This window comes from Shinella curvata (assembly GCF_022899935.1).
Classification (GTDB): Bacteria; Pseudomonadota; Alphaproteobacteria; order Rhizobiales; family Rhizobiaceae; genus Shinella; species Shinella curvata.
In genome coordinates this window covers 632,058-680,558 of record NZ_JALJCJ010000004.1, presented here as the reverse complement: position 1 = coordinate 680,558, position 48,501 = coordinate 632,058, and the positions used below count along the sequence as shown (strand labels likewise).

General features: G+C 62.4%; 43 protein-coding genes. 17 read left to right on the top strand and 26 right to left on the bottom strand.

The annotated features are described in order from the left end of the window. A partial coding sequence (locus MUU55_RS18120; protein ID WP_244762145.1) for an electron transfer flavoprotein subunit alpha/FixB family protein occupies nucleotides 1-225 on the top strand: 225 nt, incomplete at its 5' end. 116 nt (nucleotides 226-341) lie between these two features. Continuing rightward, entirely contained in the window at nucleotides 342-1,235 is an 894-nt protein-coding gene (locus tag MUU55_RS18115) for a DMT family transporter (protein WP_244762144.1), read from the top strand. Nucleotides 1,236-1,281: 46 nt separating this feature from the next. On the opposite strand, the gene MUU55_RS18110 is transcribed toward MUU55_RS18115, so the two are convergent. The 17 genes from MUU55_RS18110 to MUU55_RS18030 all read right to left on the bottom strand — a co-directional run bounded on the left by MUU55_RS18110 (nucleotide 1,282) and on the right by MUU55_RS18030 (nucleotide 23,750). Further along, nucleotides 1,282-2,184, bottom strand: coding sequence for a LysR substrate-binding domain-containing protein (locus tag MUU55_RS18110; protein ID WP_244762143.1), 903 nt, complete (start codon nucleotides 2,182-2,184; stop codon nucleotides 1,282-1,284). 51 nt (nucleotides 2,185-2,235) lie between these two features. Next, nucleotides 2,236-3,441: an NAD(P)/FAD-dependent oxidoreductase gene (locus MUU55_RS18105; protein ID WP_244762142.1), complete on the bottom strand. Its 1,206-nt coding sequence runs from the start codon at nucleotides 3,439-3,441 to the stop codon at nucleotides 2,236-2,238. After that, on the bottom strand, nucleotides 3,438-4,256 hold the full coding sequence (locus tag MUU55_RS18100; RefSeq protein ID WP_244762141.1) for an NAD-dependent epimerase/dehydratase family protein: 819 nt from the start codon (nucleotides 4,254-4,256) through the stop codon (nucleotides 3,438-3,440). Before MUU55_RS18100 ends, MUU55_RS18105 begins: the two co-directional genes overlap by 4 nt. 12 nt (nucleotides 4,257-4,268) lie before the next feature. Next, nucleotides 4,269-5,474, bottom strand: a complete 1,206-nt coding sequence (locus tag MUU55_RS18095) for a pyridoxal phosphate-dependent aminotransferase (protein ID WP_244762177.1) — start codon at nucleotides 5,472-5,474, stop codon at nucleotides 4,269-4,271. Continuing rightward, a complete protein-coding gene (locus MUU55_RS18090; RefSeq protein WP_244762140.1) occupies nucleotides 5,474-7,090 on the bottom strand; it encodes a hydantoinase B/oxoprolinase family protein in 1,617 nt (538 codons plus the stop codon). Before MUU55_RS18090 ends, MUU55_RS18095 begins: the two co-directional genes overlap by 1 nt. A gap of 2 nt (nucleotides 7,091-7,092) precedes the next feature. After that, nucleotides 7,093-9,171 (bottom strand): hydantoinase/oxoprolinase family protein, encoded by a 2,079-nt coding sequence (locus tag MUU55_RS18085; RefSeq protein WP_244762139.1) that lies wholly within the window; start codon nucleotides 9,169-9,171, stop codon nucleotides 7,093-7,095. Next, complete coding sequence (locus tag MUU55_RS18080) at nucleotides 9,168-10,844, bottom strand: thiamine pyrophosphate-dependent enzyme (protein ID WP_244762138.1); 1,677 nt, start codon at nucleotides 10,842-10,844, stop codon at nucleotides 9,168-9,170. Before MUU55_RS18080 ends, MUU55_RS18085 begins: the two co-directional genes overlap by 4 nt. Next, the gene (locus MUU55_RS18075; protein WP_244762137.1) at nucleotides 10,834-11,445 is read right to left on the bottom strand and encodes an SDR family NAD(P)-dependent oxidoreductase; all 612 of its coding nucleotides are present in this window, start codon (nucleotides 11,443-11,445) and stop codon (nucleotides 10,834-10,836) included. Before MUU55_RS18075 ends, MUU55_RS18080 begins: the two co-directional genes overlap by 11 nt. A gap of 248 nt (nucleotides 11,446-11,693) precedes the next feature. Next, complete coding sequence (locus MUU55_RS18070; protein WP_244762136.1) at nucleotides 11,694-12,503, bottom strand: ABC transporter ATP-binding protein; 810 nt, start codon at nucleotides 12,501-12,503, stop codon at nucleotides 11,694-11,696. Then, on the bottom strand, nucleotides 12,500-13,543 hold the full coding sequence (locus tag MUU55_RS18065; RefSeq protein WP_244762135.1) for a FecCD family ABC transporter permease: 1,044 nt from the start codon (nucleotides 13,541-13,543) through the stop codon (nucleotides 12,500-12,502). Before MUU55_RS18065 ends, MUU55_RS18070 begins: the two co-directional genes overlap by 4 nt. Continuing rightward, on the bottom strand, nucleotides 13,540-14,523 hold the full coding sequence (locus MUU55_RS18060; protein WP_244762134.1) for a FecCD family ABC transporter permease: 984 nt from the start codon (nucleotides 14,521-14,523) through the stop codon (nucleotides 13,540-13,542). Before MUU55_RS18060 ends, MUU55_RS18065 begins: the two co-directional genes overlap by 4 nt. A gap of 50 nt (nucleotides 14,524-14,573) precedes the next feature. Beyond that, complete coding sequence (locus tag MUU55_RS18055) at nucleotides 14,574-15,287, bottom strand: siderophore-interacting protein (RefSeq protein ID WP_244762133.1); 714 nt, start codon at nucleotides 15,285-15,287, stop codon at nucleotides 14,574-14,576. Between the two features lies 1 nt (nucleotide 15,288). Further along, entirely contained in the window at nucleotides 15,289-16,251 is a 963-nt protein-coding gene (locus MUU55_RS18050) for an ABC transporter substrate-binding protein (RefSeq protein ID WP_244762132.1), read from the bottom strand. An 81-nt stretch (nucleotides 16,252-16,332) separates the two neighbouring features. Next, nucleotides 16,333-18,771 carry a TonB-dependent siderophore receptor gene (locus tag MUU55_RS18045; protein ID WP_244762131.1) on the bottom strand — a complete coding sequence of 813 codons (2,439 nt, stop codon included), beginning with the start codon at nucleotides 18,769-18,771 and terminating at the stop codon, nucleotides 16,333-16,335. 146 nt (nucleotides 18,772-18,917) lie between these two features. Then, nucleotides 18,918-19,880 (bottom strand): FecR family protein, encoded by a 963-nt coding sequence (locus MUU55_RS18040; protein WP_244762130.1) that lies wholly within the window; start codon nucleotides 19,878-19,880, stop codon nucleotides 18,918-18,920. Nucleotides 19,881-19,956: 76 nt separating this feature from the next. After that, entirely contained in the window at nucleotides 19,957-20,472 is a 516-nt protein-coding gene (locus MUU55_RS18035) for a sigma-70 family RNA polymerase sigma factor (RefSeq protein ID WP_244762129.1), read from the bottom strand. A gap of 302 nt (nucleotides 20,473-20,774) precedes the next feature. Further along, nucleotides 20,775-23,750 carry an NAD(P)-dependent oxidoreductase gene (locus MUU55_RS18030; RefSeq protein ID WP_244762128.1) on the bottom strand — a complete coding sequence of 992 codons (2,976 nt, stop codon included), beginning with the start codon at nucleotides 23,748-23,750 and terminating at the stop codon, nucleotides 20,775-20,777. A 286-nt stretch (nucleotides 23,751-24,036) separates the two neighbouring features. Here MUU55_RS18030 and MUU55_RS18025 point away from each other — a divergent pair, with 286 nt between their 5' ends. The 9 genes from MUU55_RS18025 (at nucleotide 24,037) to MUU55_RS17985 (ending at nucleotide 33,184) form a co-directional block, all read left to right on the top strand. Further along, nucleotides 24,037-24,801, top strand: coding sequence for an SDR family NAD(P)-dependent oxidoreductase (locus MUU55_RS18025; RefSeq protein ID WP_244762127.1), 765 nt, complete (start codon nucleotides 24,037-24,039; stop codon nucleotides 24,799-24,801). A gap of 15 nt (nucleotides 24,802-24,816) precedes the next feature. Further along, nucleotides 24,817-25,509 (top strand): FadR/GntR family transcriptional regulator, encoded by a 693-nt coding sequence (locus MUU55_RS18020; RefSeq protein WP_244762126.1) that lies wholly within the window; start codon nucleotides 24,817-24,819, stop codon nucleotides 25,507-25,509. A gap of 146 nt (nucleotides 25,510-25,655) precedes the next feature. Then, complete coding sequence (locus MUU55_RS18015) at nucleotides 25,656-26,462, top strand: SDR family NAD(P)-dependent oxidoreductase (protein WP_244762125.1); 807 nt, start codon at nucleotides 25,656-25,658, stop codon at nucleotides 26,460-26,462. A 31-nt stretch (nucleotides 26,463-26,493) separates the two neighbouring features. Further along, nucleotides 26,494-27,450, top strand: a complete 957-nt coding sequence (locus MUU55_RS18010) for an ABC transporter substrate-binding protein (protein WP_244762124.1) — start codon at nucleotides 26,494-26,496, stop codon at nucleotides 27,448-27,450. A 57-nt stretch (nucleotides 27,451-27,507) separates the two neighbouring features. Beyond that, on the top strand, nucleotides 27,508-29,490 hold the full coding sequence (locus MUU55_RS18005; protein WP_244762123.1) for an ABC transporter permease: 1,983 nt from the start codon (nucleotides 27,508-27,510) through the stop codon (nucleotides 29,488-29,490). Then, nucleotides 29,483-30,517 carry a quaternary amine ABC transporter ATP-binding protein gene (locus MUU55_RS18000; RefSeq protein ID WP_244762122.1) on the top strand — a complete coding sequence of 345 codons (1,035 nt, stop codon included), beginning with the start codon at nucleotides 29,483-29,485 and terminating at the stop codon, nucleotides 30,515-30,517. The genes MUU55_RS18005 and MUU55_RS18000 overlap by 8 nt, the downstream gene beginning before the upstream one ends. A 368-nt stretch (nucleotides 30,518-30,885) precedes the next feature. Beyond that, a complete protein-coding gene (locus tag MUU55_RS17995) occupies nucleotides 30,886-32,454 on the top strand; it encodes a TerC family protein (protein ID WP_244762121.1) in 1,569 nt (522 codons plus the stop codon). Beyond that, nucleotides 32,451-32,747: a hypothetical protein gene (locus tag MUU55_RS17990; protein WP_244762120.1), complete on the top strand. Its 297-nt coding sequence runs from the start codon at nucleotides 32,451-32,453 to the stop codon at nucleotides 32,745-32,747. The genes MUU55_RS17995 and MUU55_RS17990 overlap by 4 nt, the downstream gene beginning before the upstream one ends. Nucleotides 32,748-32,809: 62 nt before the next feature. Further along, nucleotides 32,810-33,184 (top strand): hypothetical protein, encoded by a 375-nt coding sequence (locus tag MUU55_RS17985; RefSeq protein ID WP_244762119.1) that lies wholly within the window; start codon nucleotides 32,810-32,812, stop codon nucleotides 33,182-33,184. A 515-nt stretch (nucleotides 33,185-33,699) separates the two neighbouring features. On the opposite strand, the gene MUU55_RS17980 is transcribed toward MUU55_RS17985, so the two are convergent. The 6 genes from MUU55_RS17980 to MUU55_RS17955 form a co-directional block, all read right to left on the bottom strand. Then, complete coding sequence (locus MUU55_RS17980) at nucleotides 33,700-35,718, bottom strand: calcium-binding protein (protein ID WP_244762118.1); 2,019 nt, start codon at nucleotides 35,716-35,718, stop codon at nucleotides 33,700-33,702. 108 nt (nucleotides 35,719-35,826) lie between these two features. Then, nucleotides 35,827-37,128, bottom strand: coding sequence for an HlyD family type I secretion periplasmic adaptor subunit (locus MUU55_RS17975; RefSeq protein ID WP_244762117.1), 1,302 nt, complete (start codon nucleotides 37,126-37,128; stop codon nucleotides 35,827-35,829). Next, the gene (locus tag MUU55_RS17970; RefSeq protein ID WP_244762116.1) at nucleotides 37,125-38,879 is read right to left on the bottom strand and encodes a type I secretion system permease/ATPase; all 1,755 of its coding nucleotides are present in this window, start codon (nucleotides 38,877-38,879) and stop codon (nucleotides 37,125-37,127) included. The genes MUU55_RS17975 and MUU55_RS17970 overlap by 4 nt, the downstream gene beginning before the upstream one ends. Nucleotides 38,880-38,994: 115 nt before the next feature. Continuing rightward, nucleotides 38,995-39,207 (bottom strand): hypothetical protein, encoded by a 213-nt coding sequence (locus MUU55_RS17965; RefSeq protein ID WP_244762115.1) that lies wholly within the window; start codon nucleotides 39,205-39,207, stop codon nucleotides 38,995-38,997. Nucleotides 39,208-39,504: 297 nt separating this feature from the next. Next, complete coding sequence (locus tag MUU55_RS17960; protein WP_244762114.1) at nucleotides 39,505-39,873, bottom strand: hypothetical protein; 369 nt, start codon at nucleotides 39,871-39,873, stop codon at nucleotides 39,505-39,507. 49 nt (nucleotides 39,874-39,922) lie between these two features. Continuing rightward, a complete protein-coding gene (locus MUU55_RS17955; protein ID WP_244762113.1) occupies nucleotides 39,923-40,888 on the bottom strand; it encodes a VanW family protein in 966 nt (321 codons plus the stop codon). 94 nt (nucleotides 40,889-40,982) lie between these two features. Here MUU55_RS17955 and MUU55_RS17950 point away from each other — a divergent pair, with 94 nt between their 5' ends. The 5 genes from MUU55_RS17950 to MUU55_RS17930 all read left to right on the top strand — a co-directional run bounded on the left by MUU55_RS17950 (nucleotide 40,983) and on the right by MUU55_RS17930 (nucleotide 44,472). Beyond that, nucleotides 40,983-41,729 (top strand): hypothetical protein, encoded by a 747-nt coding sequence (locus MUU55_RS17950; RefSeq protein WP_244762112.1) that lies wholly within the window; start codon nucleotides 40,983-40,985, stop codon nucleotides 41,727-41,729. 49 nt (nucleotides 41,730-41,778) lie between these two features. Continuing rightward, nucleotides 41,779-42,318, top strand: coding sequence for a L,D-transpeptidase family protein (locus MUU55_RS17945; protein WP_244762111.1), 540 nt, complete (start codon nucleotides 41,779-41,781; stop codon nucleotides 42,316-42,318). A gap of 179 nt (nucleotides 42,319-42,497) precedes the next feature. Further along, a complete protein-coding gene (locus tag MUU55_RS17940) occupies nucleotides 42,498-42,797 on the top strand; it encodes a hypothetical protein (protein WP_244762110.1) in 300 nt (99 codons plus the stop codon). Nucleotides 42,798-42,916: 119 nt separating this feature from the next. After that, nucleotides 42,917-43,822 carry a hypothetical protein gene (locus tag MUU55_RS17935; protein WP_244762109.1) on the top strand — a complete coding sequence of 302 codons (906 nt, stop codon included), beginning with the start codon at nucleotides 42,917-42,919 and terminating at the stop codon, nucleotides 43,820-43,822. Further along, the gene (locus MUU55_RS17930) at nucleotides 43,822-44,472 is read left to right on the top strand and encodes a hypothetical protein (RefSeq protein WP_244762108.1); all 651 of its coding nucleotides are present in this window, start codon (nucleotides 43,822-43,824) and stop codon (nucleotides 44,470-44,472) included. The genes MUU55_RS17935 and MUU55_RS17930 overlap by 1 nt, the downstream gene beginning before the upstream one ends. Nucleotide 44,473: 1 nt before the next feature. Here the strand turns inward: MUU55_RS17930 and MUU55_RS17925 are convergent, their stop codons facing one another. The 3 genes from MUU55_RS17925 to MUU55_RS17915 all read right to left on the bottom strand — a co-directional run bounded on the left by MUU55_RS17925 (nucleotide 44,474) and on the right by MUU55_RS17915 (nucleotide 46,807). Further along, nucleotides 44,474-45,421, bottom strand: coding sequence for a DUF3592 domain-containing protein (locus tag MUU55_RS17925; protein WP_244762107.1), 948 nt, complete (start codon nucleotides 45,419-45,421; stop codon nucleotides 44,474-44,476). A gap of 120 nt (nucleotides 45,422-45,541) precedes the next feature. Then, nucleotides 45,542-46,297: a hypothetical protein gene (locus tag MUU55_RS17920; RefSeq protein WP_244762106.1), complete on the bottom strand. Its 756-nt coding sequence runs from the start codon at nucleotides 46,295-46,297 to the stop codon at nucleotides 45,542-45,544. Nucleotides 46,298-46,345: 48 nt separating this feature from the next. After that, on the bottom strand, nucleotides 46,346-46,807 hold the full coding sequence (locus tag MUU55_RS17915; RefSeq protein ID WP_244762105.1) for a hypothetical protein: 462 nt from the start codon (nucleotides 46,805-46,807) through the stop codon (nucleotides 46,346-46,348). A gap of 154 nt (nucleotides 46,808-46,961) precedes the next feature. Between MUU55_RS17915 and MUU55_RS17910 the strand changes: the two genes are divergently transcribed. Then, nucleotides 46,962-48,206 carry a hypothetical protein gene (locus tag MUU55_RS17910; RefSeq protein WP_244762104.1) on the top strand — a complete coding sequence of 415 codons (1,245 nt, stop codon included), beginning with the start codon at nucleotides 46,962-46,964 and terminating at the stop codon, nucleotides 48,204-48,206. Nucleotides 48,207-48,501 lie beyond the last annotated feature (295 nt).

Below are 48,501 nucleotides of genomic sequence, written 5' to 3'. Positions count from 1 at the left end.
GCGCCGAACGACTGGCAGGTTGGTCAGACGGGCAAGGTGGTCGCGCCGCAGCTCTACATCGCCTGCGGCATCTCGGGTGCGATCCAGCATCTCGCCGGCATGAAGGACTCGAAGGTGATCGTGGCGATCAACAAGGACGAGGAGGCGCCGATCTTCCAGGTCGCCGACTACGGCCTCGTCGCGGACCTGTTCGAAGCGCTGCCGGAATTGCAGAAGGCGCTTTAAGTGGCATGGCGGGAGGCGGCTGCGCGCGCCTTCACGATGCCGACACGGACATCGTCCATTCACGCGCTCACCCTTGTGCTATTGGCTTGCATAATGATTCTAAGTGTGTGGATGCCATGAGCCCCAAGACCCGCGGTTATCTCTTCGCCTTCCTGGCCATCTGCATTTTTGCCGGCCAGGATGCGATCACCAAATATCTCGGCGATCATTATCCGGCGCTGTTCATAACGATGATCCGCTTCTGGGCCTTCGCGCTTTTCGTCTGCGCTTTCGCCGCCTCGTCGCCGGGCGGCATCCGCAAGGCCGTCCGTACGGGTCGCCCATGGCTGCAGATCGCCAGAGGCCTGCTGCTCGTCGCGGAAATCGTGCTCATCGTCTTTTCTTACGTGCATGCCGGCCTTGCCATGAGCCAGTCGATCTTTCAGGCAACGCCGCTGATTATCACCATCCTCTCGATTCCGCTGCTCGGCGAGGCCGTCGGATGGCGACGCGGAACCGCCGTGCTGGTGGGCCTGCTTGGCGTTCTGGTGATCATCAATCCTGTGGATGTCCACTTCGACCTGTCGCTGCTTCTCCCCCTCGGGGCATCCGTGCTCTTTGCGCTCTACAGCATCGCCACGCGCGCGGTGAGCCGCGAGGATTCGGCCGTGACCAGTCTCTTCTATGCCGGCATTGCCGGGGCCGTGGCGATCTCGCTGATCGGTCCGTTCTACTGGACTGAGGTGGAGCCTTCCGACTGGTTCGCCCTTGCCGCGCTCTGCATCTGCGGCACCCTCAGCCACTATTTCCTGATCCGCGCCTATGGCCTGCTGCCGGCGGCCGAAGTCCAGCCCGTCACCTATTTCCAGCTCGTTCTCAACGTCATTTTTGCCGTCTGGCTGTTCGGGGAGATCGTCACGCTCAACATGATCGCCGGCGCGATCATCGTCGTCGGCGCCGGCCTTTTCACCATCTGGCGCGAGCATCAGCTGGCGCGACGAGCGCGACCGCTGGATCCGACGGCCGTGTGAAAACGGACCACTGATTTCGGAGAGAATATCTGGAGCGGCAAGCGCCTCACCACTGTTCGGCGGCAATCCAGTCACAAAAGGCGGAGATGATCTTCACCCGCTTATGGGCGCGGGGAACAACAAGGTAGAAGCCGGGGACATCCTTCTTGTCCATCGTTTCGAGAATCTCGATGCCGAGAGGCGCGACGAGCGCGCCGGCTTTGATGTCGGCCAGCGCATCGAGCTTCGATACGAGCCCGACGCCGATGCCGGAGATGCTGCCCCGGCGCATCGTCGCGGCATCCTGGAATTCAATCTCGCCGGCCATTTCCAGCGAAGGCAGGCCGAGATGCGCCAGCACCTTGCGCCAGAGATCGCGCGCCATGACGGGATGGAGAAGCGTCATGCGGCCGAGGTCGGTAGGTGAAGAGATCTGCTTGGCCAGTTCCGGCGAGCAACAGATGATCTTCGGATCATGCATCAAGAGTTTTACGTCATATTCCTTCCAGTTGCCGAAGCCCCACTGGATGGACACATCCACTTCGTCGGCCGCGAAATCGCGCACGTTGACCATCGTCGTCAGGCGGATATCGGCACCGGGCATGCGCTGGCGAAAACGCTCCAGCCGCTCCATCAGGTAGCGCGTGGCGAAATACGGACTGACATTGATGTTGATGCGGTTGCGGTAGGTCGAATTGGTAACGCGGCGGATGCCTTCGGTGAACTCGTCAAAACCTGCCTGAACGAAATGCGAGAGGATGATCGCATGCTCCGTCGGCTCGATGACCCGCGCCTTCCGCTCGAACAGCGGCACATGCAGGGTATCTTCCAGCAGCTTGATCTGCTGGCTGATGGCCTGCGGCGTGACGAGCAGTTCGTCAGCCGCGCTGCGGAACGTGCCCTGTCGCATGACCGCCCAGAATGCGCGCAACGCATTGAGAGGGGGAAGCCGTGTGTGTTGTCCAGCCAATTCACCCCTCCCGCAGGGACCATCAGATACAGCCGACGCAGCCGGTCGCGGTTATATCACGGCTTTTTCGAGGAAGGGCCGGTTTTCCACGATCCGCTCGTAGCCGACCTCCGTCAGATCCAGTGTGCGATATTCGCCGTAGGTGATCAACTCGGACACGCCCCGTCCTGTCGCCGGCCCCTGTTGCAGGCCGTGGCCGGAAAAACCGTTGGCGAAGACGAAGTTGCGCACCACCGGATGGCGACCGACGACCAGATTATGGTCGAGCGTGTTGAAGTCGTAGTGCCCTGCCCATTGGTTCACCACCTTGATCGCCTCGAACCGGGGCGAGCGCTCGGCCAGCGCCGGCCAGATGATTTCCTCGAACTCCTCATAGCGCGGCTCGAAATCGTCCCAGTCGGCTGCCGGGTCTTCCACCGGCGGGCAGCCCGTGAGGAAGAAGCGGCCTTCGGGCCGGCAGAACACGCCGGATGGATCGATCATCAGCGGCAACCGTCCCTGATTGACGGTCGCGCTTCCTTCCGGCGTCTGAGCGCAATCGAAGACGAACAGGGTGCGTTTGCGCGGCTCGACCGGGATGTCGAGGCCGGCCATGCGGGCCGTGAGCGCCGCACGGGGGCCGGACGCGTTGACGATCGTGCCAGCCTTGACGACAGCGCCGGACTTCAACGTCACCGACGTCACGGCATCGCCCTCGCGGCCGATAGCCACGGCTTCATCCGTGACATAGTCGACGCCGAGCGAGCGGGCCTTGTTCTTGAAGCCGTACATCAGGCCGGTATTGTTGAACCAGCCTTCACCGGAGCGGCCGTAGGAGGCCAATTCGATATCCGCCACATTGAGATGCGGAAAGGCGTTGGCCAGTTCGTCACGGTTCCAGAGCACGACATCGGCGCGGCAGGAGACCTGCGCCTCGTGGTTCTCCTTGAGGACCCGCACCTGCTCCGGCGTGTTGGCGAGGAACAGGTAGCCGCCGGAATGGAAGCCGAGATCGGGCCTGTCGTCGCCGACCTGCATCATCTCGCCGAAATTGCGGATGACCTCGGAGCCGTACTGGCTGATCCTGACATTGATCGGATTGGAAAACTGCGTGCGGATCGAGGAGGACGAGAGCGATGTGGCCGCCGTGAGATAGGTCGGATCACGCTCGATCACGAGCACGGAACCGTCGAAATCGGGATTGGCCGCTAGGTAATAGGCGACGGCGGAGCCGATCACCGCGCCGCCGACGATGACGACGTCATACCGGTCTTTCATTTCGATGCCTCATCGTTGGGATGGCCGATATCGACGAACCATCCGCCGAGATAGAGAGTGGACGGCGCCTTCGGATCGACCGGCGGCTTTTCCGCCTCAACCTTGGCGCGGAAACGCTCGGTATTGTCCTGCGGGACATAGCCGAGATGGCCGGCTTTGCCATTGTCGACGGGTTTGACGGCATTGTCGGAGAGGCCGAAGCTGATCGTGTGGCCGACGCGCGGCGCCGTCAGGCTGGCCGTCACCAGGCGGGTGCAATCCTCGAAGGACAGCCAGGACCAGAGCATGCGCCGATCCGCCGGCTCCGGGAACGAAGAGAAGATGCGCAGGCACACGCTCTCCAGCCCGAACTTGTCCCAGTAGAAGCGGCTCAGCGCCTCGACGAAGCACTTGGAGACGCCGTAGAGGCTGTCCGGTCGCACCGGGGCGTCCGTATCGATATGGGCCTCCAGCGTTTGGTAGCCGATTGCGTGGACAGACGAGGCATAGACCACGCGCTTGACGCCATGTTTCCGCGCGGCCTCGTAAATGTGGTAGCTGCCACGGATATTGGCATCGAGGATATCTTCCCAGGGGCGTTCCAGCGGCACGCCGCCGAAATGCACGATGGCATCGACGCCCTCGACCGCCTTCGTCACCGCTGCCTCGTCGGCGAGGTCAAAGACCATCGCCTCCTCATTCGGCTGGAGGTCTTTGATTTCCGCGACATCCGCCAGACGCAGCCGGTCGGCCAGCGGCGCAAGGCCCCGGCGCAGTTCCGTGCCGAGACGGCCTGCCGCACCCGTGATCAGAATGGTCTTGTAGGGTTTGGACATTCTTCGTTCCAATCAGAATTCGAGTTTGGCGATGGCAGCGCCGATGCGCTTCACCGCCTCCGACAGCACCTCCTCGGAGGTTGCCGTGGAAATGCGAAAGAAGGGCGACAGGCCGTAAGCCGTGCCGGGAACCGCCGCCACATGACCCTCGTCGAGAAGATATTTCGCGACGGCGACATCGTCTTCCAGCGTCTGGCCAGCAGCGGTTTTCGCGCCGATCAGCGCGGCGCAGCCGATATAGGCGTAAAAGGCCCCTTCCGGCGGATCGAGGCTCAGCGCATTGATCTTCGTAATGCCCTCGACCACGAGATCGCGGCGGCGCTCGAACGCCGTGCGGAATTCGGCGACGCAATCCTGCGGTCCCTCCAGCGCTGCCTTGGCGGCAATCTGCGCCGGGGCGGAAACGGAGGTGCAGGACTGGCTCTGGATCGTCGCCATCGCCTTGATCAGGTCCTTCGGGCCGGCAGCATAACCGACGCGCCAGCCGGTCATGGCATAGGCCTTGGACATGCCGTTGACGATCAACGAGCGATCCCGAAGTTCCGGGCAGGCCGCACCGAAGGAGACGAATTTGCGCCCGTCGAAAAGGATGTGCTCGTAGATCTCATCCGACAGGATCATCACCTTCGGATACTTCGCGAGCACCGCGCCCAGCGCCTTGAGCTGCATTTCGGTATAGACCGCGCCGGAGGGATTGCCCGGCATATTGAGGAACAGCCAGCGGGTTTTTTCCGTAAGCGCCGCTTCCAGCACCTCGGGTGTCAGGTGAAAGCCATTCTCCGCCGGGCAGGCAGGCATGACCGGCACGCCACCGAAGAGCTTCACCATTTCCGGATAGGAGACGAAGTACGGCGCGGGCAGGATCGCCTCGTCGCCCGCCTCCACCGTCGCCATCAGCGCGTTGAAGATGATCTGCTTGGCGCCATTGGCGACCGCGATCTCGTCGATCGCGTAGTCGAGGCCGTTTTCGGTGCGGAACTTGGCGACGATGGCCTTGCGCAGGTCCACCGTGCCGAGCGAGGCGGTGTAGAGCATGCGCTCCTTACGTGCCGCCGCGAAGGCGGCTTCGGTGATGTGGGCGGGTGCGGGGAAATCTGGCTCGCCGAGACCGAGGTCGATCACGTCGACGCCCGTTGCCGCCAAGTCCTTGGCGGCCTGCGAGACGGCCATTGAAGCCGAGGGTTTGACGGCGGAAAGGCGGCTGGCAATGTGGCTCATCATTTTTTCTCCGTCACATAACCCTTGGACAGGTCTTCGGCCCTGGCTTCGGCCGGGCGCTCGGCCGGGTTGCCAAACCCGCCACCGCCTGGCAACTCCAGCACGAGCCGTCGTCCCGCCGGTACATGCTGCCAGCCCTTCGGCCGCAGTTTGGTGCCGTCATCGAGCGTTGCCGAGCCGGGTGCGCCGTCTTCGCCGCCATCGCGGCCGCGAGCCGGCGTCGCGATGCGGTCGAACATTGCCGAGAAGTCGAACTCATGGCCTTCGGCGGGCGCGATCTCGATGATCTGGCCGAGACCGCCGCGATACTTGCCAGCACCGCCGGAATCGGGGCGCAGCTCCTTGCGCCAGACGACGATGGGACCGGTATGCTCGGTCGCCTCGATCGGCATGGTGTGGACGCCCGACGGGAAGGCCGTCGAAGACAGACCGTCGATGCCGGGCCGCGCACCCATGCCACCCGAATTGAACATCAGCACCTCGGCGCGGCGGCCGGACAAGCCAGCAACCGGACGGGCCGAAATATGGATGTTCCAAAGGGCGGCAGCCCCTTCCGCAAGAATCTGGCCCGGCAGCGCCTTGGCCAGCGCGCCGAGAACGAGGTCCGGCACCATGTGGCCGATGACATGGCGCACCGAAACCGGGGCCGGCCGCGGGGCATTGAGAATGTTCGTGGGCGAGGAAACGTTGAAGACGGCGAGAGAGGCCGAATTGTTCGGAATATCGGGCGCGACCACGCATTTCAGCGCATAGCAGGCATAGGCCTTGGTGTAGATCAGCGGCACGTTGATGCCCCAGCGGCTTACACCATCCGTGCCGGAGAAATCGACATTGACGCCACTCTCGGTGATCGAGACCTCGGCCGCGAGACGGATCGGCACATCATAGCCGTCCGTCAGCATATCGTTCGTCCAGGACCCCTTGGGCAGGCCGGCGATGCGCTCCATGGTCGCCGCGTGCGTGCGCGACAGAATGAAATCGCCGAGCGTGTCGAGATTGTCATAGCCGACCTCATCCAGCATCTCGATCAGCCGCTTGTGGCCGACGTCGTTGCAGGCGGCGAGCGAGTAGAAGTCGCCGATCACCTGGTTCGGCTCGCGCACATTGATGCGCAGGATTTTCAGCAGGTCCTTGTTCACCGTGCCGCGCTCGGCGAACTTCATGATCGGGATCTGGATGCCTTCTTCATAGACCGACTTGCCGTCCGCCCCGAAACCGCGTCCACCGACATCCACCACATGCGCCGTGCAGGCGAAGAAGCCGATCAGCTCCTCGCCCTTGAAGGAAGGCGAGACCATGGTGATGTCGTGCAGGTGGCCGGTGCCCTTCCACGGATCGTTGGTGACGTAGGTATCGCCCGGATACATGTCTTCGCGCGGGATTTCTGCAATGAAGTGCAAGACGGCCTCGGCCATTGTGTTGACGTGACCGGGCGTGCCGGTGACGGCCTGTGCCAGCATCTCGCCCTTGGCGTTGTAGACGCCAGCCGAAAGATCGCCCGCTTCGCGGACGGAGGTGGAGAAGGCCGTGCGCAGCAGCGTCAGAGCCTGTTCCTCCACCACCGAAATCAGGCGGTTCCACATGACCTGCATGCGGATTTCATTGATATCGCTCATGATCAGCGTCCCTTGCGCACGAGGAGAATGGTACCGTCGATCTGGATGACGGCATCGAACGGCGACGTGACGATGGTGGAGGTTTCCCGCTCGACGATGACAGCGGGACCAGTCACCCGCGCACCCGGAGAAAGCGTCTCGCGCGGCACGATGGCCGTTTCCAGCGTCTTGCCGGAAGCGGGATCGAAGACCGCCCGGCTGACGGGCGCAGGCACAACACCACCATCCAGCTGAAGCGTGAGGCGCTCACCCTCTGGGCGCACATCCTGTGCTTTAACCGACCAGGTGACGAATTCGATTTCCGGCCCCTCCACGGCGCGGCCAAAGAACTGGGCGTAACGCTCCTTGAAGGCCGCCTCGATCATTGCCGTGTCCGCCTGCGTGAAGGCGCGGTCGGGCAATGCCACCGGAATTTCCCAACCCTGCCCTGCATAGCGCATGAAGGCGGTGATCTCGCGGATGATCTCGCCATCCGTTCCGGCGCGCACGAAGCCTTCGGCCGTCGCCTTGAGGTCGTCGAGCATGGTGTTGATCGCGCCGGCATCGAATTTCGACAGGCCCATGATCTTCGAGGCCAAAGCCTCATAGCCGAACGGCGCCTTGAGAAAGCCGATGGCTGAGCCCACACCCGCCCCCTGCGGAATGAGGCACTGGTCCACACCGAGCTTTTCGCAGAGCCGGGCGGCATGTAGAGGTGCAGCACCGCCGAAGGCGATCATGATGTTGTCGGAAATGTTCTTGCCGTTCTCGACCGCATGGACGCGGGCCGCATTGGCCATGTTCTCATCCACCACCTCGACGATGCCGAAGGCGGCGGCCTCGGTGGCAAGCTTCAGCCGGTCACCGACATCGCGCGCGATCGCCGCGCTGGCGTTTTCGACCGAAAGCCTGATCTTGCCGCCGGCGAAATTATCCGGATCGAGCTTCCCGAGCACGAGGTCCGCGTCGGTAATCGCCGGCCGCTCGCCGCCGCGCTGGTAGCAGGCCGGCCCCGGTTCGGAGGCCGCCGATTCCGGGCCGGCCTGGATGCGGCCCATGGCATCGACCCAGGCGATAGAGCCGCCGCCCGCGCCGATCTCGATCATCTCGATGACGGGAATGGAGATCGGCATGCCCGAGCCCTTGCAGAAACGATAGGTGCGGGCGACCTCGAAGGTGCGCGCGGTATGGGGCTGGTAATCCTCGATGAGGCAGATCTTCGCCGTCGTACCGCCCATGTCATAGGAGACGACGCGATCAAGGCTGAAGCGGCGGGCGATATCGGCTGCGAAGATCGCTCCGCCCGCAGGTCCCGACTCCACGAGACGGACCGGGAATTCGGAGGCCGTCTCGACCGAGATGAGGCCGCCGCCGGAATGGATCATGAAGACAGGGCATTGCGCGCCCATTTCCTTCAGCCGCACCTGCAGGCGCGACAGGTAGTCGGCCATCTGCGGGCGCACATAGGCATTGGCACAAACCGTGTTGAAGCGCTCGAATTCGCGCATCTGCGGCGAGACCTCCGACGAGATGGAGATCGGGATTGCGAGTTTCCTCGAGAGGATTTCGCGGGCGCGCTGCTCGTGCGCCGGGTTCATGTAGGAATGGATGAAGCCGATGGCGACGGCCCCGAAGCCGCGCTCGGCGATGACATCCGCCAGGGTTTCCAGCGCCGCCTCGTCGAGCGCTTGCAGTTCCCTGCCCTGCGCATCGATACGGCCCTTGACCGGAAACCGATCCTCGCGCGGGATCAGCGGCTTCGGCAGCACGAGGCTGAGGTCGTATTGTTCGAAGCGGTTTTCCGTGCGCATCTCGATGACATCGCGGAACCCTTCGGTGGTGATAAGGGCAGTGCGGGCACCACGGCGCTCGATGAGCGCGTTGGTGGCGAGCGTCGTGCCGTGGATGACGATGTCGATATCCCTGGGCGCGATGCCGGCATCCCGCACGACGATGTCGATACCGTCGAGGATCGCCTGTTCCGGTGCCGAATAGTTGGTCAGCACCTTCGTCGAAAAGAGCTTGCCGCGCACATCGAGCGCGATGTCGGTAAAGGTGCCGCCGATATCGGCGCCAAGGCGGATGTCGTGACGCTGTGTCATGCGGTTTCCTTTGCAGAAAGAGCGGCCTCGCGCATTTGGCTCAGCGTCTGGCGCGGGGTCAACGCCTCGGGTGAAATGTCGAGATCGAGAAGGGCGCCGGTCTTCGATGCCCGCGCCCGCTCGAAGGCGGCGGCGAAGTCATCCGTGGTTTCCACCCGCTCGGCATGGAAGCCGTAAGACTTCGCCAGGGCCACGAAATCCGGATTGATCATCGTGGTGCCGGAGACGCGCTCCGGATAATGCCGTTCCTGGTGGGCGCGGATCGTGCCGTAGATGCCGTTGTTGAGCAGCAGGATGATCGGCTGCGCCCCATGCTGGAGGGCGGTGGCCAGTTCCTGGCAGTTCATCTGGAAGTCGCCGTCGCCGGCGAAGCAGACGACAGTGCGCTCGGGATGGGCGACCTTGGCGGCCACGGCCGCCGGAACGCCATAGCCCATCGCGCCGGATTGCGGGGCAAGCAGCCGCGCTTTCGGTCCGAATTTGAAGAACTTGTTCGGCCAGACGGTGAAATTGCCCGCGCCATTGGTCAGGATCACATCGTCAGGCAGCACGTCGTTTAGAAGCGCCATGACCTTTCCCATATCGACCGGCGAAGGCAGGTCCGGGAGATCGAAGCCCTTTTCGTACGCGGCCCGTCCCTTGGCTCGCCATTCAGCCCAACCGCCCTTGACGGGCTCGAGCGCGCCGAGAGCCTCCGCAAACGCATTCGGGCCGGCATGAATGCCGAGCGTGGGACGATAGACCTTGCCGATCTCCAGATCCGACCCATGGACATGGATGATCTGCTGGCGCGGCTGCGGCACGTCGAACAGCGTGTAGCCGTCCGTGGAATTTTCCCCGAAGCGGTTGTTGATCGCGAGGATGACGTCAGCGTCGCGTAACAATTCCTTGACCGAAGCGACCATGCCCACACCGGCTTCGCCGCAGAAAGTCGGCGAGGCGTTGTCGTATTGATCCTGATAGCGGAAGACGGATACGACCGGGATATCGGACGCCTCGGCAAAATGCCGGACGGCGCCCATCGACCCATTGGCCCAGTTGCAGCCGCCATAGAGAATGACGGGACGCTTTGCGCATTCCAGTATCCCGTGCAGACGCTGCATCACCTCAGCCGTTGGCGCGGGCTCGGCGATCTCGACCGGGCCGGAAAGTGGCGCGGCAACCGTGAGCGAGGTCAGCATATCCTCCGGCAGCGCGATCACAACCGGGCCGGGACGGCCGGAAACCGCCAACGTCCAGGCACGGGAAAGGATTTCCGGAATGCGCTCGACCTGATCGATCTCGACGGCCCATTTGGCCATGGTCCCGAAGACGGCCTTGTAGTCCAGTTCCTGGAAGGCCTCCCGCCCTTTCATGTCGGTCCCGACCTGACCGACAAACAGGATCACCGGCGCGGAATCCTGCAAGGCGGTATGCACGCCGATCGAGGCATTGGTGGCGCCGGGGCCGCGGGTGACGAAACAGATGCCTGGCGAGCCGGTGAGCTTGCCATAGGCTGCGGCCATGAAGGCGGCGCCGCCTTCGTTGCGGCAGAGAACATAGTCCAGGCGTCCTGCGGTGTCATGCAGCGCATCGAGCACCGCGAGATAACTTTCCCCGGGCACACCGAAGCTCTTCTTCGCCCCCAGCGACAAGAGGCACTCGACGAGCAGCTGCCCTCCATTACGTTCCATAGCCATGTTCCTGATTTTTGATGAATTGAGAACGGAAACCGGACGCCGACAACAGCGTCAGAACGTCGGATCCCAACCGTCGATACGGCGGTTGCCCCACGGCGAGGCGGTGAACAAAAACCCCAGTGTGCTGAACTTCTTCGGCAAGGGCGCGCGCAAAGCCGTCGAGCGCACCTGCGGCGGCCCGTTCGATAGCACTGTTCGCTTCAGCATAATCGACGGATAACATCACGCAGGCACCGCGGCCGCGCTCGATCATCGCGGGGAGGATGGCCCGCGTGATGTGTAGCATGGCAGACAGGTTGACTTCGAGAGCCATGTCGATGTCAGCTTCGGCAAGCCGCAGAAACTGCGTCTCCTCCGGCCAGCGAAAGGCTGCGTGGACGAGAACATCGGGCTCAAGCCCTTCGGCAACGGTGCGGACATATTCACGATCCGTGAGGTCCATTGCCAGCGGAACGATACCGTACTCGCCGCGCATCTCGTCCAGCGCGAGACGATCCCGGCCAAGCGCGTGTACTTCCCAGCCTTCCCTTGCAAGCGAAGTGGCGATCGCGCGTCCAGGAGCACGCGTCGCCCCCGTGACTAGTGCTTTCGTCATCACACGATCCTCATGAGGCAAGTCAGAGGATGCCTGCGGACGCCATCGGCTTAAACGAAGAAATTGGCAGGCTTAGACAAGTTCTTCTTGTTTTCGCTTTGTCGGCGATTGGTGGTTCCTCGTGGACCCCGCTCGGCGTCAAGGCAGTCGCACCGAGAAGGGCGGCATTCTATTTTGGAACATTGTGGAGGCAAAATCAGTATCTTGTGAGGGCGGCCAGTCACCTACATTCGTGCGGTCATTTTTCTCTATGGCTCAGCGTGGGCATTTTTCGCCGGCACAACCATCGGAAGGCCGGTGACCGGATCGTCGATGACGACGCAGGTGATATCGAAGATGGCTTTGACCATCTCCTGCGTAACGACATCTCCGGGATGACCTTCCGCGATGACTTTCCCATCTTTCATAGCCACGAGATGCGAGGCGTAGCGGGCGGCCTGGTTGAGGTCGTGCAGCACGGCGACGATCGTCCGCCCCTGCCGGTTCAGCCTTTCGAGCAGATCCATGAGGTCGATCTGATGGGCGATATCGAGGAAAGTCGTTGGCTCATCGAGGAGCAGGATCGGTGTTTCCTGCGCCAGCGCCATCGCGACCCAGGCACGTTGGCGCTGGCCGCCTGAAAGCGTATCCACCGGTCGGTCGGAAAAGTCGGCGATGTTCGTCGCTGCGATGGCGGAACGCACGGCTTCCTCGTCCGCCGCCGACCACTGCCGCAGAAACGATTGATGCGGGTAGCGGCCACGGACCACGAGCTCCGCCACGGAAATCCCCTCGGGTGCGGTGGAGGTCTGCGGCAAAAGCCCGAGGCGGCGGGCGACATCACGCGTTTTCAGGCGGTTGATATCCTGCCCGTTAAGCACGACTTGCCCTTCGTTCGGAACGAGCAGCCTTGCCATGGCGCGCAGCAGGGTCGACTTGCCGCAGGCATTGGGCCCGACGACGACCGTGAAGGAGCCCGGGGGTATGGCAAGCGTGAGGTCCCGGCAGGTCACGATGTGACCGCCGTAGCCCAGCGTCACCGATTGTGCTTCGAGCTGCGATTGCTGATTGTCCGTCATCGCCGACCTTCGCGGATAAGAAGCCACAGGAGATAAAGGCCGCCGACGCTGATCGTCATGATACCGACGGGGAGCTGGCGCCCGAAGGCATGTTGGGCCGCCGCGTCGGCCAGGACCAGCAGGACCGCGCCGGTAAGGGCGGGGGTGAAAAGCCCGACGCTCGAAGCACCGACGAGACGCCGCGCGATCTGCGGGGCACAGAGCGCAATGAAGGAGATCGGCCCGGCCGTTGCGGTGGCGAGCGCCGTCAGCGCAACGCCGAGCAGCATCAGCAGGCCGCGCGTGCGGCGCACGGTGACGCCGGAGGCAAGGGCTGCGTCATCCCCCAGCTCCATCTGGCGCAGCGGGCGAGCGAGGGCAGCGACGGGAAGGCAAAGCAGGCAAAACAGGGCGGTGGCGGGGCGGAGCTGCTCGAAGCCCAGTCCGTTCAGCGATCCGGCGGCCCAGAATGCCGCGCCCATCGCCATTTCCAGATCCGCCTTCTGGATCAGCCAGGCATTGAAGGCCGAAAGCATGGCGGATGTGCCGATCCCCACGACGATCAGACGGAAGCCTTGCTGGCCGGTCGTGCCGGCAAGCAGATAGACCAACAGCGCCGTGACGATACCGCCGCCGAGCGCGCCGAACGCCGTCGCATAATATCCGCCTGAAAACAGCAGCAGCACCACCAGCGCGCCCGTATGCGAACCCGCGGCGAAGCCGATGATGTCGGGCGAGCCCAGAGGATTGCGTGTCAACGATTGAAAGATTGCGCCGCCAAGGCCGAGGGCGGCGCCGAGGAGCATCGCGAGCAGCATGCGGGGCAAACGCCATTCGAGAATGATCATCCTGGTCTTGCCGGTCGCCTGCCCGGACAGCGCGTTGAAGACATCCGTCATGCCGGTGTCGAAGCGTCCCGCCGTCAACGAAAGAAATGCGAGTACGAGAAGCAGCGCTGCGAGTGCAAGGCACACGGCCAGCGTCCGCGTCCGTATACGGAAGGAGACCTGCCGGCCGGCATCGCGGCCGTGCCGCGGGACGCGATGGATCAGCGCTTTCAAAGGGTCTTCGTCCTTGCGCTGCGTGCCAGCATGATGAGAACCGGTGCGCCGAGAAACGCCACAACGATGCCGGCATCGAGTTCGTCCGGATAGATGATGAGCCTGCCGGCAATATCGGCAGCCAGGAGAAGATTGACCGAACAGAGCATCGTCAGCGGAATGATCCGCCGTTGATCCGATCCGGCGATCCAGCGAGCGGCATAGGGCATCATCAGGCCGATGAAGCTGATCGGGCCGGTTGCGGCGGTTGCAGCACCGGCCAGCAGCGTCACCGAGAGGATAACGGTGATGCGCAGGCTGGACAGGTTCAATCCGAGCGCCCGCGCCGTGTCGTCGCCCAGTGCCGCGGCGTTCAGCGCGGGCGCGGCGATCAAGGCAAGCAGCAGGCCGGCCATGATGAACGGCGCTACAGTCGCGGCGACGGCGAGGTTGCGTCCGGCGACCGTGCCCACCTGCCAGTGACGCAGGCTGTCGAAGGCCTGGGGATCGAGCAGCGTCACGGATGAGCCGATACCACCGAGAACGGCCGAAATCGCCACGCCGGACAGAAGCAGCCTCACGGGCGTCGCGCCGCCGGCGCTGGCGCCGATCGTGTAGACGAGCAGGCCGGCCATGGCGGCACCGGCAAGCGCGAACCAGACATAGGCGGTGATCGAGGCGAAGGAAAACACGCCGACGGCCAGAATGACGGCAAAGGCCGCGCCGGCATTGACGCCGAGAATGCCGGGATCGGCCAGAGGGTTTCGCGTGGAGGCCTGGATCAGCGCGCCGGCCGTACCGAAGGCCGCCCCGCAGAGAAGACACAGAATGGTTCTGGGCAAGCGGTACTGACGCACGACGATGTGGTCCGTCATGCCGGGATCGTAGTGCAGGAAGGCATCGCGCACCGCAGAGAGCGCAATGGGCCGCGCGCCCAGCATCAAGCTGGTGATGGAAAGAGCAACAAGCATAAGGCCGAGCATGGCAAGGGCCAGCGGCATGGAACGCGTCCGCGCCCGCGCGATCGGTCTGCCTGGCATCAGCTGATCGCTCACGAGCGCGCCTGCCCGTGAATCCAGTAGCCGACGGTGGTCAGCTGCTCGCGCGGCAGCCCGAGCGTGTCGCGAAAATGCTTCCGGCAGGCGGCGATCTCACTGGCTTCACCGGCAATCCAGACATAGCCGGGGCCATCCGGAAGGGTGATCGCGCGTGCGATGTCCGAGAGCCGGCTTGGGCGCTCGCCGTGATGCATGCTCTCATGCCAGTGGACGGTGCAGTCGGCGGTGGCGAAATCCTGGCGGTCGTCAGCGGTCATGATCTCGACATGGGCGATGACCGGGAGATTCGCCGGCCGCTCCTCGATGATCCGGCCGACGGCCGGGAGCCCCGTTGCGTCGGCAATCAGCAGGATCCATGTGCTGTCTGCCGGTGGAACGTAGCGGAAGCGTGGCTTTAAGATGCCCAGCCTGTCACCCGGCCGGGCAGCGCGCGCCCAGGTGGCGGCGATGCCGCCTTCATGCGACACGAAATCGATCGTCATCTCGCCAAGCGCACCGTCCCAGCGCCGGATGGTATAGTACCGCCCGGGTGCGTCGGCGAATGGCACGTCTCCATCGGGAAAGCTCAGCCAGATGAACTCGTCCAGCCCGCCGCAGCTCGCAAATTCGCGCAGTCCATCGCCCCCGATGACAACCCGAATCATCGATGGCGTCATCACCGCACTTGAGAGCACGGTCGCGGCGTGAAAATCCCTTTCCTCAACCATGTTAGCGCCCCTTCGCGGCCGCGGCGGCAATGCGGCCGACGAAATTTGGGAACGCATAGGGAATGGACAGGACGCTGACGGCGGAGGTTGCCCAGACGGAAACCGGATCGTCGAGCGGAACGTAGGCGCCACGGCGCATCGGGCCGAAAGCCTGAAGCAGCGGCTGGCTTTCCGCATCGGCGCGGGCGCCCGGCCCGTACCAGACGATCAGGACGTCGGCATCGAGACGGTCGAGGTCTTCCAGGCTGACGCCGGTTCCATTGACATCGGGTTCGGCCGCCATCAGGGCTTCGATACCGGGGGCGAGGCGAAGGCCCATGCCCAGAAGCTCGCGCACCCGTGGGTCGCTTGCGAAATAGACCCCGAGCGATCCTTCGCCCGGAAAGTAGCTGCCGAAAATGAAGGTCTCGCCCTTGAGATCCGGATGCGCGTCGGCAAGGCTTTGCAGTTGCCGCTCCGCCGCGGCGACGAGGTCGCGCGCCTTGTGCTCTTCGCCGAGTGCCAGCCCCGTCAGCGCCATCTGCTCTCGCCAGTCGGCTCGCCAGGGCGCCGAGCGATAGGCGACGGTCGGCGCGATGCTCGACAGGCGTTGCCATTCGACCTCGTTGATCCCGGTCTTGATCGCCAGGATCAGGTCCGGCTCGAGGGCTGCGATCGCCTCATAGTCGAGTTCGCCGGATTGGAGCAGCGTTGGCATCGGCGTTCGCAGATAGGGCTCGTTCCACGGGAGAATGCCGCTATCGAACAGGCCGTAGCGATCCATGCCGACCGGAATGCGCCCGAGCGCGATCACTGCATCTTCGCCGTTCCAGCCGAGTGTCACGATGCGCTGTGGCTCCGCCGCGATGCGGGTTGTGCCTAGTGCGTGGCGGATTTCGACGGGAAAACGGTCAGGCGCGGCGGCGAAAGCGACCGTTGCACGGCTTGTGGCAAGCAGTCCCGTGACGCCGATGAGCGCGCCCATGAATTGCCGTCTGTTTGCGAAATCTGATGTCGTCATGAATGCAAAAGCCGGCTGGCATCGTCGCGCCAGCCGGCTCCTTTCTCAGAACTTGTAGCTCAGCGAGAACGAGGCATTGAGTGGCTCGCCGTAGAAATTGCTGTAGACGTTGGTGCTCGAATAGTACTTCTTGTCGAAGAGGTTGCGGATGTTCAGTACCGCGGACGTCTTCTCGTTGAAGTCGTATTTCGCCATCAGATCGACGATGAAGAACTTCTCCTGCACCGAATAGACCGGCTTGGCGAAGGTGCCGCGCGCCACGAAGCTGCTTTCGCTTTCGAAGCGCACGCCGCCACCGATCGTCAGCTTTTCCCAATCTCCCGGCAGGCGGTAAGTGGTGAAGAGCTTCGCGGTGTGCCGCGGCAGGCCGACATTGAGATCGAAGCCATCGGGCATCTGCGGGCTGACATAGGCGTAGCTCGCCTGCACCTGCCAGTCCGGCAGGATCTCGCCCGAAAGATCGAATTCGATGCCGCGGATGCGTGCACCATCGGCGGCGACATAGGCGTTGTCACCGTTCGGAGCCATCTTGTCGCCGTCGAGGACGGCATAGTTGTTCTGCTTGCTCTGGAACAGCGAAACGCCGGCATTCAGGCGATCGTCGAAGAACGATCCTTTCAGGCCAACCTCATAGGTATTGCCGGTCAGCGGATCGAGCACCATGCCATCGACGGTCTGGTTCTGCTGTGGCTGGAAAATGCTGGTATAGCTCGCATAGACCGAAAGATTGTCCGTCAGGTCGTAGACGAGACCGGCATAGGGAATGATCTTGCCCTTTTCCGACATGTTGTCGGGATAAGGACCCCATTCGATATAGTCATACGAGGCTTTCTGGTCGAACCAGGTGACACGCGAGCCGAGAATGACGGAGAGATCGTCCGTCGGCTTCAGGCGTGTCGCGCCATAGAGGGAGGCTTGCCGCTCAAGGAAACGGCGCTTGCCGGTCGAGACCCAATCGGGTTCCGGCATGTTGCCATCCCAGTTGAAGACGTCAGGCACCGTCGGATCGTAACCGGGCACGAACCAGAGCGGATACATCGTGTAATCGGCCCGCGTGCGTGAAGCATTAAGCCCCAGAACGAGATCGTGTTCGCGGCCCATCAATTCGAAGGGGCCGGAAATGTTGGCGTCCACGGCAAGCTGTGTTTTGGGAATGGGCCATTTGGCAAGCCAGAGCGATGCGCCCTTGCCGGTCACGGGGTCGGCCAAGCCGTTGTCGGAGAACCAGCCGTAGGTCCGGTCATTGTTGTCGGAGCTCCGCGAAACGGTGACCGATCCCTTCCAGTCGTTTTCGAATTCGTGATCAAGCGTCGCCGAAAGATTGGTGCGCGTGCGTGTCTGGCGGCTCCAGTTGGTCGCGGAGTTGAACGAAACCGGGAAGTCCGTGTGAGAGCCATCCGCAAAGACGCCGGGGAAACCGAAATAGGAGCAGGCGGTGCAATGCTTGCGCTGATACTCGCCGCTCAGCGTCAGCATCGTGCTGTCAGCAAGATCCATTTCCACGACGCCATAAAGCAGCCGTGAATCTTCTTCCAGACGATCGATATAGGACTGGCCATCCTGCCAGGCGCCGACCATGCGGGCGCGGACGCTGCCGTCGGCATTGACCGGCCCGCCGACGTCGAACTCCGTGCGCTTCATGCTCCACGAGCCGACGGTGCCGTTGACCTCCGCCTGGAACGCGTCCGTCGGCTTCTTGCGGTAGAGATTGACGGAGGCCGCCGGATTGCCCGTACCACTCATCAGGCCGGTCGAGCCCCGTACGATCTCGATGCGGTCATAAAGCGCCGTGTCGAGGCTCAGCGCCTTGAAATCCTTATGCATGTTGACGCCATCAACCTGCATGTTGGTGATTTCCATGCTGCGCGCGAAGAGGCCCTTTTCATTGTCGTCGGCCGTCGCCTTCTTCTTGAAGATGACGCCGGGCGCATTGACCATGGCGTCCTCCACCGAGGTGATGCGCTGGTCTGTCAGCCGCTGGCGCGAGACGACGGCGACAGCCTGCGGGGTCTCGCGGATGGAAAGCGCAAGACCCGTCGCCGTCGCCATCGATTTCGTGGTGTAGGAACCGGTGTTCTCCGTCATGGCGCCGTCACCCGCGATCACGATGGTTTCGAGAGCGGTGGCGCCCGTGGCACCGCCGGCGTCCGTATTGGCCTGGCGCGGATCGAAGACGGTCACGGCATTGTCGCCGGTGAAGCTGTAGGAGAGGCCGCTGCCGGAGAGGATCTGCTCAAGTGCACCGGGGCGCGTGTAGGGCCCGATGGCGGCGCTGGATGTCTTGCCTTCGGTCAACGTGGCCGGATAGGCGATCTTCAGACCGCTGACGCGCGCGAAACTGACAAGCGCACTGCTCAGCGGCTGCGACGGAATATTGTAGGTTCCCGGCTGGAGCCGGCCCGTCGTGGCCTGTTGTGCCCATGCCTCATGGCCAGGCACCGTGTGAACCGAAGCGGCAAGCGCGACGAGTGCCGTTGCCAGCAACCTATTTTTTCCCGAAATTCTCAACTTTGAACCCCTTGACGCAAATCGACGGCAGACCCCCTGTCTGGTCCGTCATGGGGTAAGACCGGAAAGATGAGAAAAAACCTCAAGCTTCGCGGAAGGGAAAATTAACATTTTCGTTAAGTCTATGAAATAATTGTCAAATACTTTGAGACATGGCGAACCTTGATCGGCAGACCGCCTTGCAGCACATCCAGCGAGCCGTTGGCGTCGCGCAGATCGAGAACGGCATCGACCCGGAGCTTCTTGAGTTGTCCGTCCATGATGACGATGACGCCGCGGTGCCAGGCGCTCAGCGCCGACACAACCTCCTCCAGCGACCGGCCTTCGGCGACATATTGGCCGTCACGCCATCCGGTTACTGCGGACACGTCCGTTTTGACGGCCGCCCCGATCCGCCCCTGACGGTCGATACGGGCGACTTCCCCTTCGCCGACATCCAGCATATCGCCGGAGACAGTCCTGATCCGCACGCTATGCTCGGTCACGGCGAGCTCCGCGCGTGCCTCCGGCAGGTCGCGCACGATATCGAAGGCGGTGCCCATGGCCCGGAAGGAGAGTTCGTCCACCATGACTTCGAACGGACGCGCCGGATTGGCCGCGACCTCGAAATACGCCTGGCCTGCCCTGAGATGAACCCGCCGTATGCTGTCGGAGAAATCGACGTCGAGCGCCGAGCGGGCGTTGAGCGAGACGCGTGATCCGTCCGGCAGGTCGATGACCTCAAGGCTGGCCGTATCGGTGGCAAAGTCCGCCGACAGGCGATCCAGCAGACCGGAGGACCAGAGCGCGCCACCGGCAACGCCGCTGGCGCCGAGACACAGGAACAACGAGAGCGCGCCGCGGCGCGTCAGGCCCTGCTTCGGTGCGGCCAGCACGCGCCCGCTCCTGCGGTCGAAATGCAGGTTGCCCATGGCCGCCCAGAGCCGCTCAGCCTCGTCGGCCGCCTCCGCATGCCGGGCGTTTTCGGTGCGCCAAGCCGCATAGGCGGCGGCATCTTCGGGCGTCGCGGCGCCCGAATTCAGGCGAACGATCCAATGCAGCGCCTCTTCAACCGGATCAGCTTGCGTATCGGCAAGGTCATTCATCGATATATCCAGGTTCGTTAGCCCCTCTGCCGGGTAAGACGGGTCAAATCGCATAAATCCACAATAGGCTCGCACATTACAGGTCCCCATCGGCCAGCAGGAGGGATCGGCAATGCAGCAGGGCGCGGACGATATGTTTTTCGACCATGCTGGTGGATATGCCGAGATACGCGGCGATCTCCAGATGGGTGTATCCCTGCAGCTTGTTCATCACGAAGGCCTGCCGGCAGGGTGGCGGCAGGGCGTTGAGATAGACGGCGAGCTTGGCCAATTCGCGCTGCATTTCCATGCGCGCGGCGCCGTCATCGGCAAGATGAGCCTCGTCGAGGCTGTCTAGGTCCACGCGGCGCTGCCATTCACGTCTCTGGCGATCGGTAAAATCAATCGCGGCATGGCGGGTCGCGGTAAAAAGATAGCTTTTCGGATGGTCGATCGGCGTGGTCGACCGTCGCGCAACGAGCTTCAGATAGGCGTCTTGAACGACTTCCTCGCCGCTGTCGCGATTGCCGACAAGCCGTGTGGCGAACCGGACCGCCTCGCGATGATAGAGCTTGAACAGCTGATAGAGCAATGCGTTGCGGTTGATCGCCATCGTTTCCGGCAGTTCATTCCGTGGTTGCCGCGCTTGAAATTCCCGCCGCGGACACAGCCGCGCCAGTCATAACCGCTGGAAGGATAAAAACAAGATAAAATAAGTCAACTTATATGGCGACACCGAGACTTGGCGAACAATCTCGCGGCAGGCGGACGAATAACGCGCCTGCCGGCGGCACTCGGCTCTTGATGAGATTCAAAATGCCGATCTGAGGCTTGATTTCCAACTCACTGATACATCTGGCTTTTCGGGAAAGGAGCGCTCGACCAGACTTGTCGTCGATCGAGCACTCCGTTTCGTTAGTCACCCGCGGATGGAGCAACCAGGCCGGCCTTCGTGAACAATTCGCGCTGCTTCAAAACGCTCTGCGTGAGCAGTTCGCGGTAACGGTCGGCAATGCGTTCCAGATGCGCCTCATCTGAAACGGCGTCCAGAGCGCCCAAGATCGACGCGATCGTTTCGCTTGCTTGACGCAACGTCGCGAGATGTTCGGCATTCCCGGCCAGCCGCGCGATATCAGCTCGCGTGACCCGACCGATACCGAGGGGGCTGCGCGCACCCTTCGAGACATATCCTTCCGGCAGGTCGCCCTTCAGGTTCGTCACAACGCGGTTGCGGATGGCATCGAGCAGTTGATCAACCGCCTGCTTGGCACCGGAAACCCGGGTCGGGTGGTCCGTATCCGCGGCGGCATGCGGCAAAAGCTCAAGCTTGCTGCCATGGTCCGTCAGCAACGACAGATAAGGCTTCATCGGCCCTGTCACGCCGTCTGCCGTCACGAAGATATCGGCATCGATGGCCGCGTGACGAACCTTGCCGGAGGAAAGGGCTGTCCCAAGAGCATCGACGTCAATCAGTTCGCCGCGATCGTAGTTGAGCAGGACCGCGCGGTCGTTCAGCGCCGAGAGCACGGCGCCGCCGACCAGACCGGCGTTCGAAAAAATGCCGGTAGCCGGGTCTTGTCGTCCCAGACCCAGATGCACGGAAAGTACGTCCGCACCGCTGGCCGCCGCGACGGGCGTCTCGGCATAGTCATACCCTTCCGACAGAATGTTGTCGCGATGAGCCGGGCGGGCGTAGATCACGACATTCATGTGGAAGCCCTTGGCGATACGCGCGAGTTCGCGGCCGATATTGCCATAGCCCAGGATTGCGATCCGTTTCCCCTCAAGCTTTTCCGTTGGATATTCCGCGAGGTTCTTGCCCGTGTCGAAGTCTCCCGTCGCCACGCGGGCGTGGAGCACGTCGACGGGCAGGTCCGGCATTACCTTCAGCAATGCCTTGAATGCCATCTGCGCGGTCGCACGGCTGTTGATGCCGGGGGTGTTCATCAGCGGCGCTTCACCGCCCTCGCCGTTCGCGCCGCCCCAGGAGGCCGAGCCCATATTGCCGGTTCCGGTGCCTATGCGCACGCCGCCGAGGCGGAACTTCGCGCCGGCGGGAATGAAGGTGGCGGCGGCAATCACAGCATCATACTGGCCATCGCCCGCTTCGCTCAGAAGTTCATCGGCCGTGCTGAGCTGCGGCTGATAGAAGAAGTGGACTTTTCCGTCATCCGCGGCGTTCGCCGCCTTGATGGAACCTTCGTGGAAGACGCCACCCTTCTCGCCGATATAGGCTATGAGCTCGCTGTGATCGAGGCGACCGTCCGACCCGAAACGCAGGCCGATAGCATCGGCGATCAGCACATTGACCGTGCCCTCGCGAACGCGGTCAGAAGCAGAATCGCCCGCCTTGGCATAGTCGATCTTGCTGCCACGGCGCTCCAGCTCTTCTTCCAGCACGACGATCTTGGCGCGAAGATAGGCGTATTTCAGGTTCTCCAGCAGCGCGGTGATATCGGAGGGCTCGCGGATACCGCCGACCCAGGCCCGGTAATCGCCCGGGGTGCCCGGAAATGCATTGACGTAGCGCGCCGCATCGAGACCCTTTTCATGATCACCGTTCGGATGGGTAATACCTTCGTAGCCAAGGAGCTGCTTGGAGCGGGCGATGATGCGGGCGTGCAGATCCGAGGTCGACACCGCACCGTCATTGACCTTCAGCAGCGTCACGGCCGCGCCACGACGCGCCTCTTCCGCGACGACAAGGCTGAACAGCGGGTTGTGGCTGACCCATTCGTTGACGATTTCCCGGTTGGCGGCCGATCGCTTGTTGAGCTCGATGACCGATCCGACACGCCGCTCGGTCTGCATGAGGCCGAAGGTCGTCTCTGCGAAGGCGAGCGCGCTGTAGGTGTTGATGACACCGCCGAGCATCCGGTCTTCTTGCGCGTCATAAAACGGACCGGCATCGACGGAACGCTTGCTGCTGAGCGGCTGCTTGGGATCAAGCGGCGGGGCGATCTTCAACTGGCGTGGAATGGCCCAGGACGGATTGCTCTGGTTGCGCTCGATGAGGGCCAGTGCCGACGGCGTGAAGGAGGCGACGAAATAGCCGGAAACGCCACCGATCGCCTTCTGGAACGGCATGAAGAGGCAGCATTTGGCCATGACGGCGCGGACGGTTTCCGGCGTCCACGGCATTGCGCCCAGCATGGAGGTAGCATCGAAGACCGCGTGCCGGTTTTCGGGATCGCCATCCAGCCAGGTCAGAAGCTCCTGGATTTCCTCGTTGGTGTAGGAGTTGGCGCCGGTCGTCTCATGGCCGACGCCGACGAAGACGGAAATGCCGAGATCGGCCAACGTGCGGGCCGAGGGAATTGCCCCTTCCTTTTCGGCAAAATGGATGCGGCTTTCGTCGCCCTTCTCCGCAAAGCGATGCATTTCGATAAGCTGTGTCGCCCAGGACTGGCGGAAGAAGCCCGAGGCTCCCGCATCCATGCCCTCCGGCCGCGGCGTGTCGACATAGACGCGCTGGTCTGCTTCGTTGGCGTTCAGGAGATGCTGGACGCAGACCGTGTAACCGCTATGGCCGCCGCCGAGGCCGACCGCGATGCGGTTGGCTTTCGGGAACTCGAAATAGCGATGGATCGCCCGCATCATATCCAGCAGAATCTTATCCGCCGGATAGCCACGGTGCATGCTGCGCGACAGTTCCGCCGTGGTGAAAGCACCGATATCTTTCCCGGTGTCGTCGAACTTGCGGTAGTTGGCCTCGATCCAGCGATCGAACTCGTAGCGGCGCAGGCGGCTGTCGGCTTCGTCCAGGGTCGCGTCGGTGATAGGTCCTACGCCGAAAAAGGGATTGGAAGGAATAGACGGAGCGCCGCTTTGCGTGAGGGCAAGTGCGGCGCGGCGTTCTGCATGCAAGTCGTCATCCGAGATCGAGACCATAAAGCCATTTCCTCCAAGTTGCCCGGCGCGGCAGCGTGCCGGCCCGTATGCGCGCAATGTTCGGGAAAATTGCGCGCCACGCTTCCCAGATTCGAGACCTCCACTCACCCGATTACGACATGCCGCAGATTCAATCGGTTTGCATCCAAAGGGAGAAACCATCCGATATCAGTCGCGAGACTGGTCCTCTAAACTGTGATCGACTGCCCGGAGAACGCGGATCGCAGCGGCTACCGGGACGACGGTCGGCTGGACAGGCGTCTTCAATTGGTCTATTTCTTAGACCATGAAACGTCTTTCTAAAAAGTCCGTGCTCATTACCGGCGGCGCGAAGGGCGCGGGCGCGGCCAGCGTCAAGCTGTTTGCAGAGGAAGGCGCCTGCGTGATGATCGCGGACCGCGACGCGGAGGCCGCCCGGCACCTGGCAGAGGCACTTACCGCCCGCGGTCTCGACGTTTCCTTCGTTCATGCCGATGTCTCGCGCCCGGAAGACGCGGAAAAGGCCTATCTTGCCGCGAAGGAGGCCTTCGGCAAGGTTGATGTCCTGTTCAACCACGCCGGCATCATCATCGTGAAACCGTTCCTCGAATGCACACTGGAGGAATGGGACGAGCTGATGGACAATAATGCCAAATCGGCATTCCTGATGTCGCGGCTTGTGCTTCCGGAGATGCTGGAGCGTGGCAAGGGTGTGCTGATCTTCACCTCGACGACCGGTGTGCGGGCAGCGACCCATCTCGAGGCGCTCTATTGCGCCTCGAAATCCGCCATGCATCAACTTGCCCGTGCCCTGGCAGTCGAGTATCGAGATCAGGGCATCAGGTCCAATCTGATCTGCCCGAGCTTTGTCCGCACCCAGCACGGTGAACATGAGATTGAACAGCTGCGCAGCTACGGGGTTTTTGCGTCGGAAAATGACGTCAACGCCATGCAAGGCCGCATTTGCGAGCCTGAAGAGGTCGCGGAGGTCGCGCTGTTCCTCGCCTCGGAGGCGTCGAGCTTTGTCAATGGTGCGGAAATCTTTGTCGACAACACGTTCACGGCAGTGTGACCCGTGCTCTGGGGCTTGAGACCTGTCGAACCGCAGGCGGCCCACGGACTTGCCGTCGACCTGCTGCGCCGGCAGATCCATGCCGGCCTGCTGCTGCCAGCCGAGCGCCTGCCCGCCGAGCGGCAGCTTTCCGACAAATTCGGCATCAGCCGCGTGACGCTCCGCGAAGCGCTGCGCGTTCTTGAGACCCACCAATATATCACCGTCCGTCGCGGTGCTCAGGGGGGCGCTTTCGTCACCGATGAGGATCGCCTGACACAGCTCGCCCGCCGCCGGATGTCGCGTGCGCCGGCAGCCGCCATGCGCGTGGTGGAATTTCTCACCGTCAACCAGCTCGCAGCCGCCCGCCTCGCCGCCGCACGGCGTGGAACGGCGGATCTCAAGCGCCTGCGTCAAGCGACGGACATGATGCATTCCGCGTTGAATGCGCCGCAACGAAAACAGGCCGAAGCCTTGTTCCTGCTCGCCCTTGGCGATGCCTCGCAGAACCCGTTGCTCGCCCGCGCCATCGAGGACGGCCTTGCCGAACTCTTCCTTCCTTTCGAGGGAAATCTGCCGGACGGTTCTGCTGTCGATGCATTGAAATCCTTTGAAAATCTGCTTCGTGCCCTGGAGCGCGAGGATGCAAGCGCTTCCGAGGTCGCCATGGCCGAGCTGCACGTCTTGCTCTGGGCCGCCATCCGCCGAATGACACGCAACGCCGCCTGACAAAGGCCAGGTGATTGTTTCTGGCGGCATTCGCCAAGTCCGGCAAAAAACCGCAAACTCTAGCCACGCAGATTTTGACGCTTGACAAGCGCCTCTCAATTCATTGGGATAAAGAACATACCAATGATCCATTCGGGAGGAGCGCCATGAACATCGCGTCGAAGGTCGTCGGACGAAAGACAGCAACGGGACGGCTCGAGGGCAGGACGGCAATCATCACCGGCGGCGCCAACGGCATGGGACGCGCGGCAGCCCTTATGTTCGCGGAAGCCGGTGCGCGCGTGGCCATCTTCGACATCCAGACAGCCGCCGGAAAAGAAGCAGCCGCCGAGATCGAAGCAGCCGGCGGGCAGGCACTTTTCCTTGAAACCGACGTGACGGACACGGTAGCCGTGCGTGCTTCCGTCGCCGCCGTTGTCAGCAAATGGGGGCGCGTCGATACCCTGTTCAGCCATGCCGGCACGATCATCGTGAAGCCGCTCCACGAAAGCACCGATGCGGATTACGACCGGCTGATGGACATCAATGTTCGCTCCGCCTTCGTGGTCTGCCGGGAGGTGGTCTCGCATATGCTTGAGAATGATGGCGGCTCGATCGTCATCACATCCTCGATCGGCGGGGAGAAGGGCTTTTCGCTCGAGAGCCTGTACTGCATGACCAAAGGCGCAGTTCTCCAGCTCGCCCGCTCCATCGCCATCGAATATCGCGATCGCGGCATCCGCGCCAACGCGGTCTGCCCCGGCTTCGTCAAGACGGCCCACGGCCTGCGCGAGATCGTCGAACTGGACGGGCTCGGCCAGAACTGGAACGAAGCCGACCTTCATTCGGTGCAGGGTCGACTTTGCGAGCCGGAAGAAGTGGCGGCCGCCGCGCTGTGGCTCGCCTCCGACGACGCCAGCTTCGTCAACGGGCAGGCGCTCTATGTCGATAACGGTTGGTACGCCAAGGGTTGAACTTCACCATAAACAAAAAGGGGTCCTAGAAATGAAACGCCTGATAACATCCGCCCTGCTTGCAGCGAGCCTGGGAGCGGCGGCACCGGCTGCCGCCTTTGAGGCGGAATCCACCGAGACCATCAAGCTGATGGTAGCAGATTGGTCGTCGATGCTGATCGACACCGAAATCCTCAACATCATTCTTTCCACATACGGCTACAGCGTCGAAACGGTGGTCGCCGACGATAGCGCGCGTTATCCCGGCTTCGAGAACGGCGACCTGACGATCGCCCTGGAAACCTGGCAAACGACGCAAAACAAGCCCTTCACCGCCTCCCTCGCGACCGGCAAGGTTCTCGATATGGGTGAGCTCGGCCCCCATGCGAAGGAAGAGTGGTGGTATCCCGCCTATATGGCGGAGAAGTGCCCAGGCCTGCCTGACTGGAAGGCGCTTAAGAACTGCGCCGAAGCCTTCTCTTCGCCCGAAACAGCACCGAAGGGTCGTTATCTGGGCGCACCCGTCAGCTGGGGTGGTTTCGACGAGGAGCGTGTGAAGGCGCTCGACCTCCCCTTCGAAGTCGTCCATGCCGGAACCGAAGCCGCAATGTTCGCCGAGCTTCAATCCGCCTACGAACGCAAGGCGCCGATCATTCTGTGGGTCTACCAGCCTCATTGGGTGCCTTCTGTTTTTGAGGGCTCCTTCGTCCAATTCCCCCCCTATGAAGATGCCTGTTATACGGACGCGGCGTGGGGCGAGAACAAGACGGCTACCCATGACTGCGGCAAGCCGGAGGGCTGGATCAAGAAAATGGCCTGGGCCGAGGGCGAGAAGAAATGGCCCTGCGCATACGATATCGTTCGCAAATTCACGATGGATGGCAAGGAACTCGGCGATCTCGTCCACGAGGTCGATGTGAAGGGCCGTCCCGTCAACGATGTTGCCATGGAATGGGCGAAGAACAACGAAGCAAAGTGGCGCTCCTGGGCAGCCTGCGCTGAAAAATAAACGAGATGCAGGGGCCGACTGAACCGGCCCCTGCTCACACAAGTACGGGGGGCTCAAATGGCGGACGTCTCGATGGTGCCGAAAGATGTGGCGGGCCGATATAGTCTTTGGACAGGCCTCGCAGTGACGCTCGCCATCCTCGCCACCAGCCTGCTGGCGCCTGCCTCTTTTGCTCAGCTTTCCGACAAGGCAATCCTGCCGATTTCCGACTGGGTCGGCTCAGGCATGAACTGGTTTGCCCGTGACGCGGCGATCTTCGGCGTGAAAATCGCCGATATCACCCGTGCGCTGGCATCCGCCGCTCAGATGCCGATCGACTGGTTGAAATTCATACTGGCCGATGGCTGGGTAAAGGGTGCAGGCTTCAACAAGGTACAACTTGCACCGCCACTCAGCTGGCTCGGCGTCATCCTGGCTGCGGCGCTTGTGGGGTTCAGGCTCTCCGGGCGTGGCCTTGCCATCCTTACACTGCTTGCGGGCGCCTATCTCGTCTTCTTCGGCCTCTGGGCCTCCGCCATGACCACGCTCGCCTCCGTCGTCATCTGTGTCGTCGCCGCCCTTGTCCTCGGTCTGGCCATGGGCTTCTGGGCCTATCGCTCCGTGCGCGCCGAGATGTGGTTGCGTGCGATCATGAACGTGATGCAGACCGTGCCGATCTTCTCCTATCTCTTGCCGACGTTGCTGCTCTTCGGCTACGGCCCGAGCGCGGCCCTCTTCGCCACAGTCGTCTACGCCCTGCCGCCCATGGTGCACGCCACCGTGCTGGCGTTGCGCTCCGTACCGTCAGAAACACTCGAACTTGCCCGCATGACCGGCTGCAGCCGTGCACAGACGCTCTGGAAGGTCGAATTGCCGGTAGCGGCACCGAGGCTTGCCATTGGCCTGAACCAGGTTGTGATGATGACGCTCAACATGGTCATCATCGCCTCGATGATCGGGGCGGGCGGCCTCGGCTACGACGTGCTGCGTGCACTGCGTCGGCTCGATTTCGGCGCCGGCTTCGAGGCGGGCATGGGTATCGTGGCACTTGCCGTTGTTCTGGACCGGTTGACGCAGGTCGCCGCACACAACCAGTCGACAGGACGGCAGGGATTGTGGAGCCGGCGGGACACCCTCGTCGCTGTTCTCCTCCTTCTTGTGCCGACCCTTGCCAGTCTCGCCCTGCCCGCACTTTCCGCCTGGCCTGCAAACTGGACGCTGACGACGGCTCCCTTCTGGAATGGCGCAGTCAGCCTGATCAATCAGAATTTCTACGAGCCGCTGGAGGCGATCCGCACCGCCATGCTGCTCGGGGTGATGAACCCTATGCGCAATCTTTTACAGGCTGCGCCCTGGAGCCTCGTCATCGCCCTGCTGGCACTTGCCGGCTACACGCTGGGTGGATTTCGCACGGCGCTGACCGTTGTCCTGCTGATGCTTTTCGTGCTGATTTCGGGCTACTGGCAGGCCGCCATGTCTTCGGTCTATCTGATGGTGCTCTCCGTCGCGCTGGCGCTCGCCATCGGCCTGCCCTTCGGCATTTGGGTTTCCGGCCATGCTCGCCTGCACCACCCGGTTCAGCTCGCGCTTGATACATTGCAGACCTTGCCGACGCTCGTCTACCTGCTGCCAGCCGTCATGCTTTTCCGCAACGGTGACTTTTCCGCGCTCATCGCCATCGTTTCGTATGCGGTGGCGCCGGCCGTACGCTACGGCATGGCAGGCATGACGCATGTGCCATCCGAACGCATCGAGGCGGCCCTGATGTCAGGCTGCACGCCTTGGCAATCGTTCCGTTTCGTAAGACTGCCCGCCGCCCTGCCAACACTCATCTTAGGCGTCAACCAGACGGTCATGATGGCGCTATCCATGCTGGTGATCGCCGCACTGGTCGGCACCCGAGAACTCGGACAGGAAGTGTATACCTCGCTTGCGCGCGGCGAAACGGGGCCAGGCATCGTCGCCGGCCTCTGCGTCGCGGCAATCGCGCTCGTCGCTGATGCATTGCTGAAATCCGGTGCGCAGCGCGCCGCACGACACGAAGGAGAAGCCCATGTCTGACATCGGAACAGGTCGAGGCGCTCCCACGGCTATCGATGCAAAGGGTATCTGGAAAGTATTTGGCCGCGATGCCGGGGCCTTCAATCGCCTACCACTGCAGGCCCGCACACCCGAGACGCTCATGGCAGTCGGCCTCGTGGGGGCAGTACAGGATGCGACATTCCAGATCGGCCGCGGCGAGGTTTTCGCCATCATGGGCCTTTCCGGCTCGGGAAAATCCACGCTGCTGCGCTGTCTCACCCGCCTGATCGAGCCAACCGCTGGCGAAATCGCCTTCAACGGCCGCGACATCCTGAAACTGGGTGACAAGGAGCTTGTCGATCTTCGCCGCCAGCGCATGGGTATGGTATTCCAGCACTTCGCGCTGCTGCCGAACCGAACCGTCGTCGGCAACGTCGCCTTTCCCCTCGAAGTCCAGGGCATGCCCCGCGTCGAGGCAGAGAGACGCGCCATGGAGCTGATAGAGACCGTTGGCCTCAAGGGACGCGAGACTCGTTTTCCCGCCCAGCTGTCGGGCGGCCAGCAGCAACGCGTCGGCATCGCCCGGTCGCTGACCACCAATCCGGAATTCTGGTTCCTCGACGAGCCTTTCTCCGCGCTCGACCCGCTGATCCGCGCCGACCTGCAGGCCGAGGTACTGCGTCTCCAGCAAACACAGACGCGCACGGTCATCTTCGTCACGCATGACCTCGACGAGGCGATCCGCCTGGCCGACCGGATTGCAATCATGGAGGCAGGCCGCATCATCCAGATCGGCACACCCGAGGAATTGGTGACACAGCCGGCGACCGACTATGTCCGCCGCTTCGTCGCCAAGGTGCCGCCTGCCCGTGTTGTTCGTGTCGCATCCATCATGACTGTGGAACCCGGCCCAGCAACCGCAGGCGTGAACGCTGATGCAACCATCGCCGACATCGCCCCGCAACTCGTCGCCGCCGAAGGCCGCCTCCCTGTTATCGACGGAGCCCGGCAGGTCGGCTGGCTTGACCGCTCGGCGGCGCTAGCGACGCTGGCAGTTAGAATCTAGGCGGCGATGAGGCGCAGGCTGCCGATAGTGCACCAGCAGAGGAACCCGCTGAAGACAATGGCGGCGATTTCGAGATGTAAAAAATAATTGTGACCCGCGGGATGAAACGCGCGGGCGGTTTCGTATACCCCGTTATGGATAGCCGAATGCGCGTGTCCGGTTCGAATAGCTGATTATCTTAATGCAGCGTGCGAACCGGACGACAGCAAAAGAAATTCGAAAACCTGATACTGCTTGGCAAAATGCCGAGCAGCTTTTCAGTTGCACGTCCAGACTCACACGCCGCCTGTTTACGGGCGGCGTTTTTTTGTTTCCCCAAACGACACGAAAAGGATGGCTCGTCCGACAGGACAGGCCTTTGATCACCCATGATATTTGAATGGATGTCCGACCCTGCGGCCTGGGCCGGCCTTGCCACGCTCATCGTCCTCGAGATCGTTCTCGGTATCGACAACCTGGTCTTCATCGCAATCCTGGCCGACAAGCTGCCGGAGCATCAGCGCGAAAAGGCACGCCTCATTGGCCTCAGCCTCGCGCTCGGCATGCGCCTGGTGCTGCTCGCCTCCATTGCGTGGATCGTCACGCTGACGGCGCCTCTGTTCACCGTGCTCGGCGCGGAGATCTCCGGACGCGACCTCATCCTCATTTTCGGCGGCCTCTTCCTGCTCTTCAAGGGTACGATGGAACTGCATGAGCGGTTGGAAGGGCACCACGGCCCCAAGGAGGGCAAGATCGAGCACGCCATCTTCTGGCAGGTTCTCGTGCAGATCGTCGTTCTCGATGCCGTCTTCTCGCTCGATAGCGTGATCACGGCCGTCGGCATGGTGGAGCACCTCTCTGTCATGATGATCGGCGTCATTGTCGCCATGGCTGTGATGATGCTTGCTTCGAAACCCTTGATGGCCTTCGTGTCGAAGCATCCGACCGTCGTTATCCTGTGCCTCGGCTTCCTGATGATGATCGGTTTCTCGCTGATCGTCGAAGGTCTCGGATTCCATATACCAAAGGGCTATCTTTACGCAGCGATCGGCTTCTCGGTGTTGATCGAGGCTTTCAACCAGGTCGGCCGCCGAAATCGAGAGCGTTTCCTGACGACAGGCGATCTGCGCGAGCGCACCGCCGATGCCGTGCTGTCGCTGCTCGGTCGCAAGCGCGGCGAGGCGTCTCTTGGCGAAACCGCCGATGTCATCGCGGAACGTGCATCGGAAAACGAGCTGTTCACGCCTGTCGAGCACGAGATGATCGAAAGTGTGCTGACGCTAGCCGACAGACCGGCAAAATCCGTCATGACGCCCCGTGTCGACATCGACTGGCTCGATATCGAGGAAAGCGAGGAAGCGCTGCGCAACAAGGTACTGAAATCCGGCCACTCGCGCTTTCCCATCGGGCGCCGCAGCCTGGACCAGTTTCTCGGCGTGGCGCTGACCAAGGACCTGCTGCGCGATCTCGTGGAGACGGGCAAGATCGACTTCAACCGGTCGCTCCGCCAGCCGCTCGTCGTGCACGAGAGCCTGAATGCGCTCCGCCTGCTGGAACAACTGCGCCAGTCGCCGCTTCAGGTCGCGATCGTGCTCGACGAATACGGCTCGCTTGAGGGGATGGTGACGCCAACGGACCTGCTGGAGGCGATTGCAGGCGAATTCGCCGATGACGATGAGGAGCAATTGGCCGTAGAGCATGAGACGAATGGCGCACTTCTCGTCGATGGCTGGATCGACATCCGTCACGCCTCCAAATTGCTGGACGTCGATCTCGTCGATGAAACGGATCGGTATTCTACGCTCGCAGGCCTCATCCTCTGGCGCCTCGGGCACATGCCGGCGAAGGGAGAAATCGTCCAGCTCGGAGAGCTTGTCTATGAAGTCGTCAGTCTCGATGGCCGCAATATCGACAAGGTTCGTATTCGCCGGGCCGAAACAATGCAGATAGACGCGTGATACGGTTCTTTTCCGATCGCCTCGCCAACCATATCCCGCTGAAGACACTCTTCTGGCGGGATATGATCCTGTTCGGCGCAGTGCTTAACCTTACATTTCTTGGCATCGCTTTAGTGATGGTCGCCCATGAATGGCCGGCCTGGTTGGCCTTCGTCGTCTTCCTGCTTCCGCTGCCATACACGATCTTCATGTGGCACTGCGTGTGGCGCGTATCGGCCGGCCTCGGCCCCGTCGCCCGCCCAGCGCTTCGGTCGATCGCAACGGGCTGGCTGCTTCTTCTCGTGGTGCTGTGAGCATTTGGATATATGCAGGTCAGGACGCGAAACCGCGCCGCACCTTTGCTGGAACCACCTCAGTGGTTGAGCCGGGATTCGACGTGCCTGTCGCGCTTCTGGCGCTGCACGGCGCTGCGGTCACGGTTGCTCTCTTCCAGTGCAGAGTGCATGGCGGCGTCTTCGATGGCGAAGATGCCGCCGACGCGACCGAGGCGGTCTTCGACGACCCACCAGCCGTGATGGTCACGCCCGATTGTAAATCGGGGCGGCTCGATTCGGATGGCAGAGCGGTGGGCCTGCTGTTGTCGAGCATTGAGCGGACAAAAGCTTGGACCAGCAGCAGGGAAAAACGTATTCGTTATCCTGCTCATATCGGCTTCACTGTCTCAGAAGTTGGAGCCTCCGGCAAACCCGGTGCGGTTCAGTCCGCCTGCCACCCGACGTCGAGCTTCTGAGCAATTTCCGCAACGAACTGCGGTGTCAGCACGAGCGGATGCATCAAATTCCCAGCATCCAGAGTCGACAGTTTAGACTAGTGCTAAATTCTCGCTTCTTTGTCTGGAAAGCGCGTCGTGGAGAACGTCGGGCAATCGCCAAGATAGTAGGCAATCCTCACGCCCCTCAGGGTCTGATATCGGCAAGTGCCTCCGCCACCCTTACCGGATCGCTCTGGGGGCCACCGATCTTCTTGTATCAGCCAGCCGTACCCACTCAGATATCCACTGACCAACACGATGGCCAGAATTACGAGCACCAACCATTTCGCAATCCGCCTCAACGCCGCCTCCCAAAGTTCAGCACCAGTGGTCGCCCAATGCCGCATGTCGAGAGGCATATCCCTGCCCCGTCCTATACTTTTGCGGATCCAAGTTCCAAGCAAAGGCCCTCCATAGTAAATGGAGGGCCTCCGAAAGGTCTCTCGGAGTACAGGTGGAAAGCGACTGACAATCCACCATCGAAAACGCCTAACTTACAAGAGGAAGTCCGCACTGGTGAGGTTGACGACCCCATTGAGGGTGATCAGCATGTCGTGAGCGTTATTACCCTCGCCATTCACCTCGACGAACGTGTTCGTGCCGTTATTCCACGCCCGCACCTGTCCAACCTTACTGAAGGCGGCCGAGTTGATGAAGGCAAAGTCCTGGTCACCGGCTGCCGAGGGATTGGCGTCGATGCCCCTCAGATCGATCAGATCGCCCCGCTTGAAGTCCATGATGATGTCGGCCGTGGTGATCGTTTTCCCACTATCCGCAAGACTTGCGAAGACAAACTGATCGTTGCCGCCCATTCCACGCATCACATCGCGCCCGAGGCCGCCGTTTAGGACGTCGTCACCCCCGCGGCTGTCGCCGTTCGAGAGCGCATCGCCGATGATCAGGTCGTTGCCCTTGGCGCCATAGAGATAATCACCCTTGTTGGAGCCGTAGAGCTTGTCGTCATAGTTCGAGCCGTCAACGCGCTCGACACCACTGATCGTATCCCCTTTCGCATCGCCCTGAGTGCCGCGTCCGAGATAAAGATCGACGGTGACACCGCTGGCGGCATTCCAGTAGGAGATCGTATCATAGCCGCCTTGCCCAACGAGTGTGTCGGCACCGGCGCCGCCCACGAGCGTATCGTTGCCTGCACCACCATCGAGGACCTCAGCTACGGCCGCTCCCATCAGATAGTCACTAAATTTGCTGCCGGTAACAGACTCGATACTTTGGTAAATATCGCCGCTTGCACCGCGGAGTCCCGTCTTGGTGTTCAGTTCCACGCGCACGCTTTCAGAGGCGTTTGCGTAAGAGACGCGATCATAACCTGCACCGCCGTGAAAGACGGTTGTCGCATATTGCGTCCATCCCTTGGCATCGACGTACTTGTTGTCGCCGACCTTGATGAAGAGGTCGTTGCCGTTGTCGCCCTGAAAGATGCCGCCGTGATCACTTCCGAGTATCGTATCATTTCCATCGCCACCCCGCAGTGTATCTCGGCCTCCGCCGCTCTCCAGACGGTCATTGCCCTTCCCTCCCTCGAGCGTATCGCGGCCTGCCGACCCCTTGAGGGTATCCGCAAAGTCAGATCCGATGACGTGGATGATGCCGCTGAGAGTGTCCCCGGCGGCGTCGCTCCCGGATCCCTTGCCAGTCTTGAGGTTCACGGTAACCGCGCCGGGTGAATCGGAATAGGCCGCAATCGAGGTGCCATTGCCGACGAGCTTGTCGGCGCCGCCGCGTCCCATGAGCCGATCGCCGACTCCGCCGCCGGCCGTCAACACGTTGGCGGCGTCGTTGCCTGAGATGGTGTCGGCAAATTGCGTGCCGGTGATGTTTTCGACATTGCGCAGCAAGTCGCCCTTGGCGGCGCCGTCCTGCCCGCGTTCCAAATCGATGATGACGCGCGCAGTCTCCATCTGGTAGCCGACCGTATCGATACCAGCGCCGCCGTCCACGTAGTCAACGCGTCCGGTGAGGCCGAAGAAGTCATCTCCGTCGCCCCCTTCAAGCGTATTGAAGCCACCTCCGCCGTAGAGCTGATCATTTCCGCCAAGCCCCTTCAGCGTGTTGTCGGCGTCGTTGCCATAAACGATGTCATGATGTTTGGATCCGACGACATTTTCAATGACACGAGCGCTGTCGAGGTTGATAATCCGATCTCCCTGGGCTTCCCCGCCTTCAAGGGCTCCGCGATCAAGATCGATATTTACGCCAGCGGCCGACCATTGATACGAGATTTCCTCAACACCATAGCCGCCAACAAATACGTCCCGGCCAATGCCGCCGACAAAGGTGGCGTAACCTTCCCCGCCGTAGAACGTATCATCGCCATCGCCGCCTAAAAATGTGCTGCGGTTGTCGTCCCAATAGCTACCTTCGACCCGGAAGATGTCCGCCAATTTGGTTCCGGTTATGAGGTCACTCCCGCCGCCGGTCATGTATTCAACGCCGGTCGTACGATCGCTGAAATCGAGGACATCCGCTTTATTGCTACCTCTCGTGCGAAACATTCGTTTCTCCTGTCTTATGAGGGTTGGGCGCTTGGCGCGGCCCGTTTGGAGAGCAAAACCTGCAGCCGGTTTGTTTCATGGCAATTCCGTTGCTCAGCCAATTCGCGTTCACGCTTCCCGAAAGGCACGGTTGAAGCTGTCGAGGATGGGCTGGGCGAGATAGCGCAGGAGCGAGCGCTCTCCCGTCTTGATCATCGCCTCCACCGGCATGCCTGCCTTCAGCTCCACATCCTGGAGCGTGGCGACCTGCGCCGGGTTGATCAGGATGCGGGCCCTATAGTAGCCGGCGCCCGTCGAGGGCTCCTGCGTCAGGTCGCCGTCCACCAGGATGACCTCGCCGTTCAAGGTCGGCACGACGCGCTGCTTGTAGCCGGGCAACCGGATTTCCGCCGCAAGCCCGGCATGGACGCTATCGATGTCCGTCGGTGCGACCCGCACCTCGGCGAGAAGGCGGTCGTTTTCCGGCACGATTTCCAGCACAGTTTCCCCCGGTCGCACGACGGCGCCGGAATTGAAGAAGCGGCTGGCGATCACGACGCCGTCTTCCGGCGCGACGACCTGCCGGCGGTCGGCGATGTCGCTTGCGGCAGCAAGCCGCTGCCGCGCCTCGTCCAGCCGCATGCGCGTTTCCACTGCCTGGGCTTTCGCCTCGGCGATCCGCTCGCGGCGCAGGCTCTCAAGTTCGCGTTCGGTCTGCGCCTTCTCTGCCACTGCCGCTTCGGAACGTGCGGCAAGGTCGAGCAGGTTCGTCTCGACAGCGGCGATCTGGCGCTGCAACGCGCGCAACTGCGAGGCGCGCTCAAGACCTTTTTGCAAGAGTCGGCGGGCGTCGGCCTCCTCCTCTTGCAGCAGTTTCAGTTGCGCCTTCTGGCCAGAGCGCTGCACCGCCGTCGAGGCGATCAATGCGGCGTGTTGTGACACCTTCGTTTCGATCACCTGGTGGCGAATGTCGAAACTGCTCGCGCGGGCGTCGAAAAGAGCCATCTGGTTTTCCATGGCGCTCACGGCGCGCGCATCACGTTCGGCCATGAGATCCTCGCCGAACGTGATGCGGCGTGCGTTCGCCGCTTCCGCCTCCAGGCGCGCAAGCTGGGCTGAGAGCGACCAGACGCTGGCCAGCAGGCTGTCCCTACTGGCGGAGGATTGGGTTTCTTCCAGCCGCAACAGCGGATCCCCCGCCTTCACGCGGTCGCCGTCGCGAACGAGGATGTCCGCGACGATGCCGCCCTCGAAATGCTGGACGACGCGCCGATTTCCTTCGGCCTTGACCTGGCCCGAGGTGATCGAGGCCTCCGCGAGCGGCACGGTCGCAGACCAGAGCATGAAGCCGCTGGCAAAGGCGAGAAGGCTGCCGAGGCCGATGATGGCGGCGGCGCCGATCCGGGGTGCAGCGCACACAGGGGTAGTCATGCGGCTTCTCCGATGGATTTTACAGGGTCTTGCCGGCCGGTCGCCGCGGCCGGGGATTGCAGGGATGCGGGCACGGGGTGGATGAGACTTTCCAGCACGTCTGCACGGGCTCCGAAATTTTCTATGCGGCCTTCGTTGAGCACCAGGATCTTGTCGACCCATTGCAGCACGGAGGGGCGATGGCTGATCAGAAGGACGGTCGCCCGCGCCGCCTTGAGATGGTCGAGCACGGACATCAGACATGCTTCGCCGACCGTGTCCTGGTTGGCGTTGGGCTCGTCCAGGACGAGCAGCCGCGGCGAGCCGAAGAGGGCGCGGGCGAGGCCGACCATCTGCCGCTGGCCGCCGGAGAGGTTGCGGCCGCCTTCGCCCACGTCGGTATCGTAGCCGTTTGGCAGGCGCAGGATCATCTCATGGCAGCCGGCGAGCATGGCAGCCGTGTGGACGGCCTTGGCCTCGGCGTGGCCCATGCGGGCGATGTTGTCGAAGACCGTACCCTCGAAAAGTTCAACCGTTTGCGGCAGGTAGCCGACCTGCGGGCCGAGATCGGCGCGCGAGCGGGCGAAAATATCCGCGCCGTCGAGGCGGACATGACCGGCACCGGGCGAAAGCGTGCCGATCAACAACCTCGCAAGCGTCGTCTTTCCGGCACCGGAGGGGCCGACGAGCGCCACGCTTTCACCCGCGGAAAGCGTAAAGGACAAGCCGTGCAGCACCGGCGCCGTGCAATTGGCCCGCTGATAGGAAAGCCCCTCGACATCGATCCGTCCTTCGACGGCGGGCAGCGGACGGGCATCGGCCCGCAGACTCGGCGTCGAAAGCGCCGTCGTCACTCGCGCCCAGGCCTGTCTCGCCTGCACAAGGCCCTTCCAGCCACCGATGACCTGTTCGACGGGAGCCAGCGCCCGGCCGATCAGGATGGAGGCGGCGATCGAGGCGCCGCCGGTCATGTCGTGACGAAGCACCAGCCAGGCACCTGTCCCGAGCATGAAAATCTGAAGACCCTGACGAACGAACCGCGTCAGCCCGAGCAGAACGGCGCTTCTCGCCGCCGCCCGGTCATCGAGGGGCGCAGTGGCTGTCGCCGTCGCCTGCCAGCGCTCCAGCGCCTGTCCGGCCATGCCCATCGCATCGATGACATCGGCATTGCGCAGCAGCATCTCGGCCTGGCGATGGCCCGCGGCAGTGCTTTGCGCGACGGTGCGATGCAGCGTGCCGGCCAGCATCTCACCGGCAAAGGTGAAGGCGACAAGAAGGGCGGCCCCGCCGACGGCCATCAGGCCGAGCAGGGGATGCAACAGGAATATCAGCACCAGATAGATGGGAACCCAGGGAAGATCGAAAAGCGCAAGCGGCCCGGAACTGGAAACCCAGCCGCGCACGAGCGAGAGGTCACGCAACGCTTCCGCCCCGTGATGCGTGCCGCGCAGGCGGCTTTCGAGGCCGTATAGGAAGGTTCGCGCGGCAAGGCGCGCCTCCAGCCAATGCCCGATCAGGCCCATGATACGAAGTCGCGTGCCTTCCATGATGCCGAACAGGCAAAGTGCTCCAAGCGCTACGACCGTCAGCCAGTACAGCGTATCGAGGCTGCGCGAGGCGAAGACGCGGTCGAAGACCTGCATCATGTAGAGCGAGACCGTCAGTTGCAGCAGGCTTGCCGCAGCCGAGAACAGGCCGGCGAAGACAAGGGCCGTCCGGCAGGCACGAAGCGCATCCGCAGCGCTGGGGGATGGGGAAGAGGCCTGCGTCATGGTCGGGCTCCGTTGCAGGTTTTGATACGGCGGGATACCACCGGTCTATTGACCGGTGGCAGTCGACGGCCGTGCTCTCCTGCCGCTCCGCGCGGCAATCAGGCCCGGCCGTTCCTCAACCCAACCAGTCGTGGGTAAGGGGCGCGTCGAAGTGGAAGTCCTGCGCCGTCAGGAGTTCGCGCGGCGGTTCGGGCTGGGGGTTGAAACCGCGGATGGTGCCGGGGTTGAGGGTGATGTCGAGCGCCTCGCGCGGCGGCTCCGGCTGTGGGTTGAAGGCACGGATCGTGCCGGGGGTTAGCAGGGGCTGCGACAGGGTGAATTTGCTCATGAATGTCTCCTTGGACGGTAGAGCGGCCCGTAAACCGGGCCCTTTGCCCGGTCACCGCCGCTCCGATGGTTTTTCCGTGCAGAATGTTTCATGCATTTTTCGCCCGCTCCGGCTTACGGCAGCGATTGTGCCGGACGAAAGAAACAGCAATCTCAAGGTCATGCCGATCGCCAGGGATACGAGATCGGTCGACGCCCCGCGTTCAATCGGAGCGTCAACGCGGCGCTTCGGCTCAAACCGCGCGCGCAGCGGACAACGCCGCCAAATGCCGCTGGATACCCCGCCCCGAGGCCTTGGCTATTCTTCGGGAGCCGGTACGACACGGATCGAGGCGGAATAGGGTTCGACACGAAGGCTGTCTGCGCCGAGCAGACTTACCCGCTTGAGCGGCGCCTGTTCCAGCTGTCCGTCCGTGCCCTTGCGGACAGCATATTGCCAGACAGTCAGTTCGCCCTTGGCCTTGATGGCCTGACCGATGGCGGTGACGTCGTTTCCGCCGACGGTTTCGATGTCCTTTGCGGACAGGGCGATGACGATTTGATCCTTCACGGTCACGACCTCGAAAAGCGATGTCGGATCCTGCGCGAAGCTGGGCGCGCTGGCAAAGATGACGGTGCCGGCGGCAAGGAGATAGGCCAGCGTGCGGTTGCGGGTTGTGTTGCTCATGGGCGGTGTCCTTTGTTGCAATGCTCGGGACACTTGTCGCAAAACTGTTTCAGCTGCTTTTCTTGGCCGAAGGGTCGGTTCGAAAAGGGGTATAGAGCACCCGCACACGGTTTTCATAAAGCATCTCGGTCGAGATGATCCGTTTCCCTTCCCCCTTCGAGCTCGTCTGGCGCCATATTTCGTTTTGCCGGAACCATGTTCCTTCCACCTGCGAAAAACGGCCGTTCCTTTCGAAGATGCTGTAGCGAACGGGCTGAGGGGCATCGCAACGAAGTTCGCCGTTCAGCAGGGTGTCGGTCAGCCAGAGCCGGAGCTGGAATGTATCCGCGGTAGGGTTGCGCACGCAGAGATCGACGAAATTGTAGAACAGCGCGGCGCCGGTTCCGTAAGGAATGATGCGCCCCTGATCGGGAAAAGGGTCGAAGCTGTGGTTCGCTCGTTTCGTCACTTCGAGCGGCGAATGAAGCGCAAGCCAGTGGATCAGGTTGGCGATCTGGCACAGGCCGCCGCCGATGCCGCCGCGCGCTCGCCCCATCGCCAGCTCCATACCCTCCCGGAAACCCCGCTCCGCGGTCGGCCTGCCGACGAGCCTCCAGAACGACAGGGTCTCGCCGGGTCGGATGAGAACGCCATCGAGGCAGGGAATGGCAAGGCTGTGATTGTGAACCTTGTTCTCCTGCCACCGCGCCTCCTCCGGCGCACCGGCCAGGTAGCGTTTCAGCTTTGATTGGTGCCGGTAGACTTTGTGGGGCAGCCGCTCACCGAGGATCGCTGTTGCGAAACGCTGCGAGCCGAAACGCCAGGCTAGCGCGCAGAACAGGCGGCGCTGGGCAACGCGCAGGCGGAACAATGTCGGGTGAGACGAAAACAACAAAGGGCGCATGGTAAACGACTTCTGGATCTGGCGGGAAGGAGGCCGCCCTCCCTTTGCATCGAGAGTATCGATTATCCCGGTTTCATACCTGTTTCTCGAAGGCGCATCAGGCACCTTGGCAACACAATCATGGCGATACAATCGGCGGATACGTCATCGGCACACTGCCCGGATCGCTGTGAACCGGGCAAACGGGGATCAGCGGCTTTCGGCGGCACCGGGGAAGGCAGACGCCATGCATTCATCGTTCGGGAGCGCCCGCGCCGTGCTTGGGGGGATGGGCATTCTCTGTATCGCGGGCTTGATCGGCACCTATCCGCATCCCGACTATCGTCCGGGCGTGATGACGATACTGGTCGCCGTCGGCATGTTGCCTTCGCTGGTGACGATCGTTGCCCTCGTCCGCGGCGGGACCTACGCACAAAGGGTAGTGCCTCGCCTTGTCCGGTTGCCACTTTGCTGGGCGGTCGTGGCGCTGCCGATCGCGCTCGTCATGGGGCTGAATGTTCATATCTTTCCTGTCATGTTCGCGCTGCCATTGCAGCTCGCTCTATTACCATTGTTAGTCGCAACCCGGGAGCCGGGCTCTATCCTCGTCCTGCAGCGGATCGTCCGCATCGGCCTTGCCGTCATGGCGATAACGTGGCTCGTGGCAAGCGCGGCTTTCGCCGGCTTCGTTCGTCTTGAAGCGGGTCGTGTCGCCGACGGCGCCCCTTACTGCCTGTCGGCGCCGATACCGGGACAGGTTTATCGAAACTCTGTCCTGCCGCAGGAGCTGGACATCCTTCTTCTCCAGCGGATCATGGCGTTTCCGAGCCGCTCTGATTCCGCTCGCTATCGCCTGCAGCTCAACGTGCCAGGCGCGACAATCGAAGAATGGCACTTTTCGTTTCGCAGCGTCGCCTTCGAGCCGAGCGGGGACACCGTCCATTGCGGGAACAAGTTGCGACGGCCTGCAAAGCGACCAGGGCAGACGCCCTAGAATTGTCACCGAACAATCGAAAGGTGATCAGGCATTGAAGAGAGGGGCGATGAAGAGACTTATCCTGACAGTGGCTTTCGTTCTGGTGGCCGGGTTCGGCTACACCAGGATCATGGCGAAGGCCGGCAGCGGCGATCCGCCTGAAATGGCGGCCACCACGGAGACGGCCGACGAAATACGGGTGGAGAAGGCGCGGCGGCAGATGGTTCTCCTGCGGCAAGGGCAGCCTATCGACACCTATGGGATCAGCCTCGGCGGCCGCGGTGACGATGGGCACAAGCAGCGCGAGGGCGACGAACGCACACCGGAGGGACACTACGTCATCGACTGGCGGAATCCACACTCAATGGCGCATCTCAGCCTGCACATCTCCTATCCGAACGGCGCGGATAAGCGGGCAGCCGAGGAGCGCGGCTATTCGCCGGGCGGCAATATCATGATCCATGGCCTGCCGAACGGGTGGGGCTGGCTCGGCCCCCTCCACCATCTCTGGGATTGGACAGACGGCTGCATCGCTGTGACCGACACTGAAATGCGCGATATCTGGGCGCGTGTGCCGGACGGAACGCCGATCGAAATCCTGCCGTAGAAGACGGGAGCCTTCCACCGAAGCACGGCCGCGGTGAACGACATCACGCTGAAACACATGGCCGGCAAACCGGCTCACCGGGCGGATGTGTCGCAATGCCTATACGGATGCGCCCGGGATGCCAGCTCGCGAGGGACTCCAAGAATGACCGACAAGACTTTCCTCGTGGTATGACCGCAATGCCCGATTCCCCCTTCGAGCGTCTGCCGCAACGGCGCAAGCTGATTGCCGGCCTGATCGTTCTGATCCCTGTCGTCATGTGGTTCACCTTCCTCGAGGCGACCGTCCCCAGAGGAACAGAAATGCGCTACTGCCCGAAATGGGAACGCGAGCACGCCGTGAGGGAAAACCGTGTCATCCTGTGCCAGGGCCGACCCGTCATTTACGAGCTTGGTTATGGCGGCGCGCTTTTGATCGGGATGGGGATCGGGCAGTTCTACGTGCTGCGCGCCTCGCGCACGCGGCGAAGGACTGATTGACCCTGTAGCATCGGCCACCGGCCGTCAGGCGAGCTTCCCCGACCGGGTGGCTCGGTGCATGGAGACACCCGCAGGAAACATCCCCCCAGTATTGAGGCATCGAATTGATGGAGGGCAGGATGGTATTGAAACAGGACAACCATGCCGGGGTCTTTGCGCCGTTCGACTACGCGCCGCCGGAAGCCGCGCAGTGCCTCGACGACATCTACCGGGCTTTCGGGCGCCATGATATCGACTGGTTCTGGTGTGCCCAGTGTTTCGGACCTGATGACAAGAAGCGGATGCGCGCCTATCCCAACCCTCGCACAGCGCCCGCCGAGGCGTTCTCGGGAATCTATAACGAGCATCCCATCTGCTCCGGCGGGGAAACCACGTTCCTTCACTGGCTCCCGAGGGCAATCGAATTGCAATTCCTCGCGAAAGGGATCGATCCGAGCCTGACCGTCCAGATGTTTCGGCTCGGCATGCTCGCATGGCCCGATGCCGAGACACAGGTCTTGCGCCGCCTCTTCTGCCGCATCGCGCTGAACTGGTGGACATTGGGAGACATCGCCCCCCTGCAATTGACGCCGGATAAAGACGTCCGCATCCACGACAGGACCATCGGGCGCCGTCTCTTGGAAGTGCTTTGCGCGGTTCGGGTGGACATGGGCTCCGTAGCGGAGGCTCTCATCGACATCGACACCCCCACGGCATGGTTCTCGCTTCTCGATGCGTTTCAGGCGGAGACCGTCCTCGACGATTCCATCTACCATGTCCTCCATGACGGCGAAGACGAGGCGGTCTTTCGCAGGGCGCACGCCGCATTGAACCGCTGCGCGCGCGCTGGCTTAAGCCGGTATCTCTCCCGCCAGAGGCTTGTCGAAAAATGGGAAACGGCTACTCTTGCTGCTCCTGCCCTTGCTGACGCGATCAGTGATGCGGAGATGCTCTTCGACGCATATTGCACCCGACAAAGCGAGGCCGAAGCGGACGATGACCGGGAGGCGATCCGTTTGGCGATGCAATACAGGGCTTCAAGCTGATGTCGAGCCAACGACTATGGGCCTGCCTGTTCCTCCTTGCGTTGCCGACGGTCGGGCAAGCCGGTGAGGACTGGTCCATCGTGCCGAGGCGCAATGTCGGGCCACTTGTCGCCGGCATGACCGAGGAGGCGTTGATTTCCACCCTGCCCACCGGTCTCGTACGACGTGTTCCTCGCAATCTGGAGGAGGGTCAGTCGACCTGTGGCACGACCGTCTTCGCAGGCACGCCGGACGAATTCTTCGTCGAATGGCGCGGTGCGCCTATCTTCGACTATCCCGATGTGGCGACCGTCGCAGACTGCGCCGCGCTGCCGCCGTTACGCGATCCCGTTTTCGCAACGATCACCCGAGGTCGGTGGCGAACGGCCGATGGCGTTGGAGCCGGTATCACGCTTGAGAAGCTCTCTGAGATCGTCGGCCGCCCGATTACGTTTTCCATGTGCGGCTGCGATTTTGGCGGGCGCGTGTTCGATGGCGCCCCGGACGGTCTGTCCCTGATCCTGGACTGGCCCGCGCAGGCAGAGGCGGCCCTCGGCATTGTTCCCCGCCACGAGGACGACTACGCGGTGACTACGAGCGACATAAACCCCGCGGCGATGGCCAAGTTCACCGTGTCGGCAATCCGGGTGGATCTGCTCGCCGCCCCTTGATCTACGGCCGTGTCCGCCAACTCAGGACGATCAGCCCCAGCGGCAGCATGGCGAAGAGATAGGCCCAGCCCGGCGACCAGTGCACGAGGACGGTCTGCGGATGCTCGGGGTCATAGCGGCACGGAACACGAGTGTTCAGCCGATATTCCGACAGGTCGGATAGATTGCCGATCAGGATGTGCGATTGCGTTGCAAATCCGGACGACAGGATCCTCTTGCCGCCGGCGTCATATTCAAGAGCGAGGCGCGGGGCATACGTGGTCGCCGAGCTCCGATGGTTCTTCGGACCGATGCCGATGTCGAACGTTGCGCCGATGATCCGGCACTGCGTCTCCTCGAAGTTGAAAGCCGCTGCCCAATCGTCACGGGCCATATCGACGAAGATACCAAGGAATGCCAGCCCGAGCGCGGCCGCGAGCAGATGGTTGCTCTGGCGTCGCCGGCGATTCCTGTTCGGCGAACGCGTGAGCGCCCAGATCAGGATGGTGCAGCCGCCAAGCCCAATGAATGTGACCGTGGAGAGCCCGGAGGGGCCAGTATGCGAAGAGGCGAGCAATAGGCTGCTCTCGATGCGGTAGAACGAACCGCCACTCAAGATATCAGCTTGCAGCACGGCATTCGCACCCGCCGAATGCGGATAGGTCAACACCTCGACAATGCAGCGGCGAAGCTCGCCTGCCCGCCAGTTACGGATGATCCATACGGGGTCGGTGCTGAGCGTGATCGTGGCGCAATCGGATGAAAACGAGACGAATACCACATTCGGCGCGGCGATCTTCACCTCAGCATAGATGTCGTCTGGGCCGGATTGGCTCAGGACGAGTTCATAGCGCATGACGTCGCCGGCGATCGGCGAGCCTGACAGCAGATCGATGCGGGATTGCGAGAAGTCTTGCGCGAGGCCGAGCCCTGCAGCAGCGAACCAAAGCAAGGCGGCCAGGATCTGCATCGGCAAACACTTTAGACAATTCGCGATTGTCGATGCGCCCTGCCCCATCCATCTCCCCGTCCTGTGCCTGCAAGCACTTCACCTATTTCCGCGACGTTTCAGGACAATGCCGAGCACCGATCAACGGGGGAAGATGGGCGCGTCTTTGCCGGTTCGGGGATGGGTGACGTGAATGTAGCTCGTCCCGGCAGCCGAGATGATGACGGCCTCGCCCGGATCGTGTGGCCGGTCGAAATGGAAATCGTCGGTATAGTGATAGCGGCCCCCGGGAGGAAACTGCGCATAAAGCCTCGCCTGATCGACCCGGCAGTGTGCGGTAAGGGTCGCGCCCAGCCCACGCCGCAGGGAAATTCCGGCCTCACGCATAGCCTGCTCGATGGAGCGGATGGCGGCGTCGGTAACAAGAAGCGTAGGGTCGCGGTCGTATTCGATCGCTTCGTCGGACCAATATTCGCCGCGCCTCAAGGCGGCTGCATAGTTTGCCGTTGCCGGATCGCTCGCGAGGCGCAGGATGCGGGCGTGTTCCAAAGCTTGCCGTTCCTTTTCTCTGCGTCGCCATTTCCGCTCCGCTCTCCATAGGCCCGGCTGAAGCAGCGTGTGCGCGGTGCCTCTCCAGTGGATTTGCCGCAGAAGAAGCGGCAGGCACAGGAGGAAGGCCATGCCTGCGGGCAGGACGAGCACAGCAAGCTCGTCGGGTATCGGATCGTCGTTCAACAGAAAGAGAAACGAAAGGCCAAGCACAATCCCCGAGCCGGTGACGGCCATTGCGAGGAGCAAGCCAACGATCCGGGCGCCACGGTCTAGCATCAACGGCAAAGCGTGGGTGCTCCAGCTCAGCCCGGCGAGGCGTTGAAGAATGGATGCGAAAGGCTTCAACTCGGTTCCCCGGGGACTATCGTGAAAGCGGCAGGCTAGGCACGCCGGCTATTTCTTGTAGGGTGCGGCATAGAGACCGGTGAAGGATACATTCGCGCCACCGCAGCGGCCGTTGTCGCGCGCTCGCAGCTTCGGCCATTCCAGTTTCAGCTCGACCTTGCACAGGCTGCCATCCGCCACAGCGAACGGCAGGACTGTATCGCCATCGATGGTGAAGCGGATCACCTCACCCGCCTCGACCTGACCGCGGGTGATCCGCGCGAAAAAGCTCGCGACCTGAACCGATCCCTGCGCGACCCTTTCAGGGTCTCGGGCGCCGTAGGTCGCGTATCCGTCGACCACCAGCAAGCTGCCCTCCTCCAGCGAAATGTCGATCGTCTGCTCGGCCCCGAGAGACCAGGAGCCGACCCAATCTGTCAGCGGACGCCCACCAGCATTCGCCGAGGCCGGGAGGAAGAGGGCGGTGGCCGCGAGTATTGCCACCGCGCTTGCAGTTTGCTCGATCGTCATGGTGTCGCTTTCGGCATGTTCGAATGGGGGCGGTTGTCGCTGCCCAGTGTTTCGCGAGCATGCCGCCCTCAGGCTGGTGACACGGCGCGGCGAAACTCTCGCGAAACCGGGGATGGATAGCTGCTCTCCAATAACCGAGAACGGGAGTGGATCCATGCGATCGAACACACGAAGTTTTATGCCTCGCCAGGCCGCACTCCTCGGAGTGATGGCCGTGGTCGCGTTGAATGTACCGCTCAGCGCGTCCGCAAATCCCATGACATTCGAAGGCACCGTCGGCGATGACAAGGTTATCGTTGAGTTCACGGATGATCCGCTTGGCGGCACGGCGAGGGTCGAGGGGCGTTTCAGCTTCGCCGATGACGGGTCCGACATCCCGCTCATCTTCGACAGGCGCGCGGCCGCCACGCTCGTGCTGAACCAGGAAGGACCGTGCAAGGACGGCGAGTGCGCCGACACCGGACCGATCGTGGACGCGGTCTGGACACTGGAGCCAGGTGCGAGGCAAGGCCTGGTCGGGCAATGGCGGAAGGACAGCGATATCAGAAAGATCATGTTGCACCCGCTCGGCCAAAGACCGCGCGGCGCTTTCGAGGGCGCGACGGCGCATGGCCTCGCCGGGGCGTCGGAAGCGGTTTCCATGTCGGACGAGACGATCGGACCGGAGACGCATCCATACGAGTTCGCGAAGTTGAACATTCCCTTGGAGGTTCAGGCCAAGGCCGAGTTCAACGGATCGATTGTCTCCTATCGGGTGGACCCGCGCACGAAATTCATCTCGCCGCGCGTCGACCAACTGGCCGACGGATCGTCAACTGCCACCATCAACGAGTTCCTGAAGCAGGGTCACTGGAGGAAGAACCTCGCCGCGCTCGGCTGCCGGGCATTGCGGTATCGGACGTTTCGCGGCGAGGACGGCGGCTGGACCTCCGATACGGGATCTCTGGGCGGATATGACGACACGACCGTGCGCGTGACCTACGTCAACGCCGGTGTGCTGAGCTTCATCGAGAGCGGCAGCCTGTGGTGTGGCGGCGCGAGCCCGACCAATTTCATCAAACCCGTCACCGTCGACGTCCAGCGCGGCAAGGTGATTTCCCCCACCACACTCTTCGCCGAGTGGACGGATGCCGGCCCCGGGGAGAAGCTAAACGCCCTTGTACGGTCGCGCGCCAGGGATGGCGAGGGAATGGAAGATAGCGACTGCAGCCTCGAGCAGCTCGGCAGCTATCTCACGGCATATCTGGTGCAGGGTACTGGCGGACGACCCGAGGTGACGTTCGGCATCTACAATCTTCCCACGGTCATCGCCGCCTGTTCCCGCGATCTTGCGACGATGTCCATCGATGAAGTTCGAGAGCAACTGACGCCCGAAGGTAAGGATCTGCTGACGGATTGAAACGATGCAGGCGCGGGGATGAAACGCCGAAGATACAGTGTCCGGCTACGAGTAAAGCGACGTAATATTTTTGAGGTCCACAATGTCTCTTGCACGCACTCTCCTGATTTGTCTTGTCCCCCTGGTCGCGATCCCCGCAACCCTTGGATACCGTTGGCACCAATATGTCACGAACACCGACAGCCCCTATGACGAGGTCGGAATGGCTATCAACGGGGCGGTCCCTTCGTTCCTGAACGCATGGGGGTGCGCCCGGCTGCACGATACATTCGGAAATGTTCTGCCTCCCCTCAAT

Bases quoted from the DNA above. Each gene is read 5' to 3' on its own strand.
- MUU55_RS17965 (WP_244762115.1), bottom strand. From the start codon at position 39,207: ATGAGCAAATTCACCCTGTCGCAGCCCCTGCTAACCCCCGGCACGATC.
- MUU55_RS18085 (WP_244762139.1), bottom strand. From the start codon at position 9,171: ATGACACAGCGTCACGACATCCGCCTTGGCGCCGATATCGGCGGCACC.
- MUU55_RS18010 (WP_244762124.1), top strand. From the start codon at position 26,494: ATGAAACGCCTGATAACATCCGCCCTGCTTGCAGCGAGCCTGGGAGCG.
- MUU55_RS18105 (WP_244762142.1), bottom strand. From the start codon at position 3,441: ATGAAAGACCGGTATGACGTCGTCATCGTCGGCGGCGCGGTGATCGGC.
- MUU55_RS17940 (WP_244762110.1), top strand. From the start codon at position 42,498: ATGCCCGATTCCCCCTTCGAGCGTCTGCCGCAACGGCGCAAGCTGATT.
- MUU55_RS18025 (WP_244762127.1), top strand. From the start codon at position 24,037: ATGAAACGTCTTTCTAAAAAGTCCGTGCTCATTACCGGCGGCGCGAAG.
- MUU55_RS18115 (WP_244762144.1), top strand. From the start codon at position 342: ATGAGCCCCAAGACCCGCGGTTATCTCTTCGCCTTCCTGGCCATCTGC.
- MUU55_RS18050 (WP_244762132.1), bottom strand. From the start codon at position 16,251: ATGGGCGCGCTCATCGGCGTCACGGGACTGCTTGCCACAAGCCGTGCA.
- MUU55_RS17960 (WP_244762114.1), bottom strand. From the start codon at position 39,873: ATGAGCAACACAACCCGCAACCGCACGCTGGCCTATCTCCTTGCCGCC.
- MUU55_RS18040 (WP_244762130.1), bottom strand. From the start codon at position 19,880: ATGAATGACCTTGCCGATACGCAAGCTGATCCGGTTGAAGAGGCGCTG.
- MUU55_RS18055 (WP_244762133.1), bottom strand. From the start codon at position 15,287: ATGGTTGAGGAAAGGGATTTTCACGCCGCGACCGTGCTCTCAAGTGCG.
- MUU55_RS18080 (WP_244762138.1), bottom strand. From the start codon at position 10,844: ATGGAACGTAATGGAGGGCAGCTGCTCGTCGAGTGCCTCTTGTCGCTG.
- MUU55_RS18000 (WP_244762122.1), top strand. From the start codon at position 29,483: ATGTCTGACATCGGAACAGGTCGAGGCGCTCCCACGGCTATCGATGCA.
- MUU55_RS18095 (WP_244762177.1), bottom strand. From the start codon at position 5,474: ATGAGCCACATTGCCAGCCGCCTTTCCGCCGTCAAACCCTCGGCTTCA.
- MUU55_RS18075 (WP_244762137.1), bottom strand. From the start codon at position 11,445: ATGACGAAAGCACTAGTCACGGGGGCGACGCGTGCTCCTGGACGCGCG.
- MUU55_RS17975 (WP_244762117.1), bottom strand. From the start codon at position 37,128: ATGACTACCCCTGTGTGCGCTGCACCCCGGATCGGCGCCGCCGCCATC.
- MUU55_RS17995 (WP_244762121.1), top strand. From the start codon at position 30,886: ATGATATTTGAATGGATGTCCGACCCTGCGGCCTGGGCCGGCCTTGCC.
- MUU55_RS17970 (WP_244762116.1), bottom strand. From the start codon at position 38,879: ATGACGCAGGCCTCTTCCCCATCCCCCAGCGCTGCGGATGCGCTTCGT.
- MUU55_RS17935 (WP_244762109.1), top strand. From the start codon at position 42,917: ATGGTATTGAAACAGGACAACCATGCCGGGGTCTTTGCGCCGTTCGAC.
- MUU55_RS17945 (WP_244762111.1), top strand. From the start codon at position 41,779: ATGAAGAGACTTATCCTGACAGTGGCTTTCGTTCTGGTGGCCGGGTTC.
- MUU55_RS17925 (WP_244762107.1), bottom strand. From the start codon at position 45,421: ATGCAGATCCTGGCCGCCTTGCTTTGGTTCGCTGCTGCAGGGCTCGGC.
- MUU55_RS18090 (WP_244762140.1), bottom strand. From the start codon at position 7,090: ATGAGCGATATCAATGAAATCCGCATGCAGGTCATGTGGAACCGCCTG.
- MUU55_RS18070 (WP_244762136.1), bottom strand. From the start codon at position 12,503: ATGACGGACAATCAGCAATCGCAGCTCGAAGCACAATCGGTGACGCTG.
- MUU55_RS18030 (WP_244762128.1), bottom strand. From the start codon at position 23,750: ATGGTCTCGATCTCGGATGACGACTTGCATGCAGAACGCCGCGCCGCA.
- MUU55_RS18005 (WP_244762123.1), top strand. From the start codon at position 27,508: ATGGCGGACGTCTCGATGGTGCCGAAAGATGTGGCGGGCCGATATAGT.
- MUU55_RS18015 (WP_244762125.1), top strand. From the start codon at position 25,656: ATGAACATCGCGTCGAAGGTCGTCGGACGAAAGACAGCAACGGGACGG.
- MUU55_RS18100 (WP_244762141.1), bottom strand. From the start codon at position 4,256: ATGTCCAAACCCTACAAGACCATTCTGATCACGGGTGCGGCAGGCCGT.
- MUU55_RS17950 (WP_244762112.1), top strand. From the start codon at position 40,983: ATGCATTCATCGTTCGGGAGCGCCCGCGCCGTGCTTGGGGGGATGGGC.
- MUU55_RS17910 (WP_244762104.1), top strand. From the start codon at position 46,962: ATGCGATCGAACACACGAAGTTTTATGCCTCGCCAGGCCGCACTCCTC.
- MUU55_RS18060 (WP_244762134.1), bottom strand. From the start codon at position 14,523: ATGCCGCTGGCCCTTGCCATGCTCGGCCTTATGCTTGTTGCTCTTTCC.
- MUU55_RS17980 (WP_244762118.1), bottom strand. From the start codon at position 35,718: ATGTTTCGCACGAGAGGTAGCAATAAAGCGGATGTCCTCGATTTCAGC.
- MUU55_RS18035 (WP_244762129.1), bottom strand. From the start codon at position 20,472: ATGGCGATCAACCGCAACGCATTGCTCTATCAGCTGTTCAAGCTCTAT.
- MUU55_RS17930 (WP_244762108.1), top strand. From the start codon at position 43,822: ATGTCGAGCCAACGACTATGGGCCTGCCTGTTCCTCCTTGCGTTGCCG.
- MUU55_RS17915 (WP_244762105.1), bottom strand. From the start codon at position 46,807: ATGACGATCGAGCAAACTGCAAGCGCGGTGGCAATACTCGCGGCCACC.